At 68.7% G+C, this 57,671-nt stretch carries 48 protein-coding genes and 1 pseudogene (1 of these 49 running past the window's edge); 20 read left to right on the top strand and 29 right to left on the bottom strand.

What is annotated here, in order from left to right; translation table 11 throughout:
• Window positions 1-178 precede the first annotated feature (178 nt).
• Window positions 179-1,090 (bottom strand): LLM class flavin-dependent oxidoreductase, encoded by a 912-nt coding sequence (locus AC0I8G_RS21005; protein ID WP_471731669.1) that lies wholly within the window; start codon window positions 1,088-1,090, stop codon window positions 179-181.
• A 304-nt stretch (window positions 1,091-1,394) separates the two neighbouring features.
• Here AC0I8G_RS21005 and AC0I8G_RS21010 point away from each other — a divergent pair, with 304 nt between their 5' ends.
• The gene (locus AC0I8G_RS21010) at window positions 1,395-1,676 is read left to right on the top strand and encodes a hypothetical protein (protein ID WP_471731670.1); all 282 of its coding nucleotides are present in this window, start codon (window positions 1,395-1,397) and stop codon (window positions 1,674-1,676) included.
• 131 nt (window positions 1,677-1,807) lie between these two features.
• The gene (locus AC0I8G_RS21015; protein WP_471731671.1) at window positions 1,808-2,809 is read left to right on the top strand and encodes an ADP-ribosylglycohydrolase family protein; all 1,002 of its coding nucleotides are present in this window, start codon (window positions 1,808-1,810) and stop codon (window positions 2,807-2,809) included.
• A gap of 196 nt (window positions 2,810-3,005) precedes the next feature.
• Here AC0I8G_RS21015 and AC0I8G_RS21020 read toward each other — a convergent pair whose 3' ends face one another.
• From AC0I8G_RS21020 to AC0I8G_RS21040, 5 genes are all read right to left on the bottom strand, one after another.
• Window positions 3,006-3,353 (bottom strand): cupin domain-containing protein, encoded by a 348-nt coding sequence (locus tag AC0I8G_RS21020; RefSeq protein WP_471731672.1) that lies wholly within the window; start codon window positions 3,351-3,353, stop codon window positions 3,006-3,008.
• 63 nt (window positions 3,354-3,416) lie between these two features.
• The gene (locus tag AC0I8G_RS21025) at window positions 3,417-5,594 is read right to left on the bottom strand and encodes a glutamine synthetase III family protein (RefSeq protein ID WP_471731673.1); all 2,178 of its coding nucleotides are present in this window, start codon (window positions 5,592-5,594) and stop codon (window positions 3,417-3,419) included.
• 161 nt (window positions 5,595-5,755) lie between these two features.
• Window positions 5,756-6,781, bottom strand: coding sequence for an NAD(P)-dependent alcohol dehydrogenase (locus AC0I8G_RS21030; RefSeq protein ID WP_442906496.1), 1,026 nt, complete (start codon window positions 6,779-6,781; stop codon window positions 5,756-5,758).
• A 5-nt stretch (window positions 6,782-6,786) separates the two neighbouring features.
• Window positions 6,787-7,566: an iron-sulfur cluster assembly protein gene (locus AC0I8G_RS21035; protein WP_471731674.1), complete on the bottom strand. Its 780-nt coding sequence runs from the start codon at window positions 7,564-7,566 to the stop codon at window positions 6,787-6,789.
• Complete coding sequence (locus tag AC0I8G_RS21040; RefSeq protein WP_471731675.1) at window positions 7,566-8,591, bottom strand: amidohydrolase family protein; 1,026 nt, start codon at window positions 8,589-8,591, stop codon at window positions 7,566-7,568. The genes AC0I8G_RS21035 and AC0I8G_RS21040 overlap by 1 nt, the downstream gene beginning before the upstream one ends.
• Before the next feature lie 156 nt (window positions 8,592-8,747).
• On the opposite strand from AC0I8G_RS21040, the gene AC0I8G_RS21045 reads away from it, so the two are divergent.
• A complete protein-coding gene (locus tag AC0I8G_RS21045) occupies window positions 8,748-10,229 on the top strand; it encodes an AAA-type ATPase lid domain-containing protein (protein WP_471731676.1) in 1,482 nt (493 codons plus the stop codon).
• Between the two features lie 101 nt (window positions 10,230-10,330).
• Window positions 10,331-11,254 carry a DUF808 domain-containing protein gene (locus AC0I8G_RS21050; RefSeq protein ID WP_471731677.1) on the top strand — a complete coding sequence of 308 codons (924 nt, stop codon included), beginning with the start codon at window positions 10,331-10,333 and terminating at the stop codon, window positions 11,252-11,254.
• Between the two features lie 19 nt (window positions 11,255-11,273).
• Here the strand turns inward: AC0I8G_RS21050 and AC0I8G_RS21055 are convergent, their stop codons facing one another.
• The 7 genes from AC0I8G_RS21055 to kdpF form a co-directional block, all read right to left on the bottom strand.
• Window positions 11,274-12,173 carry a transglutaminase domain-containing protein gene (locus AC0I8G_RS21055; protein ID WP_471731678.1) on the bottom strand — a complete coding sequence of 300 codons (900 nt, stop codon included), beginning with the start codon at window positions 12,171-12,173 and terminating at the stop codon, window positions 11,274-11,276.
• On the bottom strand, window positions 12,170-12,859 hold the full coding sequence (locus AC0I8G_RS21060; protein WP_471731679.1) for a transglutaminase-like domain-containing protein: 690 nt from the start codon (window positions 12,857-12,859) through the stop codon (window positions 12,170-12,172). The genes AC0I8G_RS21055 and AC0I8G_RS21060 overlap by 4 nt, the downstream gene beginning before the upstream one ends.
• A gap of 136 nt (window positions 12,860-12,995) precedes the next feature.
• Window positions 12,996-15,605 (bottom strand): DUF4118 domain-containing protein, encoded by a 2,610-nt coding sequence (locus AC0I8G_RS21065; RefSeq protein ID WP_471731680.1) that lies wholly within the window; start codon window positions 15,603-15,605, stop codon window positions 12,996-12,998.
• A gap of 8 nt (window positions 15,606-15,613) precedes the next feature.
• Window positions 15,614-16,228, bottom strand: a complete 615-nt coding sequence (gene kdpC, locus AC0I8G_RS21070) for a potassium-transporting ATPase subunit KdpC (protein ID WP_471731681.1) — start codon at window positions 16,226-16,228, stop codon at window positions 15,614-15,616.
• A gap of 5 nt (window positions 16,229-16,233) precedes the next feature.
• Complete coding sequence (kdpB, locus tag AC0I8G_RS21075; protein ID WP_471731682.1) at window positions 16,234-18,360, bottom strand: potassium-transporting ATPase subunit KdpB; 2,127 nt, start codon at window positions 18,358-18,360, stop codon at window positions 16,234-16,236.
• Complete coding sequence (gene kdpA, locus AC0I8G_RS21080; RefSeq protein ID WP_471731683.1) at window positions 18,357-20,024, bottom strand: potassium-transporting ATPase subunit KdpA; 1,668 nt, start codon at window positions 20,022-20,024, stop codon at window positions 18,357-18,359. The genes kdpB and kdpA overlap by 4 nt, the downstream gene beginning before the upstream one ends.
• 12 nt (window positions 20,025-20,036) lie before the next feature.
• A complete protein-coding gene (gene kdpF / locus AC0I8G_RS21085) occupies window positions 20,037-20,126 on the bottom strand; it encodes a K(+)-transporting ATPase subunit F (RefSeq protein ID WP_328293566.1) in 90 nt (29 codons plus the stop codon).
• A 336-nt stretch (window positions 20,127-20,462) separates the two neighbouring features.
• Between kdpF and AC0I8G_RS21090 the strand changes: the two genes are divergently transcribed.
• Both AC0I8G_RS21090 and AC0I8G_RS21095 read left to right on the top strand, forming a co-directional pair.
• Window positions 20,463-21,125 (top strand): exonuclease domain-containing protein, encoded by a 663-nt coding sequence (locus AC0I8G_RS21090; protein ID WP_471731684.1) that lies wholly within the window; start codon window positions 20,463-20,465, stop codon window positions 21,123-21,125.
• A 158-nt stretch (window positions 21,126-21,283) separates the two neighbouring features.
• Complete coding sequence (locus AC0I8G_RS21095) at window positions 21,284-21,895, top strand: hypothetical protein (protein WP_380160009.1); 612 nt, start codon at window positions 21,284-21,286, stop codon at window positions 21,893-21,895.
• A gap of 1 nt (window position 21,896) precedes the next feature.
• Here the strand turns inward: AC0I8G_RS21095 and AC0I8G_RS21100 are convergent, their stop codons facing one another.
• Both AC0I8G_RS21100 and manD read right to left on the bottom strand, forming a co-directional pair.
• Entirely contained in the window at window positions 21,897-22,697 is an 801-nt protein-coding gene (locus tag AC0I8G_RS21100; protein WP_471731685.1) for a L,D-transpeptidase family protein, read from the bottom strand.
• 167 nt (window positions 22,698-22,864) lie between these two features.
• Window positions 22,865-24,073: a D-mannonate dehydratase ManD gene (gene manD, locus AC0I8G_RS21105; protein WP_471731686.1), complete on the bottom strand. Its 1,209-nt coding sequence runs from the start codon at window positions 24,071-24,073 to the stop codon at window positions 22,865-22,867.
• A 297-nt stretch (window positions 24,074-24,370) separates the two neighbouring features.
• Here manD and AC0I8G_RS21110 point away from each other — a divergent pair, with 297 nt between their 5' ends.
• Entirely contained in the window at window positions 24,371-26,269 is a 1,899-nt protein-coding gene (locus tag AC0I8G_RS21110) for an NHL domain-containing thioredoxin family protein (RefSeq protein WP_471731687.1), read from the top strand.
• Between the two features lie 141 nt (window positions 26,270-26,410).
• Complete coding sequence (locus AC0I8G_RS21115; protein ID WP_471731688.1) at window positions 26,411-27,691, top strand: ATP-binding protein; 1,281 nt, start codon at window positions 26,411-26,413, stop codon at window positions 27,689-27,691.
• Window positions 27,692-27,704: 13 nt separating this feature from the next.
• On the opposite strand, the gene AC0I8G_RS21120 is transcribed toward AC0I8G_RS21115, so the two are convergent.
• The 7 genes and pseudogenes from AC0I8G_RS21120 to AC0I8G_RS21150 form a co-directional block, all read right to left on the bottom strand.
• Window positions 27,705-28,562, bottom strand: coding sequence for a nuclease-related domain-containing protein (locus AC0I8G_RS21120; RefSeq protein WP_471731689.1), 858 nt, complete (start codon window positions 28,560-28,562; stop codon window positions 27,705-27,707).
• A 62-nt stretch (window positions 28,563-28,624) separates the two neighbouring features.
• A complete protein-coding gene (locus tag AC0I8G_RS21125; protein WP_471731690.1) occupies window positions 28,625-29,419 on the bottom strand; it encodes an HNH endonuclease domain-containing protein in 795 nt (264 codons plus the stop codon).
• A gap of 5 nt (window positions 29,420-29,424) precedes the next feature.
• Window positions 29,425-29,679, bottom strand: coding sequence for a hypothetical protein (locus AC0I8G_RS21130; RefSeq protein ID WP_471731691.1), 255 nt, complete (start codon window positions 29,677-29,679; stop codon window positions 29,425-29,427).
• A gap of 28 nt (window positions 29,680-29,707) precedes the next feature.
• Entirely contained in the window at window positions 29,708-31,417 is a 1,710-nt protein-coding gene (locus AC0I8G_RS21135) for a DNA/RNA helicase domain-containing protein (protein ID WP_471731692.1), read from the bottom strand.
• Complete coding sequence (locus AC0I8G_RS21140; protein WP_471731693.1) at window positions 31,404-31,724, bottom strand: nucleotide pyrophosphohydrolase; 321 nt, start codon at window positions 31,722-31,724, stop codon at window positions 31,404-31,406. Before AC0I8G_RS21140 ends, AC0I8G_RS21135 begins: the two co-directional genes overlap by 14 nt.
• A 76-nt stretch (window positions 31,725-31,800) precedes the next feature.
• Window positions 31,801-32,184, bottom strand: coding sequence for a hypothetical protein (locus AC0I8G_RS21145; RefSeq protein WP_471731723.1), 384 nt, complete (start codon window positions 32,182-32,184; stop codon window positions 31,801-31,803).
• Window positions 32,185-32,409: 225 nt separating this feature from the next.
• A pseudogene (locus AC0I8G_RS21150) lies at window positions 32,410-32,805 on the bottom strand (nucleotidyltransferase domain-containing protein); the annotation flags it as partial.
• Window positions 32,806-32,899: 94 nt separating this feature from the next.
• Here AC0I8G_RS21150 and AC0I8G_RS21155 point away from each other — a divergent pair.
• The 9 genes from AC0I8G_RS21155 (at window position 32,900) to AC0I8G_RS21195 (ending at window position 44,536) form a co-directional block, all read left to right on the top strand.
• The gene (locus tag AC0I8G_RS21155) at window positions 32,900-33,073 is read left to right on the top strand and encodes a hypothetical protein (RefSeq protein ID WP_471731694.1); all 174 of its coding nucleotides are present in this window, start codon (window positions 32,900-32,902) and stop codon (window positions 33,071-33,073) included.
• 112 nt (window positions 33,074-33,185) lie between these two features.
• Window positions 33,186-33,419 (top strand): DUF3040 domain-containing protein, encoded by a 234-nt coding sequence (locus tag AC0I8G_RS21160; protein ID WP_471731695.1) that lies wholly within the window; start codon window positions 33,186-33,188, stop codon window positions 33,417-33,419.
• Window positions 33,420-33,481: 62 nt separating this feature from the next.
• Window positions 33,482-34,156 carry an ABC transporter ATP-binding protein gene (locus tag AC0I8G_RS21165; RefSeq protein WP_471731696.1) on the top strand — a complete coding sequence of 225 codons (675 nt, stop codon included), beginning with the start codon at window positions 33,482-33,484 and terminating at the stop codon, window positions 34,154-34,156.
• Window positions 34,157-34,202: 46 nt separating this feature from the next.
• Window positions 34,203-36,629 (top strand): FtsX-like permease family protein, encoded by a 2,427-nt coding sequence (locus AC0I8G_RS21170; RefSeq protein WP_471731697.1) that lies wholly within the window; start codon window positions 34,203-34,205, stop codon window positions 36,627-36,629.
• 951 nt (window positions 36,630-37,580) lie between these two features.
• Window positions 37,581-39,704 (top strand): sigma factor-like helix-turn-helix DNA-binding protein, encoded by a 2,124-nt coding sequence (locus AC0I8G_RS21175; protein ID WP_471731698.1) that lies wholly within the window; start codon window positions 37,581-37,583, stop codon window positions 39,702-39,704.
• A 185-nt stretch (window positions 39,705-39,889) separates the two neighbouring features.
• Complete coding sequence (locus AC0I8G_RS21180; RefSeq protein ID WP_471731699.1) at window positions 39,890-41,851, top strand: DEAD/DEAH box helicase family protein; 1,962 nt, start codon at window positions 39,890-39,892, stop codon at window positions 41,849-41,851.
• A 14-nt stretch (window positions 41,852-41,865) separates the two neighbouring features.
• A complete protein-coding gene (locus AC0I8G_RS21185) occupies window positions 41,866-42,018 on the top strand; it encodes a hypothetical protein (RefSeq protein WP_471731700.1) in 153 nt (50 codons plus the stop codon).
• Complete coding sequence (locus AC0I8G_RS21190; RefSeq protein ID WP_471731701.1) at window positions 42,015-44,075, top strand: AAA family ATPase; 2,061 nt, start codon at window positions 42,015-42,017, stop codon at window positions 44,073-44,075. The genes AC0I8G_RS21185 and AC0I8G_RS21190 overlap by 4 nt, the downstream gene beginning before the upstream one ends.
• Window positions 44,075-44,536, top strand: a complete 462-nt coding sequence (locus AC0I8G_RS21195; RefSeq protein ID WP_471731702.1) for a DNA phosphorothioation-associated protein 4 — start codon at window positions 44,075-44,077, stop codon at window positions 44,534-44,536. Before AC0I8G_RS21190 ends, AC0I8G_RS21195 begins: the two co-directional genes overlap by 1 nt.
• 45 nt (window positions 44,537-44,581) lie before the next feature.
• Here AC0I8G_RS21195 and dndE read toward each other — a convergent pair whose 3' ends face one another.
• Genes dndE through dndB form a run of 4 tightly spaced genes read right to left on the bottom strand, consistent with a single transcriptional unit; the run spans window position 44,582 to window position 49,652 of the window.
• Window positions 44,582-44,953: a DNA sulfur modification protein DndE gene (gene dndE, locus AC0I8G_RS21200; RefSeq protein WP_471731703.1), complete on the bottom strand. Its 372-nt coding sequence runs from the start codon at window positions 44,951-44,953 to the stop codon at window positions 44,582-44,584.
• On the bottom strand, window positions 44,943-46,922 hold the full coding sequence (dndD, locus tag AC0I8G_RS21205) for a DNA sulfur modification protein DndD (RefSeq protein ID WP_471731704.1): 1,980 nt from the start codon (window positions 46,920-46,922) through the stop codon (window positions 44,943-44,945). The genes dndE and dndD overlap by 11 nt, the downstream gene beginning before the upstream one ends.
• Window positions 46,909-48,468: a DNA phosphorothioation system sulfurtransferase DndC gene (dndC, locus tag AC0I8G_RS21210; protein ID WP_471731719.1), complete on the bottom strand. Its 1,560-nt coding sequence runs from the start codon at window positions 48,466-48,468 to the stop codon at window positions 46,909-46,911. The genes dndD and dndC overlap by 14 nt, the downstream gene beginning before the upstream one ends.
• Window positions 48,469-48,506: 38 nt before the next feature.
• On the bottom strand, window positions 48,507-49,652 hold the full coding sequence (gene dndB / locus AC0I8G_RS21215) for a DNA sulfur modification protein DndB (RefSeq protein WP_471731705.1): 1,146 nt from the start codon (window positions 49,650-49,652) through the stop codon (window positions 48,507-48,509).
• 80 nt (window positions 49,653-49,732) lie between these two features.
• Here dndB and dndA point away from each other — a divergent pair, with 80 nt between their 5' ends.
• A complete protein-coding gene (gene dndA / locus AC0I8G_RS21220) occupies window positions 49,733-50,872 on the top strand; it encodes a cysteine desulfurase DndA (protein WP_471731706.1) in 1,140 nt (379 codons plus the stop codon).
• A gap of 3 nt (window positions 50,873-50,875) precedes the next feature.
• Here the strand turns inward: dndA and AC0I8G_RS21225 are convergent, their stop codons facing one another.
• From AC0I8G_RS21225 to AC0I8G_RS21235, 3 genes are all read right to left on the bottom strand, one after another.
• Entirely contained in the window at window positions 50,876-52,327 is a 1,452-nt protein-coding gene (locus AC0I8G_RS21225) for a DNA phosphorothioation-associated putative methyltransferase (protein WP_471731720.1), read from the bottom strand.
• 146 nt (window positions 52,328-52,473) lie between these two features.
• On the bottom strand, window positions 52,474-54,366 hold the full coding sequence (locus tag AC0I8G_RS21230) for a DNA sulfur modification protein DndB (RefSeq protein WP_471731707.1): 1,893 nt from the start codon (window positions 54,364-54,366) through the stop codon (window positions 52,474-52,476).
• Entirely contained in the window at window positions 54,363-54,992 is a 630-nt protein-coding gene (locus AC0I8G_RS21235) for a GIY-YIG nuclease family protein (protein ID WP_471731708.1), read from the bottom strand. Before AC0I8G_RS21235 ends, AC0I8G_RS21230 begins: the two co-directional genes overlap by 4 nt.
• Before the next feature lie 588 nt (window positions 54,993-55,580).
• Here AC0I8G_RS21235 and AC0I8G_RS21240 point away from each other — a divergent pair.
• Entirely contained in the window at window positions 55,581-56,423 is an 843-nt protein-coding gene (locus AC0I8G_RS21240; protein WP_471731709.1) for a hypothetical protein, read from the top strand.
• Window positions 56,424-56,483: 60 nt separating this feature from the next.
• Window positions 56,484-57,671 carry the 5' portion of a Fic family protein gene (locus AC0I8G_RS21245; protein WP_471731710.1) on the top strand. The gene runs 78 nt beyond the window's last position, so 1,188 of the gene's 1,266 nt are visible here — the first part of the coding sequence; it begins with the start codon at window positions 56,484-56,486; its stop codon lies beyond the right edge, outside the window.

Consider the following 57,671-nt stretch of genomic DNA (forward strand, 5'->3'; position numbering starts at 1 on the left):
CTAAGCCCACCAGCGCCGATGGTACTGCTCGGGAGACTGGGTGGGAGAGTAGGTCACCGCCGGCCACTCACTCTTTGTGGTGGGATCGTGTGGGGAGCAGCCCTTGTGGGGGTTGCTCCCCACACGTGTTTCCGGGTCTGGTGGGGTCGCCCCCACGGCGTGGTGGGGGGAGGGACCCTCAGACTGCGGGTGTCCACCCGAGGTGGGGTACGACGTGCTCGGCGACGGCGCGCAGCACGCGCTGGTGGACCTCGAGGGAACCTTCCGCGGGGAGCACGATGACGAGACCGTCCGTCTCCTCCGTGACCTCGTCGGCGAGCAGGCTCTCGACGATGTTCTCCGGGTCGCCGCTGAGGATCGAGCTGAACCGCACCGGAAAGGGTGAGGGCTCCTTGGGCAGCCCGTCTCCGGTCATCCCGGAGGTGTACCCCTCGATGAACGCCCGGTGGTCCTCGGCGTCCTGACGGTCGACGAAGGGCAGCACGATGCGTCCTGCCGAGACCCGCGAGGAGCGTCGGCCTGAATGGCCCGCGTCGGCGAAAGCCTTGCGGTAGCTGCGGATCTGTCGCGCCTGCACGACGTCGAAGGGTTCACCGGTCTCTTCGCTGTTCAGGGTGGAGACCTGCAGGTCGAACCCCTGGGTGCCGGCGCGCACGGCGGTCCGCTCACTGCCGGCGCCGTACCAGAGCCGTTCCGACAACCCGGTGGCGTGCGGCGTGCTGAGCATGTCCCCGCCGGTGGGGATGCCCATGTACTGGGCGGCCGCCTGGGCGATGGGCTCGCCGGCGATCGCACGGCGCAGCACGTCGATGCGGTGCTGGGCCTCCCCGGCGAAACCTCGCTCCGAGGCGCCGTGGATGGGGTCGAGCGCAGCGGCGAGCGGCGGGATCCCGTTGCTCAGCCCGAGTTCGAGACGGCCCCCGCTGAGGAGGTCGACCGTCGAGGCGTCCTCGGCCAGCCGCAGCGGATCTTCGTAGCGCATCGGAACGACACCGGTGCCCAGGTGGATCCGCCGCGTCACCTGCGAAGCCGCCGCGAAGAACGTCATCGGCGAGGACAGGAACGGCTCGTGGTGCCGGACGCGGACCACGCCGAGTCGTACCCGAGGTCCTCCGCGTACCGGATGAGCGACAGACCGTCCTGGAGCGCTCCTGCGGGACCGCCGGAGCCACCGTCCGCGACGAACGTCAGGAACCCGAGCTCGAGCCGTCGGCCGTTGCGGGACATCTCGCCTCCAAAGTGTTTGAGGCTTTAACTATACCTCGTCCCGCAGACGCGGGAGCCCCTGAGACATCGGCGGCCCTGACGGTCCGCTTGATCGATGCCTGTGGACGAGTCGACGCCTCCCCGCCCGCTCGCCGGTAGCGTCCGACCTCACCGGTGGAGGAGGAAACATGCAGTACGGCGTGGCGACCGAGGAGCTCGAACAGTCGGCGGCGACGTTGCGCGCGGACGCCGCCGACGTCGGCGCCCTCTCGGGATCGTTGGAGGCGGCAGGCGCAGGCGCGGACGACTGGGTCCTCGGCCGGGCCCAGCGTGCGGCCCAAGCCTTCTTCGACGCACTGGCCCAGGCCGCCCGAGGCGCAGACAGCGGGCTGCGCGACCTCGGGAACCGTGCCGCGGTCGGAGCCGGTGAGTACGACTCGGTGGAGGGACGCCTGTCCGCGCGACCGTGAGAGCGGGTCAGCCAACCGGGTGGTTCGAGGGTCCAGGGCTTGATGCGGCTCTCCGCGAGGCCGAACTCCATGTTGTGGAAGAAGGACGACACGCCGCCCCGGGGATGCCCCCGACAGCGCACAGCCCTGTCGTGGGACGGCGCGTCCGCGGGCTCCTGCACGGTCTCGCCGTCGGTGAGGCCCTCGGGTCAGGAGTCTCGACAAGAGGTGTCCTGCGCCACGGGGTCGCCACCCAGCTGGCCTGCTTCACCGCCGCCGCGAGCATCCGCACCTCGCTGCGGCGGTCGGTGACCGGCTCGGCCGACCCCCGGGCCGATCTGCTCGACGCCTACCGTCGGTGGGCGCGGGTCTGGTCCGCACCCGGACGTTCGAGCACCACCGGTGTCGCCTGGCTCGAGGAGGTCCCCCTCCTCGCCCAGTCCACCGGTGACCCGGGGGACACCGTCCGCGGGCTGGCCACCGGTTCCGGAGGGACCCGCCTCGACCCCGTGACGACGGCAGACGGGTGGCACTCGATCGCCCGCGCCTTGCCGCTCGCGGCGCAGGTCGCTCGCGACCCCGCTCAGGCGGTGGACACCGCGATCGACTCCGCCGCCCTCACCCACGGGCCCCGGACCTTCGCCCCGACCGGGCTCGCCGTCCTGCTCGCGGGAGCGGCGCTGCGGACGGGCGACGCCGTGGAAGCGGTCGGCGAGGGGATCAGCGCAGCGATCATGCTGGGCATCGACTTCACCGCCGTCTCGGTGGTCGACGACGCCGTCCGGGCAGCTCGGGAGACCCCGGCGTCCCCGCTCGTCCTGCGGGCCGCTGCGGGCGACGGGAGTTCGTCGTCGACGCTGTGGGGGGCGGTGTACTGCCTCCTCAGTCACCCCGAGGTGACGGGTGCCCGTGCCGCCCTCGCCCTGGCGGGCGCGGCACCCCACCCGGTGGCGGTCTCCACGGTCACCGGCGCCCTGGTGGGAGCGGTCCACGGTGAGACCGCCCTCCCGCAGACCGTCCTCACCCGCATCGACCTCGCCTACGTCATCGACCGGCTGGCCCGGGACCTGGTGCGGGAGAACACGTCCAACCCCGACGGCAGCTGGGGCGCAGCCAACGACCCGACGTGGCGCGCCCGCTACGGGATCAGCTGAACCTCCCCCGGGGGCGCCGAGCGGGTGAACGTCTGACCGTGCTGGACTGACCCTCTGGTCGAGGCGGGGACTCGACCGCCGGACACGAGAGGTCGACCGGTGGGGATCGCGATCGCAGGCATCGCCACCGAGACCAGCACCGCACCCGCCTCGAGGACTTCCACGTCGACGCGCTGACCCGGCGGCCGTCCGTTCGTCACCGGCCGAGGAGGTAGACCTTCCGGAGGGTCTCGCTGACCGTCCACGTGGTGCGGCTCCCGGCGGCCAGTCGGCCGACGGTCCCGGGAGCGAGCACGAGGGGCGCGGCGAGGCCCTCGATCGAGACTTCGGCGCGTCCGGCGACGACGACGAACACCTCGTCGGTCTCGACGTCACGCATCGTGCCCGTGGTCATCTCCCACACCCCGAGTTCCACCCCTCCCACCGTCCCGAGGTCGAGGGAACCCGTGGTGGGTGATCCGTCGACGACCTGTTCGCCACCCACGGCGGAGTTCTCCAGCACGAGTTCTCGGGTGTCCAGGGCGCTGCCCGCGGGGAGTTCCACGGTGCGAGCGTAGACGGGCGCACGAGCGCCTGGCCGGAGCAGTTTCTGGCCAAGCGCTCGCGGTCAGCGGATGAAGAGCATCTCCTGGTAGGTCGCGAGCGGCCAGAGGTCGTCGGCGACGAGGGTCTCGAGTTCGTCGGCGGCCTCGCGGACGGCGGCCATCGCCGGGAGCAGGACCTCCTTGGCGTGCATCGCGGCCTCGACCGGCGTGTGCCCGGCCTCCTCGAAGGCAACGGTCCTCAGGGTCACCAGCGCCTCGCGCAGCGCGGTGATGGGCGTCGTGACCGCCTGCAGCAGCGAGGTGTCCGCCTCGACCCCGGCCGCCGTGAGCGCGGCGACGTTCTGGGCGAGCTGCGTCTGGTAGCGGATCGCGGCGGGCAGGATGCTCGTCCCCGCGACCTCCACGGTCAGCTTCGCCTCGACGGCGATGGCGAGCTCGTACTGCTCGACGGCGATCTCGTAGCGCGAGTGCATCTCGCGCTCGGAGAAGATGCCGTACCGGCTGAACAGCTCCACGGCCTCGTCCGAGATCAGTTCGGGCAGGGCGTCCATCGTCGTGCGCAGGTTCTTCAGACCGCGCGCCTCGGCCTCGGTCTGCCAGTCGTCGGAGTACCCGTCACCGTTGAACACGACCGCGCCGTGGTCGGTGATGATCTGCTCGAGGACCTTCTGCACGGCGTGGTTGAAGTCCTCGCCGGCCGCGACCCGCTCCTCGAGGTCGGTCGCGATGAAGTCCAGCGCCTCCGTCACGATCGTGTTGATGGTGTAGACCGGCGAGGAGATCGACTGCATCGAACCCGGCGCGCGGAACTCGAAGCGGTTGCCGGTGAAGGCGAACGGGCTGGTGCGGTTGCGGTCGCCCGGGTCGGTCGGCAGCACGGGCAGGGTGTCGACGCCGATCGTCATGGTGCCCTTCTCCTTGGAGGAGGTCGCACCGCCCTTGGCGACCTGGTCGAAGACGTCGGCGAGCTGCTCGCCCAGGAAGATCGAGATGATCGCCGGCGGGGCCTCGTTGGCGCCGAGCCGGTGGTCGTTGGTCGCCGAGGCGACCGAGGCGCGCAGCAGGCCGCCGTACTTGTGGACGGCGCGGATGATCGCGGCGCAGAACACCAGGAACTGGGCGTTCTCGTGCGGCGTGTCACCGGGCAGCAGCAGGTTGCCGACGGTGGAGGAGCCGAACGAGAAGTTCACGTGCTTGCCGGACCCGTTGACGCCGACGAACGGCTTCTCGTGGAAGAGCAGTTCCATGCCGTGCTCGCGCGCGACGCGCTTCATGGTGACCATGAGCAGCTGCTGGTGGTCGGCGGCGAGGTTGGACCGTTCGAACATCGGCGCGATCTCGAACTGGCCGGGGGCGACCTCGTTGTGCCGGGTCTTGGCGGGGATCCCGACCTTGAAGAGCTCGCGCTCGGCGTGGAGCATGAACGCCAGCACGCGGTCGGGGATGGCGCCGAAGTAGTGGTCGTCGAACTCCTGGCCCTTCGGCGGCTTGGCGCCGAACAGCGTGCGCCCCGCGTTCAGCAGGTCGGGGCGGGACAGGAAGAAGTGCCGGTCGATGAGGAAGTACTCCTGCTCCGGACCGGCGTAGGAGACGATCGTGCCCGGGTCGTCGTGACCGAACAGCCGCAGCACGCGCGCGGCCTGGGTGGCCATCGCCTGCTGCGAGCGCAGCAGCGGGGTCTTGTGGTCCAGCGCCTCACCGGTCATCGAGACGAACACCGTCGGGATGCACAACGTGTTCCCGTTGGGGTTCTCCAGCACGTAGGCGGGGCTGGTGACGTCCCACCCGGTGTACCCGCGGGCCTCGAACGTCGAGCGCAGACCGCCGTTGGGGAAGCTCGAGGCGTCCGGCTCACCCTGGACCAGCGTCTTGCCGGCGAACTCGGCGATCGAGCCGCCGTCGTCGTCGGGTTCGAAGAAGCTGTCGTGCTTCTCGGCGGTGGAGTGCGTCAACGGGTAGAAGACGTGCGCGTAGTGCGTCGCGCCCTTCTCCAGCGCCCAGTCCTTCATCGCCGAGGCGACGGCGTCGGCGATCGCCGGGTCGAGGGGCATCTGCTTCTCGATGGTCGCCATGACCGACTTGAAGACCGCCTTCGGCAGCCGCTTCTGCATGACGGCCTTGCTGAAGACGTTCTGGCCGAAGACCTCGCCCGGCGCCTCCGCCGCGATGAGGCTCGGGGTGGGGGCTTCGAAGGCGATGACCGCGTCGATCGCTCGGAGTCGTGCTGCGCTGCCGCTCATGGAGGGCTCCAGTTGCTCGCCTCGGACCGTGCGGGCCCAGGGGACCGCACTCTTGTCGCAGACGCTAGGGCCTTCGAGGACCCCGCAGGTTTCGTCCGTGTGACGAGCGTGTGGCCTGGCGCTGTGAGACCACCCGCTCGTCACTCCGCGTCGACGTGCGGTCAGGGGACGAGGATGGCCCGGCCCCTCACCCGGCCCCCGTCGAGGTCGTCGACCGCGGTCTGGAAGTCGTCGAGGGCGTACTTCACGGTGTGCAGCTTCACCAGACCGCGCGCGGCCAGGGCCATGAGTTCGGTCAGGTCGTTGTACGACCCGACCAGGTTGCCGATGACGTTGATCTCCGCGGAGATGATGTCGATGGTGGGGACGTCGATGTTCTCGCCGTACCCGACGACGTGGTAGTCGCCGGCCTCGCGCAGCATCCTGATCCCCGCTGCGGTGGAGCCGCCCTCGCCGACGAAGTCGACGACGACCTCCGCGCCGCGGCCGTCGGTGAGTTCCAGGACCTGCTCGACCTGGGTCCCGTCGGCCACGACCGCGTGGTGCGCCCCGATCGAGCGCGCCAGCTCCACCGCGTCGGGGTTGCGGTCGACGACGATGATCTCGGCCGCGGTCATCGCCGCCAGCACCTGGATCCCGATGTGGCCCAGGCCACCGGCCCCGATGACCACGCACCGGTCCACCGGCCGCAACCGCTGGGCCGCTTTGGCGCACGCGTGGTAAGCCGTCAGGCCGGCGTCGGCCAGGGCGGCGACGTCGGAGGGTTCGAGGGAGTCGTCGATCTTCACGACGCTGCGGGCGGAGGTCTTGAGGTGTTCCGCGTACCCGCCGTCCACGTCGATGCCCGGGAAACCCTTGGCGACGCAGTGGACGTCGTCGCCCGAACGGCACGCGCGGCACAGTCCGCAGGTGGTGTTCGGGTGCAGGATCACCTTGTCGCCCTCGGCGACGTTGGTCACCGCGGAACCGACCGCGCTGACCCAGCCCGCGTTCTCGTGCCCGATCGTGTACGGCAGGGTGACCCCGGACTTCTGCGCCCACTGCCCTTCGAGGATGTGCAGGTCGGTGCGGCAGACACCGGCCCCGCCGATCTTCACCACGACGTCGAAGGGGCTCGTCACCTCGGGGGTTGGAACCTCCTGCATCTGCAGCGGCTGGTGGTACCCCACGACGCGAACGGCTCTCATGGTGCTCATGACGTCGCCTCCCGGCGGACGGTGAGGGGCAGCAGCGGGTGGTCGCCCGGTTCGGAACCCTCGGGCCGGGGAACCTGGTCGGCCGCCGAACCCGGGTAGCGGGTGGCGAGCAGACCCCGGCAGAAGTGCGCGTTGCCGTCGATGGAGATGCGGGTCGAGCGGGCCCGACGCAGTCGCAGCGGGACCTCCGCGCGGGGGTAGGAGTCGCCGTGCTCGTCGACGAGGACCTTGGCGCCGGGTTCCGAGGAGATCCCCAGGGCGACGCGACGACGCAACAGGGCCAGCGTGGTCCGCTCGTCCCGGAGGTCGGCGAGCGTCACCTCGCCGAGGTCCTCCTCGCGCAGTTCGGGGTCGGCGCGCAACAACAGGGTCAGGGCCCGTTCCACCGCCGCGGTGTGCGCCTTGCGGCGGAACGTGAGGCGCAGTTCCTCCAGGTCCTGCTCGGCCTCGTGCCCGAACGTCCCGCGGTAGCCCGCGTCGGCGGCCAGACCGGCGTTGATGAGGTCGGAGTCGTGGTGGTCGTCGAGCTCCACCACGACCCGCTCGACCCAGAACAGGTCCTCGAGGGCGTCCTTGGCGTCCGAGGCCATGAGGTAGGCGAAGTTCGGCGAGCAGAACGACGTGGGCAGTCGCAGGTGGACGCTCACCGCCGCCCCGTCGACGTCGACGGAGCGGACGAAACCCAGGTCGGTGATGGGTTCGTCGAGTTCCGGGTCCAGGACGACCGACAACGCGTCGGTGACCTCCTGCCGCCGGTCGAGGGTGGTGAGCGTCATCAGGCCACCGCCACGGCCTGCGGCTCCGCCATCGCCGGCGGGTTCGCGACCTGCAGTTCAACCGGGACGTCGATGTCGTACAGGGCGGCGGCGTTCAGGCCGAGGATCTTCTTCTTCTGGTCCGTGGTCAGTGGCGCGTACTCCGACATGTCCTCGGGGATCTGGAAGTCCACGAACGTCTCGACCAGCCACTTCGGCGTCCACAGCGCGTAGTCGCTGGAGAAGAGGATCCGGTTCTCGTCGAGCCAGTAGAGGAGCTCACCGATGATCTGCGCGAAGTAGCGCGGACGGGTGTGCATGAAGGGGATCGCGACCGCCAGTCCCGCGTAGACGTTGGGTTCCTGGGTCGCGATCCAGCAGAAGTCCTCGAGGCGCGGCAGGCCGCAGTGCTCGACGATGAAGTTCAGGTCGGTGAAGTCCGTCGCGGCGTGGTCGACGTCGGCGACGTCGAAGGCGTCGCGGTCCAGGGGGCGGATCGTGGGCCCCTTGTGGACGTGGATGTTCTCGATCCCCAGCTCGCGGCAGACCTCGAGGTAGCGGTAGGTCCAGGGGTCGGAGAGCTTGTACCCGCGGGAGTCGCCGTGCCAGTCGGCGGTGTAGAGCTTGACGCCCTTCAGGTGCATCTCCTCCGCGTCCTGGCGCAGCTGGTCGAGGCCGCGTTCACCGTCGCGCGGGTCGAAGTAGTGGTTGTAGGTCAGTTTGTCCGGGTTGGCCCGGGTGATCGCGAGCGCCTCCTCGGTCTGACCGAAACCCTTCCGGTAGAACTCCCCGAGCCGGGCCGGCTGGAAGATCGCGTGGTCGACGTAGCCGACGTCGAAGAGGTCGTGCATCAGGCGGTCACCGCCCTGGTACAGGTATTCCTCGTAGGGCCACAGCTCCGAGGCCGGGCTGAGGTTGCGGTGGTAGTCGTAGAAGCAGTCGATGAACTGCTTGCCGTGGACGTTGCGCTGGTTCTCGGGGCGGGCGTCCCACAGCGCGACGTGCGCGTCGAGGATGAAGTACTTCTCGCCGTCCTTGGTGTACATGCTGCTCTCCATCTCCGGTGACGGGGCGGTGCGTGGGTACGACCGTAGGGACGGCGGGGGTCGCTGCGGTGGTTGCGGTGTCTCACTTTGAGACGGCGACCCTCGTGCGGGCGGGTGCCGAGGTCGTACGGTGGGGCCACCACGAGGGAGGTGGGCGTGAGCGACGAGGCTCGACGGCAGGAGACTGGACGCGCCGACCCGCGCCCGGTGCGCGGCGGGGTCCGGGTCGACGACCGGCTGGCCGCGTCCTGGCGTCGCAGCGAGGACTACGGCGTGCGCACCGGGGACGTCGAACCGGTCTTCTCCGGGACGTGGGAACGGGAGTCGCTGTTCTACGAGTGCGGCCGCGAGGTGCTGACCGAGCTGCACCGCACGCTCGTCGACGAACCCGTCAGCCTCATGCTCACCGACGCCGACGGCCTCGTGCTCAACCGGCTCTCGGGCGACACCTCGCTGCTGCGCAGCCTGGACGCCGTGCACCTCGCCCCGGGGTTCGCGTTCTCCGAGCGCGAGGCCGGGACCAGCGGGCTCGGACTCGCGCTCGCCGACCGGTTGCCGACCGTCGTCCGCGCCGACCAGCACTACAGCGCCAGCCTCGTCGGCTACACCTGCGCCGCCGTCCCCGTGCTCGACCCGCTGAGCGGCCGGCTCGAGGGCAGCGTCAACATCACCACCTGGGCCGAGCAGCCCGGGAAGCTGCTGCTCGCCCTCGCGCAGTCCGCGGCCGGCGCGACGTCGGCCCTCATGCTGGCCCGCGCGCGCGGCCGCACCCCGCGTCCCGCCCCGCGCGGGGAGGTGTTCCACGTGCAGCACGGAACCCTCGAGCCGGGCAGCGGGACGGTCGAGGACCTCTCCCGGGCCTGGCGCGAGGCGTTGGCGCAGTGCGAGCGCTCCGTGCGCGAGGGACAGGTCGTCGTGGCGGTCGGGGAACGCGGCGCCGGTCGCTCGACCCTGCTCGCCCAGGCGGTGCGCCGGGTCCGCCCGCGCGACCGGATCCTGTCGGCGAGCCCACCCGCCCCGCAGGACCTCGAACGGTGGCTGGCGCTGTGGTCACCGGAACTCGGCAAGGCCGACACCGCCGTCGTCGTGTGCGAGGTCGACCACCTCCCGGCCCGGGTGGCGGAGGAACTGCGCGACCTCATCGCCGCCGCCCGCACGCTGCGACCGGACCTCCCCGTCGTCCTCACCGCCGAGGACCTCGCGGAGGTCCCCGCTCCGCTCGCCGCGCTCGTCGACGCCGTCGTGGCCGTCCCGCCGCTGCGCGAACGACCCTCCGACGTCCTCCCGCTCGCCGCGCACGTCGTCCGGCACACCCGCGGCCGCGACCTCGAGATCACCCCCGCGGCGGCTCGGGCCCTGGAGAGCTGCTCCTGGCCGGGCAACGTCGACCAGCTGCACACCGTGGTCAGGCGCGCCGCGCTGCAGGCGGACACGATCGACGTGCGGCACCTCCCCGCCCAGGTGTTCAGCGGGTCCTCGCACCGGCTGAGCCGGCTGGAGACCGTCGAACGCGAGGAGATCGTGCGCTGCCTCACCACGCCCGGGATGAGCGTGAAGCAGGCCGCCGAGGAACTCGGGATGAGCCGCGCGACGATCTACCGGAAGGTCGCGCAGTACGACCTGCACATCCCTCGCTGACGTCGCCGGTCTCCTGCGGGTGGGGCGTCCCGGGCTCTCGTGACAACCTGGGAGCGTCCTGGACGCACGTCCGGGGCGTTGACGACGGAAGGATCCCGCGCGTGAGCGGTGGACTCGTGGCCCTGCTGGACGACGTGGCGCTCATCGCCCGGGCGGCGGCCGCCTCGATGGACGACATCGGCGCCGCGGCCGCCAAGGCCGGCGCGAAGGCGGCCGGGGTCGTGGTCGACGACGCGGCCGTCACTCCGCAGTACGTCCGGGGTCTCACCCCCGACCGTGAACTGCCGATCATCAAGCGGATCGCCATCGGGTCGCTGCGCAACAAGCTGCTGATCATCCTGCCGGTGATCCTGCTGCTGAGTCAGTTCGCGGACTTCCTGCTCACCCCGATCCTCATGCTCGGGGGCGCCTACCTCAGCTTCGAGGGCGCGGAGAAGGTCTGGGCCAAGGTCAGCGGTCACGGCCACGGCGCGGACGAGGGACCCAAGGACGAGAAGACCGTCGTCGCCGGCGCCATCCGCACCGACCTCATCCTGTCCGCGGAGATCATGGTGATCTCGCTCAACGAGGTGGCCGACCAGCCGTTCTTCGCCCGCCTGGTCATCCTGATCATCGTTGGCGTGCTCATCACCCTGCTCGTCTACGGGGCGGTCGGGCTGATCGTGAAGATGGACGACGTCGGCCTGAACCTCGCGCGTCGCGACGGCGCCGGTACCGCCCGGTTCGGTCGCGGCCTGGTCGCGGCGATGCCGAAGCTGCTGACGTTCCTCACCGTCGTCGGCACGGCCGCGATGCTGTGGGTCGGCGGGCACATCCTGCTCGTCGGGACCGACGAACTCGGCTGGCACCCCGTCTACTCCTTCGTGCACCACCTCGAGGAGGCCGCGCACGACGCGACCGGCGCCCTCGGCGGTGTCGTCGGCTGGTTGGTGAACACGTTCTCCAGCGCGGTGATCGGGCTCGTCGTGGGTGCGGTGATCGTGCTCGCCCTGTCCGTCACGGTGCACCGCGAGAAGGCGCACTGACGGGGACCGCCGCGACGGATCAGGCGAGCGAGACGACCCCGAGCCGGCGGGTGGAGCTCAACTGCCCGGACAGGGGCCCCTCGTAGGTCCCGGCGGTGGGGGCGACGTCGGCGTAGTCGCGGCCGGTCGCGATGGTCAGGTACCCCCGACCGGCGCGGCGGTCGTTGCAGGGGTCGAACGGGATCGCGACGACGCGGTCCCCGGCGTCGACGAGCACCTCGAACCAGGCGTGCGTCCCGCCCTGACCCAGCAGGTGACCCGAGACGTAGCGGGCGGGCAGACCCAGCTCGTGGCACAGCGCCAGGGCGATGTGCGCGTAGTCCTGGCAGACACCCCGGCCACCCGCGAGGGCCTGCGCGGCGGTCGTCGAGGTCCCGGTGATCCCGAACTCGTAGGTCATCCGCGCGTGCACGGCTGAACAGATCCGCTGCGCCGTGTCCTCGGGGCGCTCGCCGTCGCGGTGGAGCTCCGCGGCCCAGTCGCGCAGCGCGGTATCGGGGGTCGTGAGGCGGGTCAGCTGCCGCCAGCGGGCCTCGCGCAGCGCCTTCGACGGCAGTTCCGCCAGGCGGCGGTCGCCGGCGCGCTCGACGTGGGCCGTGAGCCGGAACTCGATGAACTCCTCGACCCGGTCGGCGCTGACCCGCACCACGCTGCTGCTGTCGCTGCTGCCGCCGTGGTGACGGATGGTCTTGCGCGAGACCGCGCCCAGCACGTCGAGGGAGTGGTGGACCAGCGTCGCGTCGCCGTGGCGGGCCGGCGGGACGATGACGAGGCGCTGGCGCACCGACGTGACGGGCTCGGTGTAGTCGTAGCGGAACGTCTGCTCCAGGCGGTACGTGACCCGTGCGGCGCCCTCGAGGTCGAGGGCGCGGTGGTCGAGGAGGCCCGGTCCGGTGGTCACTCCGGCTGTCAGCGTCATGAGATCTCCTCGGCGTGAACGACCATCGACTCCAGCAACGGTGCCCCGAACGTCGTCAACATGGCCACGTCGGACGCGTCGCGGCCCCGCCCGATCAGAACACGGCCCTTCATCCGGGTGTTGTTGCGGGGGTCGAACGTCCACCAGCGGTCGCCCAGCCAGACCTCCATCCAGGCGGCGAAGTCGCTGGGGGCGTCGGTCGGCTCGATGTCGATCTCGGGCAGGTAGCCGAAGACGTAGCGGGCGGGGATGTTCAGGGCCCGGCAGAAGGTGATGGCCAGGTGGGTGAAGTCGCGGCAGACGCCGTAGCCGCTGGCGTTGACGTCGGCCGCCGTGGAGAGGGCGGTGCTGCTGCCGTACTGGAACTGCAGGTGCTTGTTGACGTGGTCGCAGATGGCCTGGACCCGTCGGTAGCCGCGCGGGGTCTCGGCGAACAGGTTCCACGCCTCGTCGGCCAGGACGTCCGGGACGACGTAGCGACTGGGCAGGGTGTAGAGCAGCACCTCGTCCGGCAGGTCGGTCGGGGCGATCTCGGGTGCGTCCTCGTCGGCGTCCTCGGGCGCGTCCGCGACCTCGGCCACGGCGTCGTAGCGCAGGACCGAACGGCCGGCCGGCAGCGTGAAGCGCACGCACTCGTTGCCGTAGACGTCGGTGTACGTCCGACGCTCCATGCCGGGCTCGGTCACCCACTGCTCGTCACTGATGGCGACGTCTTCGTCACGTCGAGGTGTGACCTGGGCGATGGCCGGGACACTCCATTGCGCAGAGTGAACGAACTCGCACCCGATGTGCACACGTCGCGTCGTCATGCCCCACCCTCTCCTACCCGGGTTTCGTGGGTGTTTCCGACGGCCTGCCGGAGCCCCTCGAGGGGTCGGCCAGTTCGTGGGTGGTGCCGGCGAGGGGGAGGTCGAGCACCATGGTGAGTCCGCCGCCGGGGGTGTCCTCGGCGATGAGGCGACCACCGACGGCCTCGGCCAGCCCGCGGGCGACGGCGAGGCCCAGACCGAGCCCGGCGTGGGAGCGGTCACCCAGACGCTGGAACGGGGTGAAGGCCTGTTCCTTCGCCGCCGCGCGCAGACCGGGTCCGTGGTCGACCACGAGCAGTCTGACCCTCCGGTCGGAGTTCTCGACGCTCTCCTGGACGTGGATCTCGACCCCGCTCCCCGGACGGCCCCCCGCGGCCCTCCCGTGGCGCAGCGCGTTCTGCACCAGGTTCGTGACGACCCGCTGCAGGAGGCCGGGATCGGTGGAGACGAGGGGCAGGTCGTCGGGGACGGTGACACGGTCGACCCCCGGACCGACCTCGGCGACGACGAGTTCCAGGACGTCGTGCAGGGAGACCACGAGCATGTGCGGTTCGACGATCCCGCTCCGCACGCGGGTGAGGTCGAGCAGGTCGTCGATGAGCGACTGCAATCGGTCGGCGGAGTCGGCGACCCCGGCGAGCAGCTCCGCGCGGTCGGCCTCGCCGAGCTGGATGTCTTCGGCCCGAAGACTGTCCACGGACGCCTTCAGGGTCGCCAGCGGGGTGCGCAGGTCGTGGGAGACGGCGGTCAGCAGCGCACCGCGGACGGCGTCGCCCTCCTCCAGCCGGCGGACCTGGGCGGCCTCGGCGCGCAACCGCTGCCGTTGGCGCAGGGCGGCGATCTGGGCGGCGAAGGCCTCCAGGACGCGGCGGTCGTCGGCGCTGAGGAGCCGTCCCCGCAGGGCCAGGGAGAACGTGTCCTCGACGACGACCTCGGCGTCCCCCTCGGCCGGGGTCGTGCAGACGGGCGCACCGGCGGTGGTGGTGATGCGCCAGGGCGCCGCGGCGTCGTCGCGTTCGAGGAGGGTGACGGAGTCGACGGCGAAGGTGCGGCGGGTGTGCTCCATCGCCTCGTCGAGGGGGTGGGTGGCGACGAGCGCGGTACGGGTCAGCACCGACAACGCCTCCGTCTCGGCGCGACTGCGGGTGGCCTCGACCGTGCGGCGGGCGGCGCGGTCGACGGTGTTCGAGACCGCGACCGCCACGAGCAGGAAGACGGCCAGCGCGACGGCGTTCGCGGGCTGGGCGATGGTCAACTGGTGCACGGGCGGGGTGAAGAACCAGTTCACCGCCAGGCTCCCGAGGAACGCCGAGGCCAGCGCCGGCCAGACCCCGCCGGCGAGGGCGGAGACCACGACGACCACGAGGAAGGCCATGAGGTCGGTGGCCAGTTCCTGCTGCGGGACGGCCACCAGCAGCAGCGTGACCAGCACCGGGCCGACCAGGGCCAGCACCCACCCCAGCAGCCGGCGGTTGCGGGAGAGGGCCGCGCGGGCGGGGGCGGGCAGCCGCAACGCCTGGCCCTGCTGGTCGTGGGTGACGACGAGGACGTCGATGGCACCCGACCCGCGGACGACGGCGTCGCCGACCCCGGAGCGGAACAGCGACGACAGACCCCCGTGCCGGCTCGCGCCGACGACGATCTGCGCCGCGTTGAGGCCCTTCGCGAAGCCGAGGACGGACTCGGCGACGTCGTCCCCCACCACCTGGTGGTAGGTCCCGCCGAGGTTCTCGACCAGCGTCCGCTGGGCGGCGAGGCGGGCGGGGGAGGTGCGGACGAGACCGTCGCCGCTGGCGACGTGGACGGCGTGCAGTTCCCCGCCGGCACCGCGGCCGGCGATGCGGGCGGCGCGACGGACCAGCGTCTCCCCCTCCGCGCCGCCGGTGAGGGCGACGACGACCCGCTCGCGGGTCGGCCAGCTCGTCGAGATGCCCTGCTGGGCGCGGTACCGCTCCAGCCCCTCGTCGACGCGGTCGGCCAGCCAGAGCAGGGCGAGTTCGCGCAGGGCCGTCAGGTTGCCGATGCGGAAGTAGTTCGACAGCGCCGCGTCGACCTTCTCCTCGGCGTAGACGTTGCCGTGGGAGAGCCTGCGCTGCAGCGCCTCCGGGGTCATGTCGACGAGCTGCACCTGCTCGGCCCGGCGCAGCACCTCGTCGGGCAGGGTTTCCCGCTGCACCACGCCGGTGATGGACTCGACGACGTCGTTGAGGGACTCCAGGTGCTGGATGTTGACCGTGGAGACGACGTCGATGCCGGCGGCCAGGAGTTCCTGGACGTCCTGCCAGCGCTTCTCGTGGCGGGAACCGGGGGCGTTGGTGTGGGCGAGTTCGTCGACGACGGCCACTTCCGGCTGGCGGGCCAGGACGGCGTCGAGGTCCATCTCCTGCACGGCGACACCGCGGTGTTCGACGCTGCGGCGGGGGAGCACCTCGAGGGAACCCAGGGCCGCGACGGTCTGCGGACGGCCGTGGGTCTCGACCACCGCGACCACGACGTCCACCCCGCGTTCGCAGCGGCGACGGGCCTCGTCCAGCATCGCGAACGTCTTGCCGACCCCGGGCGCCGCCCCGAGGAACACCCGCAACCGTCCGCGGCGCTCGTTCGCGTACCGCTCCCTCAGCACCGGACGGCTCAGCCCTGTGCCAGGTGCTTCAGGGCGAGGTTGAGTTCGAGCACGTTGACGTGGGGTTCACCGAGGAAACCCAGCCCCCGGCCCTGGGTGTGCTCGGCGACCAGGGTGGCGACCGCCTGGTCGGTGAGGCCGCGGGCAGCGGCGACGCGGGCGATCTGCTGCTGCGCGTACTCGGGGGAGATGTCGGGGTCCAGGCCGCTGCCGGAGGCGGTGAGGGCGTCGGAGGCGACATCGGCCGGGGCGGTCCCGTCGGCGGCGGCGACCGCCGCCCGGCGTTCCTCGACGAGCTTCGCCAGGTCGGTGGACTCCGGTCCGAGGTTCGAGGCCGAGGAGGCCAGCGGGTCGTACCCGTCCCCGGCGGCGGAGGGACGGGAGGCGAACCACTCGTCACCGTCGAAGGTCTGACCGATGATCGCCGAGCCGACCGGGGTTCCGCCGACGCTGACGACCTGGCCGTCGGCGCGGCCGGGGACGAACCGCCCCACGCCGTAGACGGCGAGCGGGTAGATCACACCGAGCAGGAGGGTGGCGCCCACGAGGAGGACCAGACCGGTGCGGGACTGGCGCAGCAGGTTCGAGATCGAGGCCGAGGGGCGCAGCGTGGTGGTGGACATGGTGATCAGCCGATCCCGGGGATGGTGGAGATGACGAGGTCGAGGAGCTTGATGCCGATGAACGGGACGACGATCCCGCCGAGGCCGTAGACCAGCAGGTTGCGCCGCAGCAGGGCCGCGGCGCTGGAGGGCCGGTACCGCACCCCGCGCAGGGCCAGCGGGATGAGCGCGACGATGACGAGGGCGTTGAACACGACGGCGGAGACGATCGCCGACTGCGGGGTCGAGAGCCGCATGACGTTCAGGGCGTCGAGCTGCGGGAACGTCGTGACGAACATCGCCGGGATGATGGCGAAGTACTTGGCGATGTCGTTGGCGATGGAGAACGTGGTCAGCGCGCCGCGGGTGATGAGCAGCTGCTTGCCGATCTCGACGATCTCGATGAGCTTCGTCGGGTTCGAGTCCAGGTCGACCATGTTCCCGGCCTCCTTCGCGGCGGAGGTGCCGGTGTTCATCGCCACCCCGACGTCGGCCTGGGCCAGCGCCGGTGCGTCGTTCGTGCCGTCGCCCATCATCGCGACGAGCCGCCCACCGGACTGCTCCCGGCGGATGAGTTCCAGCTTGTCCTCCGGGGTGGCCTCGGCCAGGACGTCGTCGACGCCGGCTTCCAGGGCGATGGCCTCGGCGGTGCGGGCGTTGTCCCCGGTGACCATGACGGTCTGGATGCCCATGGCGCGCAACTGCTCGAACCGTTCGCGCATGCCTTCCTTGACGACGTCCTTGAGGTGGATGACCCCGAGGACGCGGGCCCGGCCGTCGCGGTTCTCGGCGACGACGAGCGGGGTCCCGCCCGCGGTGGAGATGTCCTCGACGGCCTGGTCGACCTCGCGGGCGACGTCACCGCCGAGTTCGCGGACCCAGCGGGTCGCGGCCGCGGCGGCGCCCTTGCGGACCTGGCGTTCACCCTCGTCGGTGACGAGGTCGACCCCGGACATGCGGGTCTGGGCGGTGAACGGGACGAAGGTCGCCCCGGGGAGTTCCCTGTCCGCCCGGGCCCGCAGGCCGTAGCGCTCCTTGACCAGCACGACGACGGAACGGCCCTCGGGGGTCGCGTCGGCGAGGCTGGACAACTGGGCGGCGTCGGCGAGTTCGGCGATGTCGATCCCCGGCGCGGCGACGAGTTCGTGGGCCTGCCGGTTCCCGAGGGTGATGGTGCCGGTCTTGTCGAGCAGCAGGGTCCCGACGTCCCCGGCGGCCTCGACGGCCCGCCCGGACATGGCCAGGACGTTGCGCTGCACCAACCGGTCCATCCCGGCGATCCCGATCGCGGAGAGCAGCGCCCCGATCGTGGTCGGGATGAGGCAGACCAGCAGGGCCACCAGCACGATGAGGGACTGCGGGCGTCCGGAGTAGATGGCCATGGGCTGCAACGTGACCACGGCGAGCAGGAACACCAGGGTGAGACTGGCGAGCAGGATGTTCAGGGCGATCTCGTTGGGCGTGCGCTGGCGCGAGGAACCCTCGACGAGGGCGATCATCCGGTCGACGAAGCTCTCCCCGGGTTTCGCGGTGATCCGCACGACGATCCGGTCCGAGAGGACGGTGGTCCCACCCGTGACGGCGCTGCGGTCGCCGCCAGATTCGCGGATCACCGGGGCGGACTCGCCGGTGATGGCGGACTCGTCGACGCTGGCGACCCCGTCGACGACGTCACCGTCACCGGGGACGGTCTGGCCCGCCTCGACGACGACGAGGTCACCGACCCGCAACTGGCTGGAGGGGACGTTGACCTCGTCGCCGTGGAACCCGGTGGGATCCACCAGCCGACGTGCGGTGGTGTCCGAGCTGACCTTGCGCAGGGACGCCGCCTGGGCGCGGCCGCGCCCTTCGGCGACGGCCTCGGCGAGGTTGGCGAAGAGGACCGTGATCCACAGCCAGGCGACGATGACCCAGGCGAACACCGACGGGTCGGTGATCGCCAGCACGGTGGAGAGCGCGGCACCGATGGCGACGACGAACATGACCGGCGTCCGCACGAGGTGGCGCGGGTCGAGCTTGCGGAACGCGTCCGGGAGGGAACTCACGAGCTGGCGCGGGCTGAACGCGCCACTCGCGATCCGGTGCGGTCCCGCGCTCGCGGGGTTTCCCGCCGTGGCGGGGTTCGTGGTGTCGGGGAGGGTCGGGGTGCTCATGCGAGTGCCTCTGCGAGGGGTCCGAGGGCGAGGGCGGGGAAGAAGGTGAGACCGGTGACGACGACCACGACGGCCGCGTGCATGCCGGCGAAGGTAACGGTCTGGGTGGGCAGGGTCCCGGCGGTGACGCTGGCGGGTCGCTGCCGGGCGAAGGTGCCGGCGAGGGCGATGACCAGCAGCATCGGGAGGAACCGGCCGACGTACATGCACAGTCCGAGGGCGACGTTGTAGAACGGCGTGTTGACGCTGACCCCGGCGAAGGCGCTGCCGTTGTTGTTCGCCGTCGAGGCGAAGGCGTACAGCACCTCGCTGAGACCGTGCGGCCCGGAGTTCAGCATCATCGCGCGGGTGGACTCGCTGGAGAGCGCGATCGCCACGCCGACGAGCAGCGCGAACGGGGTGGCCAGGATGTACAGCGCGGCGAGGGTGATCTCGCGCTGGCCGATCTTCTTGCCCAGGTACTCCGGGGTCCGCCCGACCATCAACCCGGCGACGAACACGGTGATGATGGCCAGGACGAGCATCCCGTAGAGGCCCGAACCGACGCCACCGGGGGTGACCTCGCCGAGCATCATGTTGACCAGCAGGGCACCACCGCCGAGGGCGGTGTAGCTGTCGTGGAACGAGTTCACGGCCCCCGTCGACGTCGACGTCGTCGCCGTCGCGAACAGGGCCGAGGCCCACTCGCCGAACCGGGCCTCCTTGCCCTCCATGGCCGCACCGACGGCCTGCGGGACGGTGCCCAGGGCGTGGGTCTCGGCGTAGAGCGTGACGGCGCTGGAGACGGCGAAGATGCCGGCCATCACGGCGAGGATCGCGCCCCCCTGGCGCTGGTTGCCGACCAGCGTCCCGAACGTGCGGGGCAGGCTGAAGGGGATCGCCAGGATGAGGAAGACCTCGAAGAGGTTGGAGATCGCGGTCGGGTTCTCGAAGGGGTGCGCGGAGTTGGCGTTGAAGAACCCGCCACCGTTGGTGCCGAGTTCCTTGATGGCCTCCTGCGAGGCGATAGGGCCCCCGACGATCGACTGCGTCCCACCGGTCAGGGTCGTGTACGCCGTCGCGCCGGTGAAGTTCTGCACGACCCCGGTGAGCACGAGGACGATCGCGGCGAGGAACGCCAGCGGCAGCAGGATGCGCAGGGTGCTGCGCACCAGGTCCACCCAGAAGTTGCCGATGGTGCCGGTCCCGACGCGGACCAGGCCCCGGACCAGGGCGACCGCGACGCAGAGGCCGACGGCGGCGGAGAGGAAGTTCTGGACCGCCAGGCCGCCCATCTGCACAAGGTGGCCCAGCGCGGACTCCCCGGAGTAGGACTGCCAGTTCGTGTTCGTCACGAACGACACCGCGGTGTTCCACGCCTGGGTGGGTTCCATCCCGCCGAAACCCAGCGACAGCGGCAGGTGATCCTGCAGGCGCAGGAACGCGTAGAGGAAGAGGATCGAGACGGTCGAGAAGCCGAGGACGGAGAGGGCGTAGACCGGCCAGCGGGTGTCGGCGTCACCGTCGACGCGCAGGACGCGGTAGATCCCCCGTTCCACCCGCAGGTGCTTCGCGCTGGTGAGGGTGCGGGCCACGTAGTCGCCGAGGGGAACGTGGACCGCGGCGAGCAGGACGACGAGGAGGCCGATCTGGAGCAGGCCGGCGGTGCTGTCGGAGAGCGTCATCAGTGGTTCCCGTCAGAACTTCTCGGGGCGCAGCAGCGCGTAGAGCAGGTATCCGGCGACGAGGACCGACAGGACGAGTCCGGTGGCCCCCTCGAGGCTCATCGGCGCTCCAGCGCGCGGACCAGGAGGGTCGCGGCGAGGGCCAGGACGAGCGTGAGGGCGGTGAAGCCGACATCCAGCACGGGGACTCCAGGAGAAGGTGTGTGTAGAGCACGTGTGTTCCCAGTCAGAGGAACACCCGCAGCACCCCGGTCGCGGCGATCCTGACGCTTCCTTGACGCAGGCCGCCGGATCTTGACGGCATCTTGACGGCGGGGCGTGGGGACGGTCGATCACCGGTTCGTTCGAGATCTGTTCGAAGGCGGCGACCCGCCTGTCCAGGGTCGTGTCGGACCCCTCTGTCATCGTTCCTCCTGTTCGACAGCAAGGAGAGACCCGATGACCGTCATCGACCCCACCGCGCGCTTCCCCCGCGCGGTCACCCGGCGCTACCGGCACCGCTACGCCGTGCTGGACGTCGAGACGACGGGTCTGCGCCCGGACGCGGGGGACAGGGTCGTCCAGATCGCCGTGACGCTGCTGGACCACCACGGGGTCGTCGAACGGAGCTGGTCGACGCTGGTCGACCCGCAGCGCGATCCCGGACCCACGCACGTGCACGGCATCACCGCCGAACGGCTCGTCGGCGCCCCCACCTTCGGCGAGATCGCGCCGCAGGTCGCGGAACTCCTGGCCGGGCGGGTCTTCGTGGCCCACAACGCCCGGTTCGACTGGAAGTTCGTGACCACCGAGATGCGCTCCGCCGGTGTGGACCTCCCGGTCCGGGAACGGCTGTGCACGTGGAAGCTGGCGCAGCGCCTCGACCTCCCGGTGGAGAACCTGAAGCTCGCGACGCTCGCCCGGCACTGGGGCGTGCAGCAGCTGCGCGCCCACGACGCCGAGGACGACACCCGGGTCCTGGTCGAGGTGCTGCGGGAGGCGCTCGTCACGGCCGCGGAGCAGCGCGTGCAGCTGCCGGTGGTCACGCCGCGGGGGGTCGCTCCGCTGTCCCGGTCCGGTCGGATCCGTGCTCGGCTGCGGGGTTGGCTGCGTCTCCCGTGAGGTGAGCCGTGCTCGTCGGGGGGCGGCTTCCGTGCGATGGTGGGGGCGGACGCCCCTCCGAGGAAGCCGCTGTCCGGCGGTCCGGTCGGCGCGCCGGGGGCGAGTTCGTCGGCTCTTCTGCACCTGGTGCAGCACTCGATGAGGCGAGGAGCCCATCCGTGGCCGACTTCATGTTCTGCACCAACTGCCAGGACGACGCGCAGATGCAGCTGCCCATGAGCGCTCCCGACGGCGGTGTGATCCACACCTGCCTCGACGACCACGGCGGCACCGGTCCCTGGGTCTTCACCGTCTACCCCGCGATCGAGTCCACCCGGACCGTGCGGCGCACGGCCGCCCGGGTGGAGAACGGCGGCGTGACCGCCGACCTCCTCGAACCGCTGTCGCAGGTCTTCGAGGTCGGCGGCCCCTGGCTGGAGTTCGGCGTCGTCGAGGCCCGCCTGCGTGAGCGCGCCCCCGAGGTCTTCGCCAAGCACGTCGCCGAAGCCGGTCACACGATGTTCGGTCCCACCTCCAACACCGCGTCCGGCCGGATCGCGATGGCGCTGAGTGCCCTGCGCGCCCGCGGCAAGGTCGCCGGTTTCGTCGGCAAGAGCACCGGGACCCCCTGGCGCGGGCGCACGATCAGCCACTGGTGCCTGGACGGGAACACCCCGCGCACCGAGGTCCTGTCCTGGGTCCAGCACCGCGAAGCCCTCGGGCTCAGCGAGGACTGGACCGACGAGGACCGCGCCGGGCTCACCCCCGCCGCGGTGACCGTCGGCGTCTGAGTCAGCGCACGACGACGAGCGACCCCTGTGGCATGAGGTTGCGCGACCAGATCACGTCCATCGCCGCGTTCGTGACGCGTGCGCAACCGTGCGAGGCCGGGTAGCCCGGAACGCTGGCCGCCCCGTGCACCGCGATCCCCTGGCTGGGGTCGAAGTAGCGCGGCCGGTAGAGCCGGCCGAGTTCCGCGTTCCGGATCCCGTCGACGCTGCGGTAGACGTGGAAGCTCCCCGCGGGGGTGTCCGCGAGGTCCGTGTGACCACTCGGTGAGCGGTACGTCTGGTAGGTACCGGTCGAGGTGTGGAAGATCGCGGCGATGCGGCCGTCGTCGGCGACGGTGATGGTTCCCGCCCCACGGTCGACCTCGACGACGTGACCGGTGCGGACCCCGACCACGGGCTGCGCGCCGCGCGCCAGGGCGGCCCGGGTGGCGGGTCCGACGACACCGTCGCGGGTGAGGCCGGCCGCCCCCTGCAGGGCCATCACGGCCTGCTTCGTGTTCTCCCCGAAACTGCCGTCCGGGGTGCCTAGCCAGTAGTCCAGGCCGGCCAGCCGCTGCTGCAGCGCGAGGACCTCGGCCCCGCGGGCGCCCGCCTTGAGCGACGTCTGGGTGAACGCGACGGTCTGCACCGCAACGGTTGTGCTCTTCAGGGTGGTCGGTGCCGCCTCGGTGTGGGTGAGGACGGCCAGTCCGCACGCGGCGAGCGCCGCGGTGGCGAGGGCGAGACGGACGGTGCGGCGCAGGCGGGTGCCCTGCGCGGTCCGGTCGGTCGACGTCTCGTGCTGCGGACGGTGGGTGGTCATCTCGGTGTCCAGTTCTCGAAGGTCTGCCTCGGGACCCGGTGGTCCGGGTTCCGCCGAGGAGACGCACGAGGAGGGCTCCGTGTTGCACGTGCCGCGCCACCAATCTCCGGCAACCACCCCTGACCCGTGATCTTGCTGGGTTCACCTGCAAGATCACGGGTCGAGGGTCACCAGTCGTGCACGGTCCCGTCCGCGAGCCGGTTCACGGGCAGGTAGGCGGCCTCGTAGGGGTGCGCGGCGGCCAGTTCCTCGTCGAGCTCGACCCCGATCCCCGGCGCGTCACCAGGGTGCAGGTGGCCGTCGGCGAACGTGTAGGCGTGCCGGAACACCTCGTTGGTGAGGTCGGTGTGCCCGGAGTACTCCTGGATCCCGAAGTTGTGGATCGCGAGGTCGAGGTGGATCGCGGCCGCCGTCCCGACGGGGGAGATGTCCTCGGGGCCGTGGACGGCGCTCTTCACCTGGTAGACCGCGGCGAAGTCGAAGAGCTTCTTCAGCGGTGAGATCCCGCCGAAGTGCGTCACCGCGGACCGGGCGTAGTCGATGAGCTGTTCGGTGATGAGCGTCTGGTAGTCGACGATCGAGTTGAACACCTCTCCGACGGCGAGTGGCGTCGTCGTGTGCCGGCGGACGGTGCGGAAACTCTCCTGGTTCTCGGCGGGAGTGCAGTCCTCGAGCCAGAACAGGTCGTAGCGCTCGACGTCCTTGCCGAGCTTGGCGGCCTGCACCGGGGTGAGGCGGTGGTGCGCGTCGTGCAGCAGCGGGAGTTCCGGCCCGAACTCGTGCCGCACCGCCTCCAGGACGCTCGGCAGGTGCCGGAGGTACGCGGGGGTGTCCCAGTCCTCGACGACGGGGAGCGCACGGTGCGTCGGGTGGGCGATGGCCTCGCCGGTGTGCACGCCGTAGACCGTCCGCAGCCCGGGCACCCCGGTCTGCACCCGGACCGCCTGGTACCCCTCGGCCCGGCGCGCGCGGACGGAGTCGAGCAGTTCCGGGACGTCGCGACCGTTGGCGTGACCGTACGTGCGGACCCGTTCCCGGGAGGCACCGCCGAGGAGCTGGTACAGCGGCAGGCCCGCGACCTTGGCCTTGACGTCCCACAGCGCGACGTCGACCGCGGCGATGGCCGCCATGGTCACCGGCCCGCGCCGCCAGTACGCGCCCCGGTACAACGACTGCCAGGTGTCCTCGATGCGGTGCGGGTCGGTGCCCAGCAGCAACGGGACGACGTGCTCGCGCAGGTAGGCGACGACCGCCTGTTCGCGGCCGTTGAGGGTGGCGTCACCGAGTCCGGTGAGACCCTCGTCGGTGGTGAGCTTCAGGGTGACGAAGTTCCGGCCCGGGCTGGTGACGACGACGTCAGCGGCGACGATCCTCACGCGGAGGCTCCCGTCCCGGATCGGCGGTTCGTGGGGAGGTGGGGCACGCCGGCCAGGCTAGGCGGCTGGCTGCGCCCGAGGAAGACTCAGCTCACGCGGTCTCGACGGTGGTCCGGAGGTGTCCGTCGGCGGCGAGGGCGTTCTGGGAAGTGGTCACACCCCTGCTTCGGCGCGACGGGCGGCGGCGCGGAGCCGAGTCACTCGGATGGGCGTCTCCGTTCGCCTGAGTGGCGCAGGGGGTGCACTCACCGGTGATCGCCTCGTGGTCCGCAGGACCGTGTGGGGCACGATGGACCCGTGACCAGCACGCCCGTCCGTCGTCCCCGTGTCCGTGCCCCGCAGCTGGTGGGCCGTCGCTGGCTCAACACCGAGGGCGACCTGTCGCTGGCCGACCTGCGCGGCAAGATCGTCCTGCTGGACTTCTGGACGAGCTGCTGCGTGAACTGCCTGCACGTCCTCGACGAGCTGCGGCCGTTGGAGGAGAAGTTCGCCGACGTCCTCGTGACCGTCGGGGTGCACTCGCCGAAGTTCGCGCACGAGGCCGAGCCCGCGACGCTGGACGCGGCCGTCGACCGCTACGCCGTCCACCACCCGGTGCTCGACGACCCCCAGCTCACGACCTGGCAGGCCTACGCGGCCCGCGCCTGGCCGACGCTCGTCGTCGTCGACCCCACCGGCTACGTCGTCGCGTCGATGTCCGGGGAGGGGCACGCCCACGGGTTGGACGTCCTGGTCTCCGAGCTCGTCGCCGAGCACGAGGCCGCCGGGACGCTTCGCCGGGGCGACAGCCCCTACGTGCCGCCGGCGCCCGCGGGGTCCGCGTTGCGCTTCCCGTCGCGGGTCGTGCGACTGCCCGACGGTGGAGCGCTCGTCGTCGACACCGGTCACCACCAGCTCATGGAGCTCGACGCGGACCTGGAGACCGAACGTCGCCGGTTCGGGACCGGCGCTCGCGGGTTCACCCCCGAGACGTTCGCGGAACCCCAGGGGGCGGTCGTGCTCCCGCCCGAGGTCGCGGAGCAGGTGGGGTACGACGTGGTCGTCGCGGACAGCGTGAACCACGCGTTGCGCGGGCTGTCGCTCTCGACGGGCTCCGTCGTCACCGTGGCGGGGACCGGTGCCCAGCTCCGGCGCCGCGAGGGTGGCGGGCCCGCGCTGGAACAGGACCTGTCGACGCCGTGGGACGTCGCGTGGTTCGACGGGCAGGTCGTGATCGCGATGGCCGGGGTGCACCAGTTGTGGGCGTTCGACCCGGTCGAATCGGTCGTGCGGGTGCTCGCCGGGACCACCGCGGAGGGCATCAAGGACGGACCCGCCGAGGAGGCGTGGTTCGCGCAGACCTCCGGCCTCGCGGTGTCGACCGACGGGTCGACGCTCTGGCTGGTGGACGCCGAGACGTCCGCGCTCCGGTCCCTGCGGCGCAGTGGTTCGGTGGACCGTTCCGTTCCCGTGGTCTCCGACGACCGGATGGCGAACGTCGCCGCCGTCGCGGGTTCGGGCTACGTCGTGGAGACCCACGTCGGGCAGGGGTTGTTCGACTTCGGGTTCCGCGACGGCCCCGCCGCGGAGGCGTTGCTGCAGCACCCGTTGGGCGTCGCGGTCGCCGCCGACGGCTCGATCCTCGTCGCCGACACCTACAACGGCGCCCTGCGCCGGTTCGACCCCGCGACGGGTGAGGTCTCGACGCTCGTGCGGGACCTCGTGGAACCCTCCGACGTCCTCGTCGACGGCGACACGTTGGTGGTCGTCGAGAGTTCCGCGCACCGCCTGACCCGCGAACTCGCCCCCGCGAGCGTGCGGGTCGACGGGTCCGCCCACCGCGTGCAGCGTCCCCCGACCGACCTCGCACCCGGCGTCGTCTCCCTCTCGGTCTCCTTCACCCCGCCGACCGGGCAGAAGCTCGACGACCGCTGGGGCGACCCGACCCGCCTCACCGTCGCCTCGACCCCTCCGGAGTTCCTGGTCTCCGGAGCGGGTTCCTTCGAGGGGTTGTCGCGGACGCTGGAGTTCGCTCCCGGGGTCGAGAACGGGGTGCTGCACGTGAGCGTGCAGGCGGCGGCGTGCGACGGCGACCCGGAGACCGGGGAGGTGCCGGAGTTCGCCGCGTGCCACCTGTACCAGCAGGACTGGGGGATCCCGGTGCGGTTGGTCGACGGGGCGGCGAGCGAACTGCCGTTGGACCTGCGGGGGGCGTAGCCCATCACCGTCACGCCGGCCGGGGGAGTCCGAGACGTCCCTGCGGATCGCCCGGCGGAGTCGCGACCACGACCGGTGTTCGGCAGTCCAGAAGGGCGGCAAAAGGTAGCGTGGAAGTGCGGCAAAAGGTAGCGTGCAGCAGTGCCGAATCCGCCCTCCTACGTTCCGCGCGTAGTCGACGCCGAGCTCGGCGAGTACCTCGCCGGACTGCCGGCCGTGGCTCTCGAAGGGGCCAAGGGGGTCGGGAAGACGCGAACGGCGTCGCAGCGAGCGACGACCGTCCGCCAGCTCGACGACCCGGCACTACGGGACCTCCTGAAGGCTGAGCCCGCACGGGCACTCGTGGGAGAACCTCCTGTCCTCGTCGACGAGTGGCAGCACGTACCGGCGACGTGGGACGCCGTCCGCCGTGCGGTCGACGCCGGAGCCGCGCCGGGGTCGTACCTCCTCGCCGGGTCCGCGGTCCCGCGGGACACCGGAGTGCACAGCGGAGCCGGTCGCATCGTGCGGTTGCGGATGCGCCCCATGACGCTGTCCGAGCGAGGTGTCGCCCAGCCCACGGTGTCCCTGGCGCGGTTGCTCGCGGGCGGGGCGCCGGACGTGGTCGGCTCGACGGCGGTCGCGCTCGAGGACTACGCCGAGGAGATCTGCCGCTCCGGCCTGCCGGCGATCCGCTCGCTCCCTCCTCGCCTGCGCCGGGCTCAGCTGGACGGCTACGTCGACAGCATCATCGACCGCGACTTCCCCGACCTCGGGCGCGCGGTGCGGAACCCCGCTCCCCTGCGACGCTGGATGACCGCCTACGCCGCTGCGGAATCGACGGTCACCGCCTACGACCGGCTCGTGGAGGCAGCCACTCCCGGGGAGGTGGACAAGCCGGCCAAGACCACCACGACCGCCTACCGGGACATCCTCGAGCGCCTCTGGTTCCTCGATCCGGTACCCGCGTGGACTCCGTTCCGGAACCACCTCGCCCGTCTCGCGGCCGCCCCGAAGCACCACCTCGCCGACCCCGCCTTCGCCGCCCGGATGCTGGGGGTCGACGTCGTCGCGCTCCTCGGCGCCAGTCCGGCCCGAGGTGCCGGCCGCGAGGCGACGTTGCTCGGCCAGCTCTTCGAGTCGTTGGTGACGCTCGACGTGCGGGTCTACGCGCAGGCGGCTGAAGCACGAGTGGGGCACCTGCGGGTCCGCAGCGGCGAGCACGAAGTGGATCTCGTCGTGGAACGGGGTGACGGCAAGGTCGTCGCCGTCGAGGTGAAGCTCGCCGGGGCGGTGACCGACGCTGACGTGAAGCACCTGCGCTGGCTGCAGGGAGTGCTCGGTGCGGACCTGCTCGACGCCGTCGTCGTCACGACCGGCCCCGAGGCCTACCGCCGGCGGGACGGGATCGCGGTGGTGCCGGCGGCGTTGCTGGGGCCGTGAGCTTCCAGCGCCGTCAGGGAGCGCTCGCCGCGGACGGGTGGACCAGGCCGTCGGCCATCTGCTGGACCACCGCCAGTCCGAGCACCACCGCCAGGAACCCCACGAGCCCGGCCACGACCAGGACGAGGAACACCAGGAGCAGACGTCGAGGCCACGGGAGCTGGCGGGCCCGGCGCGCGACCGGTCGCCGGTGGTTCGTGCGCACCGCTCGTCCCGAGGGCACGGCCGGCAGAGCGCCGGTGGTGGTGAGGACCGGGCTGTGGGCGCCGTCGAGGGTGGCCTTCAAGAATGCCGCGGTCCGCCGGACGGCGCGGGGTTCCAACCGGACCTCGAGCCCACGCAAGAACGCGACGAGGTCGCTGCGTCCCACCACGGTGATCCCCGACGTCGTCCGCTGCGGTTCCTGCTCCTGCGCGACCAGGCAGAGCAGGCCGCTGGTCGACGAGCGGACCGCCGGCTCCAGCAGGGCGGACACGGCCGCCACGGCGCTCGCGATCGCCTCCAGCTCGCGGTCCTTGCGCCACGACTCGTTGCGCAGCAGACCGTCCCGGACGGACACCTGGCCCGACCAGTTCTTCGCGTCGACGACGACGACGCCGCCGGGACCGATCGCGACGTGGTCCAGGTTGGCCTTCGGCCGCCCGGGCCAGTGGACGTCGTGGAGCACGACCCACCCCTCGGCCTCGAGTTCTGTCAGGGTCACGGCGACCAGGCGCTCACCCTCGGCGCCGGTGGTCCAGGCGTGGTGACGTCGTTCGGCGGCCGCGACGCGGGCCGGCGATTCCTCGCTCGCAGGTTCCCGTCGGAGCCGCTCCAGGCGTGCGGCGACCCGCCGGGCCTGCTCGTCCGCCCCGGCGCCCGCTGTGGTCATGACCGGTGCTTCGGGAACCGGCACCGGCGGCTTGAGCTCGCGTCACCAGGCCGGGACCGCCGTCACGGAACAACCGTCCCGTCGTGGAAGTCGTACACCCCCGGAGCCCGCCACAACGGTGAGCCCGGGCCGGTCGACCGGTACAACCCGCGCGCCGCGTTCCGCATCCGCTCGGTCTCGACCGGCCAGCGCAGCGGGGCCGCGACGGCCTGAAGGTCCACCTCGGAGCGAGCCAGGACGTCCCGCACGTGGTCCACGACGGGCAGCGTCGCGAGCTTGTCCCCGTTGCAGCGCGGATCCGTGAGGACGAGGTTGCGCACCCCGTCGATGGCGACCCTCGACCACGGCAGCACGTGGTCGACGTGCACCGCCCCGGGCAGCGTTCGCCTGCAGTAGAAGCAGCGGTTCTGCTGGAACTCCCGCAGACCGGGAGCGAGGCGCGCGACGCCCGCGCGGTTCGCGTCGAACAGGAACGCGCGCAGGTCGGGGATCTCGAGTTCGGCGCTGTTGTGACGCTGGACGTCGTCGACCCACCACTGCTGCAGGACCGGCTGCAGCATCGGGGACACCCGGGCTATCGCGGACGCGACCCCGGGGAACAACGTGATCGACCAGTCGTGAGCGTCGAGGCTCGACACGGTCGTCTTCTTGCTCAGCCACGAGTCGTCGTAGAGGAAGGCCGTTCCCGGTTCGCGCCCACCCGTCCTCTGCAGGGCGAAGAGGGGTTGCTGCGCGAGCGTTATCGAGAGGCGCCGGATCGTCGTCGCCCACTCCTGCAGGGCCGCCTCCTTGAACTGGGCCACCGAGAACAGGCCCCGCTGTTCGGCTCCGCTGCGCAAGGACCTGATGGTGTCCACGATCGTCACGGTCCCCGCGCGGGACTGCTCGTTCTGCCGCAGGACCCCGTGTTCCCCGAAGACCCGCACCGGGGCCAGTACGCCTCGACCACCCGGGACGCGAGGTCACGGATCGGCACCCTGAGGACCGCATCGTCGGAGACCGGGTTCTCGAAGCAGTGCTGGACGAGGGCGTCGAGGGTCGCCAGCTTGTACGTCGAGGCGCGTCGGCCCGTCGCCATGAGCTGCGCAAGGCGGGCGCCGAGGTCGAGCGGGTCCACGGTGTCTCCTGCAGATGGCCCTCGCACGTCAGAAGAACCGGCGAAGGTGCTCCCGCAGGGGCTCGTCGCAGACGTAGACGTACGTCCCCGCGATTCCCCGCGTCAGCAGTACCGCGTAGATGTTCCTGACGAACTGCAGGAGCTCCTCGTCGGAGTAGGTGATCCCGCGCTTGACGTTGTTCTGCTTTCCCTTGGCGTCGAAGTAGTTCTTCTTGTCGAAGACGACCCGTCCGCTCTCAGGATCGAATCGCAGATCTTCGCCGATGATGACGCCGGCGACGTTGAGGTCGTATCCCTGAATGGTGTGGATCGAGCCGACCTCGTCGAGAGACGTAGGCGTGTCGACCCAGTCGACCTGGGTCCTGTTCCACCGCAGCTCGACTCCGTCGACGACGATGTCGAAGGCCTCGGGGTCCTTCTTGCTCGCCCAGGGCCAGGCGTAGCCGGCCAGAAGGCGAGCGAGGCCGTGCGACGCGTCCTTCTCGACGACCGCCGTTCGCATGTCCTGCATGTTGTCGAAGAAGCGGAGGTCGTAGCCGTCGAACCCCTGCCGCTTCGTCACTGAGCCGTCGAGGACCCCGCGTACGTACCCCACGTAGTCGGATCCGGCTCTGACCCGCATCTGGGACGTGAGCCGGTAGTGCCGCTTCGCCGTGTGTGCCGTCGACACCAGGGCGTTGAGAGCCGCTCGCGGAAGGTCGGAGGGGCGGACCGCCTGTGCTGCGTCGACGAGGTAGATCTGATGCCGGCTGATCTTGTTGATCCAGTCGAGCTGTGTGAGTTCCAGGTCGTCGTGTCCGAAAAGCTTCTCGTTCACGACGCGGAAGTCGGCGTTCTGGGGACCGGAGCCGAGACTGGCCCGCTGGTTGAGGCGATGTGCCTCGTCCACGATCAGCAGGTCGAACATGTCGTCCGCCTTACCGGCCTCGAAGGCCGTGATGACCATGTCAGGGCCGAGGCCGGGCGTCTTCTTGAAGACCTTCCGGATCGAGCCGCGCAGGGACTGTTGTGGCACCACCAGGCCGACCCGGAAGTCCCGCAAGAGCTGCGGGTAGCCCTCGACGAAGAACTCGGAGAGCATCGAGTCGCTGTCGACGGGCTCGCTCAGGTCGGCGTTCTTGATGTCGCTCAGAAGCTTCATCAGGTAGATCCCGACGACCGTCTTACCGGTTCCAGGATCGCCCTGGATCACGATGCGACTGGACCGGTCGCGCTCGAGGTCGTCGAACAATCCCGAGAGGATGTCCTCAACGGCGATCGCCTGTTCCGGGGTGAGGGCCTTGAAGGGCGACAGCTTGAAGAGGTCGGTGTTCTCGATCTCCTTGATGGAGCGGCTGAACGCACCCAGCTCGCGCAGCTCGTCGAAGATCGCCTCGAAGGTGGGCCGGTACGTCGAGCGACGGTAGTAGTCGGCGTCGGTGATCCCGTCGTTCCGGTTGAGGACCTGGTATCTGTCGTCGCCGTGGAACCAGCGGATCAGGTGCGATTCCAGGTCGAGGCACACCGACTTGTTGAAGGTCGGGTCCAGCACGACGCGGGCGTGTCGCAGCTCTTTCTTCGCGGTGTCGAGGTGCTGCTTGAACCGCCCGGCGGCGTTCAGTGATTCGCCAACGTAGATCTTCCCTGCGCCGTCCAGGGTGTAGACGACCGGCCAGTTGCGGTGCCGCCCGTCGAGCGCCTGCCACGCCTTGAGGTCCGTACCGGAGAACGTGAACTGCTGGATCTCAAAGTCGGTCATGCTTGGTGCTCCGCCCCCGGGCCTTGTCGACCGGATACTTCAGCCGGGTCTCGGCGAGCTTGTCCAGGACGACGGCGTCTGCGTCCGTGCCGAGTGCGTCGGCGAGGAGGAGACAGTAGGTGAGCACGTCCGCCAGCTCACCCCGCACTCGCTGCGGGTCGGCCTCGGAGGACCACTGGAAGCATTCCAGCAGCTCGCCCGCCTCGATGGCGATGCTCTTCGCGAGACTCTCGGGGGTGTGGAACTGAGCCCAGTCGCGCTCGGCCACCATTTCCCGCAGCTGCTCCACCACCGTCGTCCTGACCATGATCGGATCCTAGATCGGGCCGGCGAGGTCGTCGCTACCTGCCCCGCCCCTCGTGCGCCTCGCTTGCGCGGTGACCTTACGAGCGTAGCTGCTGATCCATCCCCTCGACGAGCTTCTTAGCGAGCCGCACCATGGCGGAGGCCTTGTTCGCCGTCATGTACGTCGTGCCGTACTGCGACGTGGACTTGTCGCTGAGCAGCCGCCGTAGCGCGATGGCGAGGTCCTCGGCCGCCCGAATGCTGCCGAGCACGTGCACAGCCTCCTGGTGGTCCTGACCCTGCGGCTGCTCCTTCAGGACGTGTCCGCAGATCGCGTCGCTCGCGGCGATACCGGCCAGTACCGCGAGGGCGCTCACGCCCCGCGGCAGGGCCGGGTCGGAGGTGTCATCTTCGACCATGCGCGCGACCTCGAGGAACTTGCGAGCCGCCTCGGCGCGCACGCGAACCTCGGCGGGCGCCATGGGCTGCATCCATGGGGACACGAGCGGGGAGTCACGGGGTCGCCTCCAGCAGCTGCTGGATTGAGGGGCCGACGATGGAGATGGCGTCTCGGCGCCAGTTCTCGACGATGGGGTCGTCCTGCTCGACGGCTCGACGAATGTCGGGCAAACGTGTTGCGTAGACCTGGATCTCGTTGCCCGTCCAGCGGCGGCCCTGTTCTCCAGGTCGTCCACGAGGAGGTCGCCGGCATCGGCGGGCGTGACCTCGGGGAGGACGAGCAGCAGGTCGATGTCGCTGTCGCTCTTCGCCTCCCCGCGGGCGAAGGATCCGAAGTAGGCGAGGGAGGGTTCCCCGTCCGGAAGGTGCTCGCGGACCAGTGAACGGAGGCGTTCATCGAGGTCAGCCCGGGGCGCGAACACCTCGAAGGCGGCTGCGAGGGCCGGGAAGGCGAGGTGGTCCTCGTTGAGGCGGTACTCCCACGCCCGCCCGACCTGCCGTGCCTCGACGAGGCCCTGCGCAACGAGCCGGGCGAGGGCTGCTGCGGTTCCCCGGTACGAGCCGGTGGCGCTGGCGCGGTGGACCTCGCTCCCGGTCAGAGGGGTGGTCCGCCGCCACAGGGCGCGCAGGGCAGCAGCCTGCACCGGTGGGAAGAGGGTGCTGAACGGCTGGGTTCAGTCCACGCGTCATCCTCCTGACCATCTTCACTAAAGTGCTGTCATTGACACAATAGTGTCGATGACGGCGATTCAGACCTCCAAGCTCGACGTCCACGACGCCTTCCACGACCACGTGGAACTCGCCGCCGCCGTCACCCGTGGGGACGAGCGGATGGCTGAGGCGCTGGCGTTCGCGCACATCGAGCGGGATCGGGAGCCGTCCCTGACGGTGCTGAAGCAGCAGGGGTACTGAGCCGCGGGGTACAGCCAGCACCACCTTGATCCGGTAGCCGAGGGGATGGGATGGGCCGACCGTGGAAACCACGATGGACGGGTCAACCACCCCATCGTCCCCAGGAGTCGTCGTGAAGGACCCCTACGCGCTCGAGAACCCTACGGACCGCCACGCAGCCGTCCCACCGGTCGGCCCCCGGCCCCGACGCAGCCCGGTCTGGGCGTGGGTCCTGCTGGTCCTCGGCCTGCTCGTCAACGTCGCCGGCTCGGCCGGGACGCTGCCGCTCGCCGTCGGCGTCGCCGGCGGGGTGCTCGCCCTCGCCGGCGTTGTCGGCCTGGTCACCGCCCGCCGGTCCCGCCGGTGACCGCGCTCCCGCAGCAGGTCCGGCGGTCCGCCCCGGCCCCGGTCCTGGCGGAACCTCCTGCCGTGGAACTGGACCACGTCACCCGCGCCCACCCCGGGGGAATCGTCGCGTTGCGCGACGTCTCGCTGCGAGTTCCGCGAGGGCAGTTCCTGGCCGTCACCGGGTCCTCCGGCTCCGGCAAGAGCACGCTGCTCCAGTGCGCCGCGGGCCTCGACGTCCCCACCAGCGGCCGCGTCTCCCTCGCCGGCACCGACCTGACCGGTCTCGGCGAGACGGCCCGCACCCGGTTGCGCCGCGACCGCCTCGGGTTCGTGTTCCAGGCCTACAACCTGCTGCCCGCGCTCACCGTCGCCGACAACATCACCCTGCCGCTGCGACTCGCCGGGCGGGCCCCGGACGTCGAACGGGTCCACCGCCTCATCGACCGCGTCGGGCTCGGCGACCGGCTCGGGCACCACCCGGCGGAACTTTCCGGCGGTCAGCAGCAGCGGGCGGCCATCGTCCGCGCCCTGGTCACCGACCCCGCCGTCGTCTTCGCCGACGAACCCACCGGGGCGCTGGACCCGCGCACGGGCGCCGCGGTGCTGGACCTGCTGCGCGACCTCGTCACCGAACTCGGGCAGACCGTCGTCATGGTCACCCACGACCCCGCAGCCGCCTCCCGTGCCCACCGCACGATCGTCGTCGAGGACGGCTGCATCACCGAGGACCGCACCGCCGACGAGGAGGGGAACTGACGCGCTGCGCCTGTGCCTGAACCTGTTGCGCCACCGCGTTCCCGCCATGGTGGCCGTCGCCTGTGCCCTCTTCGGCGCGGCGCTCCTGCTGACCGCCACCGGGGTCCTGGCCGAGACCGGGGTCCGCTCCCACCTGCCTGTCGGCCGGCTCGCCGCGGCCGACGTGGTCGTCTCCGCCGAGCAGTCCCTGCCCACGGCCGAGGACGTCGACGTCGCCCTGCCCGAACGGGTCGGTGTCCCCGCCGCTCTCGCCGACCGGCTCGCGCAGGTCCCCGGTGTCCGGGCCGCTGTGGCGGACGTGTCGTTCCCGGTCGCGGTGGTCGGCCCCGGCGGACGGGTCGTCGCCACCCGCGGCCACGGGGAGTCCTCCGCCACCCTCAGCGGTGACGAGACGCCCCCCGCCCTCGACGGCGACGGGGTCGCGCTCGCCGCCGACGTCGCCGCGGCGGCCGGAGTGCGGGTGGGAGAGGAGGTGACGCTGCGCGTCGACGGCCGGGAGCGCCCCGCGCGGATCGCCGCCCTTGTCGCCGCCCCCGCCACGGGGGTCTTCCTCGACGACGCCGCCGCCGGGGCCGTCACCGGTCCCGGGCGCGCCGACCTCGTCGGAGTGCGGGCCGAGGACGGGCGGACCGCGGAGGTCGCGGCCGCCGTCCGCGCCCTGCTCGCCCGTGACAACAACGGGACGCGGTTCGTCGTGGCCACCGGCGCCGCCCGCGGCGACGCGACCCTGCCGTCCGCGGCGGCGCAGCGGGGCACGCTGGTGATCCTCGCCTCCTCGATGGGCGGGGTGCCGCTGGTCGTCGTCGGCCTCGTCGTCGCCGGTGCGCTGGGCACCGTCGTCGCGACCCAGCGGCGGGACCTTGCGCTGCTGCGCGCGGTCGGCACCACCCCGCGGCAGGTGCGGTCCCTGGTCGCCGGGCAGGCCACCCTCGTCGGGACCGCCGCCGCGCTGCCCGGGATCCTGCTGGGGTACCTCCTCGCCGGGCGCTCGCTGGACCTGCTCGCCACCGGCGGCCTCGTCCCGCCCGACCTGCCGCTCGTCCTCAGCCCGCTCCCGGCCCTGGCCGCCCTGCTCATCGTGGCGCTCATCGCCCAGGGCACCGGCCGGTGGGCGGCACGGGGCACCTCCCGCGCCCCGCTGGCCGACGTCCTCGCCGAGTCCACCTCCGGTCCCCGGACGCCCTCGCGCACCAAGACGCTCGTCGGCCTGCTCCTCGTCGCGGCCTCGATCCCCCTCGCCGCGCCGCCGCTGTTCTCCGGCACCCTCGACGCCGCGGCCGGCACGGCGCTCGCGGGCATGGTCGCGGCCGTGGGGATCGCCCTGGCCGGGCCGGACCTGCTGCGCCGCGGCAGCGAACTCCTCGCCCGTCGCGGCGGTTTCCGCCGGGGCAGCGCGCACCGCTCGGTGACGTCCTGGCTGGCGGTGCAGAACCTGCGCGGGAACCTCGTGCGGTCAGCGGGCACGACGACCGCGCTGACGGCCACGGTGGTGTTCGCCCTGACCTACACCCTGACCCAGACGACCGTCCTGGCCGCCGCGACTCGCGACACCGCGGCGGCGACCGCCGGCACCCGGACTGTCACCGCCGTCGGCGGGGTGGGGGACGACCTGCTCGACGCCGTCACCGCCGTCCCGGGGGTCCGCGCGGCCACCGTCGGCGACACGAGCGTGGTGCTGGGACGGACGGTGCTGGGCGACCCCGAGGTGGAGGCCGAACCCGCGCTCGTCCTGGGCCCGGGCGCCGCGAAGGTCCTCGACCTCGGCGTCACCGCGGGAACCCTCGACGACCTCACCGGAGCCACCGTCGCGCTGGGCGAGAACGCCGCCCGGTCCCTGCACGTCGGGGTGGGGAGTTCAGTGCCGCTGCGGCTGGGCGACGGGACGTCGGTCACGGTCCGCGTCGTCGCCGTCCACTCCCGCGGCGGGGGGCTCGGCGAGGTTGCGCTGCCGGCGGATCTGGTGCGGGACCACACGTCCGGACGCCTCCCCGACCGGTTGCTAGTGCGCACCGACGGCGCGGCGGCCGAGCGGGCGCTGGCCGCGGTCCTCCGCGACCGCCCGGGGGTGGAACTCGCGGGAACCACCACGTCGACCGCCGTCCCGGCCGTCACGGTGCTGAACTTCGCCGTCCTCGGGATCCTCGTGGCGTACCTGCTGCTCGGGGTGGTCAACACCCTCGTCGCCTCCACCACGGCCCGCCGCGGGGAGTTCGAGGCCCTGCGCCACGCCGGCGCCACCCCCCGGCAGGTCCGGGGCGCGGTGCGGCGGGAGAACACCTGGCTCGCCGCGGCCGCGGTGCTCGCCGGGATCGCCGTCTCCGTGGTCCCGCTGGCGATACTGGGGGTGGGTTTCCTCGGCCGCCCCTGGGCGGCGGGGCCCTGGTGGTTCCCGGTGGCCACGGTCGTCGTGGTGGTGGCGGTCGCGCTGCCGGCGGTGGAACTGTCGGCCCGGCGGACGCTGCGCCGGGCCTGAGGGCCACCAGTCGTGGGCAATTCCCCCGCAAGTCGGTCCATCGGCAGGTCGGACAGGTCGCGTAGATCATCCAGTTCGACGTCTGCTTCCAGACGCACGTGACCGCGGCCGGGCCGTCCACGACGTCCCGCCGCGGCACGTGCAGGAGGGGCTGCAGAGCGGGCACGAGGGGCGCTCGCCTCGCCGCCCTGCTCGCGGCCAGGCCCCGCGCACTGACTTGCTGGGGGTCGCGTACCGGCTCGCTAGTCAGAGCATCCTCCCGGCCCAGGCGAGGCCAGGCGGCGCCGCAGCCGTCCGTGCAGTTCTGCCCGGGCTGCGATCGACATGAGTCGCGTCGCACTCTTCTCCGTTAGCGATCTGCCAGGCTCGACATGCGTCCGTTTGGGGAGTCTGCGGCTCATCGTGTGAAGTTGACCCATGGATGTGCCGTTGAAGTACAGAGCCCCAAAGCTCTGCTGCGTCGATCGAGTGGCATCGCCTGGCTTCAGCTGAGTAGCTGACGGACGCCGCTGGACGTCGTACGGTGCGATGAGGCAATAGGTGACGGCGCTTCAGTGGCAGGTCGCGGAAGCAGGAGAAGAACGGCACTGGACTGAGATGTCGGACGAGAAGATCGCGCCCCTCAAGCGTCTGCTGCCGAGGGCGTTCGTGTGGGGCAAGCGCTACGTCCATGACGTGGCACCTGTGCCGGCTCCCACTGATCCCACACCGCCTGCTGCGACACCTGATCATGGTGCGCAGCATGCGGCAGTCGATCCATCGGCGCAGGCATCTCAGCCCCTGCGACACCCCGTATCCCCTAACATGCCGCTCCTCGGCCCCCACGTCACTCCAATGGTCATGGCGATGCTGTGGTTGGGACACCCGCGCCGTCCGCGCCGTGTCCGAGACGTGAGTCCTCTCTCCAGTCCTTACTGGAGGGCTGTCCTACCGCGACGTGCTGGCGACCTCATGGACCGCTGGCTCAGTGACGTGGCTCTCGAGGAACGTCTTGTGCTGGCTGCTGATGTCTCACGCACGATCCTCGCTGAGGCGCTCGATGACTGCATCGCTGACCTTCTGCCGGGTATCCGATCGTCCGCGATGGCGTTCGACGACCTACCGCTGACCGACGATCAACGCCGAGCACTCTCGTCGAACCACCTAGTGGACGTGCTCGACGTGAGTGAATTGTCGCCACGGCAGTTGTGGGAGATACCTGACTTCGGCGCTGATGGGGCTTGGCGAATCGTCGCTGCTGGGGTGCTCACAGGGTTGGGTGACCCGGCGTCGTTGGTGGCGAAGATCCCACCGATGCCTCGCGAGTCGAGGAAGATCCAGGCTTCGTCGGCTACCGAAGTGAAGACGACGCGGCCCCTCGAAGACTCGCCTGCCGCGAAGGCCCAGCATGAGGTGTTGGAGCTGGCGGAATGGCTGCACTTCGTCGGACGGTCGAGCGACGAGATTCTGACCAGCGATCTTTCCTTCCGCATTCGTCAGATCGATGGAGCACGGCAGCGCCTCAGTGCGATGACGCCATCCGAGCTCGTGCCAGCGGATCAGGTGATGACACCCGCTGATGAGCTGGGCCTCTTCTTCGGGCCACTTCCTGACCGGGAGCTCGATGTCCTCAGTGCTCGGAAGATCAGCCTCGAGCCGGACACCTTAGAAGTCATCGGCGCGCGCCACGGAGTATCGCGTGAGCGCATTCGGCAACTCGAGCGAAACGTCCTGAAGGAGCTCGTCCACCACTTCGAGGCATCGGGCAAGCTGCTGGAGCTGACGCGAGCGATGAAGGACCTGGTCGACCGACCGACACCCCTGCGAACCGTCTTGACCCAGCTACCTTCCTTGACCGATAGCGTCTACCGCATCGATCAGCCGGTGTGGCGAGTCCTCAATGCCGTTTCTCCGCATCTCGTCGTCGAAAGTGATTGGCTCCTGCCCGTCAACGCTTCGGAGGCGATCTCGCAGACCAAGGAGATCCTGACCTCCGGTGCGCCGTCCGGGCTGGTTCCCGTCTCCTGGATCGAGGAGAACTACGCGAGCATCGTCAACGGGGACCGATCGGATGCCTTGTCGTGGATCATCGGACCGTGCGGCTTGCGGGTCGTTCGCGACCACGTCCTCACTGGCGGAGGCAGTGCGCAGGACTTGGCCGCCCTGGCGTTGCAAGTGCTTGAGCAGCCAGCAAGTGTTGAGGAGATCAAAGAAGCGGTTGACATGCCGCAATCCATCGGCTCCATCCGCAATGCTCTAGCCGTCGATGAGCGCTTCGCACGAGTGGACAGGAAACTCTGGGCATTGACCAGCTGGGGATTGAGTGAGTATACGAGCGTTCGTGAGGTGATCGGCGATCTGCTCAGGCAGCACGACGGAGAGATGTCGCTCCACGCTCTCACGGCCGAAGTGACGTCGCGTTTCGACGTCGCAGCGAGCAGTGTTGAGGCGTACGCACGGTCTCGTCCGTACGGCGTACAGCGGGGCATCGTTCGCTTCCAGGATGCGGACGACGTGAAGCCCCGGTCGCGGCCGCTTCCTCGGCGGGTCTACCGCAGAGGCTCTGAAGTCTTGCTGCGCCTCACGGTGACCGACGACCACCTGCGGGGTAGCGGGTTCCCCGTTGGTGTGGGCCTGGTCGATGCATTGGGTGTTCCGCCAGGAGAGCGTTGGGTGCTCTCGGGGACAGCGGGAGACGTACGTCTCAGCTGGACGCGACAGCAGCCGGCGTGCGGCTCCATCAGGGCTTACTTGATGGCGCTCGACAGCAAGCCTGGCGATGTCGTTCTCGGGTGCTTCTCCGAGTCGACGTTCCACGTCGAGCGTGTCGAACTGCCGGCAGACGGCGATGCTGAGCTGACGATCAAGAGATTGATTGGCCAGCCTGATGCCCTCGATGCGCGACAAGCACTCGCGGAGGCTTTGGACAACCCGATCGACTCCACGTGGGCCAGTCTCTTTGACACCGTCACGGGTCGCGGGGATCACGACATCGCCGACTTGCTGCCCCAGGCGCATCAGGCAGCCAGCGGAGAGAAGCCGGCGCCGAAGGTCTCCGAAAGCGCCAACATCGATGACATCCTGGACCTGCTGTGAATGCAGTTGACACGCCAGGCGCTTCCGCGACGTCCTTCAGGTCTCTCGGCCTGCACGGCAACTACCGAAGCGATCGAAGTGACGTCGTCCGTGATCTTTACGTTCCGCTCCTCAGCACTGCTACCGAGTACAACCGAGCAGTCGGGTATTTCACGTCGACGAGCCTCGCCTTGGTCTCGCGAGGGTTGAGCGGCTTCGTCGATGCCGGCCATCGGATTCGTCTCATCGCATCTCCGCAACTCGAGCTGGAAGACATCGCCGACATCGAGAAGGGGTACTCGATTCGTGAGGTCGTCAGCCGGGCCGCCACTCGGGAGCTGGCAGCGATCGATGATGAAGCAGTGCTCGACGGGCTGGGCTACCTCGGGCGACTCATCGCACGGGGTCAGCTCGACATCAAGCTCGCCTTCGTCAGCAAAGGTTCTCGCCACGGCATCTACCACGAGAAAATCGCTTACCTGCGCGACCGCTTGGGCGACGTGGTCGCCTTCACGGGCAGCTCGAACGAGACCGCGGGGGGCATGGTCGCCAACTTCGAGACGGTCGAGGTCTACCGCTCCTGGTTGCCTGGAGATGGCGAACGAGCGATCCGCATCGTCCAGGACTTCGACTCGCTGTGGTCGAACGCCACGCGGGGACTCGAGGTGGTCACCTTCCCAGACGTCGCGAAGGATCAGTTGATCGCTCTCAGCACCCGCCCCGGAGCGGATGGACTCGACGGCCGCGATGACGCGCTCGTCATCGACTCGGGAGGTGCTGACGACACGGCTGCTGTGTTGCGTCGACCTGCGTGGCTCACCCCCCGGGAGTATCAGCGCACCGCGGTCACGGCCTGGCTGGCTGGCCGCGGTCGCGGCATCCTCAAGATGGCGACCGGGACCGGTAAGACGAAGACCGCGCTCCTCGCTGCCAGCGTCGTCGCTGCAACGCACCGACGCGACGATCAACCCCTCGTGACACTCATCGTGGCCCCGTACCAGAACCTCGTGGACCAGTGGATCGCCGAGGTCGACGACTTCGGGGTGGCCGCCATCGGCATCTACCAGTCCAGTGAGCGGTGGGTACGGCAGGTCGAGACAGCCCTCGCGGCGGCTCGTCTGGGGACGCGCGCCTCTGTGGTCCTCGTGGCGACCAACGACTCCTTCGCCCTCGACAAGTTCCAACAGATCTTGTCCCGTCTCGACCTCACCCTGTTGATCATCGCCGATGAGGCCCACCACATGGGATCCGCCCGCATGCGGGCTCTACTACCTGAGGTAGCCACGTACCGGTTGGCCCTCTCGGCGACACCCGAGCGGTGGTTCGACGACGAGGGGACGGCTGCGCTCGAAGACTACTTCGGCCCGGTCATCTACGAGCTGGGCCTCGGAGAGGCCATCGAGATGGGCGCCTTGTGCCGGTACCGCTACCTGCCGCGAGTGGTGGAGCTCGATGACGACGAGACCACCCTCTACGCCGAGCTGTCCCGCAAGATCGGCACCTTGATGAGGGCCGGTGAGTCCGTCGACGACACGGCATCACCCCTGGGGTACTTGCTGAGGGAACGTGCCGGCGTCCTCGGTCATGCAGTCGGCAAGCGCAGCCTCCTGGAGGTCGACCTCGGTCGTCGACGTGACGAGTGGTTCCAGCTCGTCTACTGCGCCGAGGGACGGTCGCCGCTCCTCCGGGAGGTGTCGGACGCCCGGTCGCAGATCGACGAGGTGGTGGCTCTGGTGGGGAGGAATCTGCAGCTGCGTGTCGGCAAGTACGTCGCTGAGACGTCGCTGCGCGAGCGACGCACGCTGCTGCGGCGCTTCGAGCGAGGTGGTGACCTGCAAGTACTGGCAGCAATGCGCTGCCTCGACGAAGGTGTCGACATCCCCGGCGCACGCGTCGCCTACCTCTTGGCGAGCAGCAGCAATCCCCGGCAATTCATCCAGAGGCGCGGTCGCATCCTGCGGCCCGCCCCCGGCAAAGAGCACGCGGAGATCTACGACTACATCGTCGTGCCGCAACCGCACGACTCCCTGTCCCAAGAAGCGGAGCGTGCGCTCATGAGTCGCGAACTCGCTCGCGCCGCCGAGTTCGGGAAGTTGGCGGACAACTACGGCGAAGCCCTCGCTGCGCTGCGGCCTTTGAAGCAGCGCTTCCAGCTGTTGGACCTGTGATGACGGAGGTGGACGTGAGCAAGACGGAACGCGATGTGCTCGCTGAGCTCAGCCCTGAGGAGATGTTGCTGTTGAAGCGGGTGCTCGAGCTGGAACGGGCGCGGCTGCACGTGCAGAGCGATCTGACCGACGACATCGTCGGCGTCGTCAAGGAGATCATGCCGTGAAGCTGGCCAACATCACCCTTGAGAACTTCCGGCAGTTCAAGGGTCGGCAAAGCTTTCCCCTGCGGGGAGACAGCGGCAAGCCGGTCACCCTCATCTTCGGGGCGAACGGCGCGGGGAAGACGACCCTGCTCAACGCCTTCATCTGGGCGCTCTACGGGCAGCTCACGGAGGACGTCGAGGTGCGCGAACGATTGATCACCGATGTGGTCTGGCGCCGGGCCTCAGCGGGGGAGCAAGTTCCTCTTGCGGTGGAGATTGAATTCGATCACAACGGGTCGTCCTACCGTGTTCGCCGCTCCGCGGTGGTGCGCAAGGAAGCGGACGAGCAGCCTGCTGTCGCTGGTGATGTCGAAGCGTGGGTCACCGACGAAGCAGGGGTCAGCTCTCAGATCGGCACGCCACAGCCGACGATCGAGAGCATTCTTCCGCACAAGATGAGTCGTTTCTTCTTCTTCAACGGTGAACGCATCGAAAAGCTTGCCCAAAAGGGAGCGTACGCGGATGTAAAGAAGGACGTGCGAGCTCTTCTGGGATTGACGCAGGTCGAGCGGGCGCTGCAGCACTTGCCGACGGTGGAGCGGAAGCTCGCGGCTGCTCTGCGCAAGCACGGTGGCGAGAAGGCGGCGGAGATCCAGAAGCGGATCGAGGATCTCGAAGACGCGCGCGATCAAGCTGAGCAGCGTCTCGAGGTGTTCCGGGAGGACCTCAAGCAAATCCAGGCTGAGGCTGACGGTGTCAGGGACCTCCTCCGTCAGCACCAGGAGGCGCGCCCGCTCCAAGAAGAGCGGGAGCGCGTCGAGGCTGAACTCATCCGGACGCGTGCTGCGCGGGAGAAAGCTGTCCAGGACAAGAAGCTGTTGCTGGCGACACGCGGCTTCCTCGCCTTCGTCGGTCCGGTCGCTGATCGCACGGCCACGATTGCCAAGAACCTCTACGAGAAGGGTGCCCTGCCGGCGCCCCTCAAGCGGGACTTCGTCGATTCGTTGATGACCGACCAGGCGTGCATCTGCGGTACGCCGCTGCACGAGGGCTCCGACCCCTGGCGACGAGTTCACGAGTGGCGGATGAAGGCGGGCTTGGCCGAAGTCGAAGCCGCGTGGCAGCAGCTGGAAGGTCAGCTGTCTCAGCTCTCGGGAACGCGTAGCGATCTGCGCTCCCAGGTCGCGCAGGCCATCGATCTGATCGATAGCCAGTCAGAGTCGGTGCGCACCCTCGAGGAGCGCTTGCAGGACTTGGACCTGAAGATGGGGAACCTTCCTTTGGAGGAGGTGCGCAACCTCAACGCCAAGCTGGCCGATCTGGAAACCCGCATCGCCGATCGAAATCGCAAGATTGGTGCAGAAGAAGGCCGGTTGATCGAGACCCGGGGGGAACTCGCTCGGGAGATCACTGCTCTGGAGAAGGCGGAGGTGGTGGACAAGTCCGCTGCGTTGGCGCGCGAACGGATCGCCATGGTCAGGCGGGTCCACAGCGCGCTGCAGGAGATTCTCGCCATTCGGGAGCGCGAGATGCGGTCGAAGCTGGAGAAGGAGGTGCGTGAGGTCTTCGCCGGCATCACGACACGCCCCTTCGTGCCGGTGCTCGACGAGAGCTTCGAGCTGGGACTCTTCCAGGAGGTGGAGGGCGGGCTCGTGCCGGTGGCCAAGTCCACGGGGGAGAACCAAATCCTCAGCCTGTCGTTCGTCGCCGCTGTGTCGACGGTTGCGCGTCAAAGTCGCGGTGCCTGGCACGCAGAGGAGGACCTTGGCGCGGACTGGGGGCAGTACCCCATCGTCATGGATGCTGCCTTCGGGTCGCTGGACCAGAACTACCAGCGGGACGTCTCGCAGGCGCTCGCTCGTCTAGCTCCGCAGCTCGTGGTCCTCGTCTCGAAGAGCCAGGGCCTGGGTCAGGTGCTGGGTGAGCTTCGGGTACACACCAACCACATCGGCGTCATCGTCACGCATTCGACGAACACCAGCCGCCAATCGGAGGGCATCGACATCTTGGGAACCACTTCCCCGTACATCGAGAACGCCGCGGACGAGGACTGGGCTGAACTGAAGGTGGTGGACTGATGGTGCAGTACGACGTCCGAGTGCGTCGCCCTTCTGATCACGAGCTGCTGCTGGCGCGCATGCGCGAAGATGCCGGCTTCCCGACGATGCGCGATGCCCTCCTCTTCGCAGCCGCTCTCGGCATCGCAGAAGGCCGACGGTCGCCGTTCTCGAATGCTGGTGAACCGATCCGGTACGAGACCATGGTCGAACCCGCGTTCGCCAGCACGTTGATCAACATGATCGCCGCGGTCACGCACGAGAACGATGCTGAGATCTTGGACGGCGAGCGCCTCGGTGAGCGTGTGGCTGTCTTCGCGGAGTACGCCAACGGTGGCTTGGACTACCTGCAGGAGCAGATGAACATCCGGCACCAGCCGCTCGACGTGCTGGTGCAGACGTTGGTGGTCGACAGCCTGGCTGATGCGAGGACGAAGAACGCTGCTTCGGTGAGCGACCTCCTGCAGGCTGTCGACTGGTAGTGCGCCGGGGTGGGAGGACCTTCCTCACCCCGGCCCACGCCTGCCTCAGGCGGCTTGGACCAGTCCTTCGATGGACCTCCGGGTCGTGTCTCCAGCCAGGGCGCCGATGCCGCGGTGCAGGTGCGCGTTGAGGGTGCGCTGCAGAGCGTCCTCGTCGACCGACCCGAGCTCGCGGTGGGCGCGCTGGACGACGAGCGCGCGGTAGACGTCGGCGTACTGACCACCGAAGGTCTTCCACGTCATCTCAACGTTGGAGTCGGTGACGACCTCCCGGACGAGTGGCATGCTCGCGTCGGCCAGCGACGTGCACAGCGCCCACCGGCAGAGCACGTTCCACTGCTTGACGCCGGTATGGCGCTTCAGCCGGCTGAGCTGATCCTTCGCCTGCTGAGAGAGGCGGACTGTCTCAAGCGACATGAGCTTCCTCCACGCTCCACCAGTACCCGGGACGAACCGTGGTCTGGTGGTGCTGGTCGTCGTGGTCGAGGACGTAGGTGTGGGCGATCGACGGGGCGAGCCGATGCAGCAGCGACTCGTCGATCTCCTCGTCGGTGCTGAGCAGCAGCACCTGGGTGCCAGCTGCGGGGAAGTAGCGATCCACGAGGTGCTCGCGGTGCTTGCTGTCCAGACGCCCCAGGGGAGTGTCGATGACGGCGGGCAGGCGGTGCCCCGCCACCTTGGCGAGACCCCACAGGAGGGCGATGGCCAACAGCTGACGCTCGCCCGCGCTCAGACGGCTGGCTGGCAGCTCTTCTCCATGGCGGTCGACGAGGGTGACGGCGAACGTTCCCGCGTCGATGCGCAGGTCCTGGACGAGCCCTTCCTTGCGCATGAGCTGGCTGAAGCTCTCGAGGGTCGCTACTTCGATCTTGCTGATGTGTTTGGCGACGAGCCGCTGCTTGAGGGCGGCAAGGGTATCCCGCACGCGCCCGGTGTGCTCCAGCACGCGGCGGACGTCTTGGCCCTTGACGGCGTGCTCACGTCGAGCGGCTTCGACCGACATAAGGCGGGCGTTGAGACCCTCCAGCTCTTGGCGGCGACTTGCTCGTGCTTCTACGAGCACGCGCTCGCGCTCCTCTTGGCGCACCACTAGACGGCGTGCGTCCTCGCGGTCTTGTAGCCGGCTGGCGATGACGTCGTCGGCCGGCACGCCGGCCAGCTGGGAATCGAGGTGTTCGAGTTGCTCGTGGGCGTCTCGGCTCTGCGTACGCATCGCCTCGGCACTTTTGCGCTCCTGCTCGAGCACGACAGGCAGCTCGGTGAGGCGCTGGCGGGTGCTTTCGTCGAGGCCCAGCACAACGGGTTCGGCGGCGTGAGTGAGCCGCTGCTGCCGCTCCTCAGCGAGCACTGCGCTGAGCTTCTTGGCGGCCGTCGCGGACAGCTGCCCCAGCAGCCAGGCATCGCGCGACTCGAGCTCCTCAACGAGACGGGCATTGCGCTGGGCCACATCTTCTGCAGCAGCCTGCTCGCGGAGCTCGTCAAGCTGAGCGTGCACCAGAGCTAGGGGTAGCGCTCCCTCGGCCAGGTGGCGCAGCTGCTGACGGGCGTCGTCCAGCGCCCCCGCGGAACGCTGGCGCTCTTCCTCCAACTGCTTGCGCTTCTCGTAGAGGACGCCGCCGTCCTTCTCGAAAGCTCGTGTGGTTTGCTCCAACTCGCGCCTGGCTGCGGCGGTTTCGTTGGCGGCCGCGGCGGCGCGTTGGACGTCCAGCTCGTCATCTTGCTGCATCCGTTCCACCGCCGCCCGCAGCTCATCGGCTTCCCGATCCAAGGCTTCGTCGCCAGTCGGTGGGGTCTGGCGACGTTGCAGAGCGAGCAGATCAGTGCGTAGCTGGTCGAGCGTTCCAACGCCCAGGAGGGAGTGGACCGCGGTCTCGACCACGGTCGACGCCGTCTCCGGGTCGGCGAGTGATTCGATCTTCTCCCCGTCGAAGAAGAAGAGGCTGGCGATGTCGAGAGGCAGCAGCTCCTCGACATGGTCTGCCCACGTCGAGGACAGCGCCGGCTGGATCTTGTCGTCGATGAAGACGTTGACGAACTCCCGAATCGCCTTGCCGGAGGTGTTCCACGTCCGCACGACGCGGTAGGTGCGCTCGGCCCCCTCGACGTCGACGGTGAAGGTGAGTCCGATGGATGCACCTTCTTCACCCGGGACGTCGCGGTTGATGCTGGCGCGCAGGAAGTCTTCCCAGCTCTGCTTTCCGCGATTCGACAGGCGCGCACGGTTGCCGTAGAGGACCAGCTGCAACGAGTCCAGGAAAGTGGTCTTTCCGCCGCCGTTGAGGCCACCGATGAGGATCACCGGCTTGCCCGGCCGGGTGCGTAGATCGATGACCTGCTTGCCCTTGTAGACACCGTAGTTGTGCAGTACCAACTCAGTGAGCTGCATCGAGCGAGCCCCCCGCCACGTCGTCCTGCGTGTCGTCGACCGCACTCATCGTGAGCTGCTCAGGCGACACCTTGCCCTTGCGGATCTCACGAATTTCAAGCATGAGGCGCCCGCGCTGGGCGGCATCCTCCTCGCTGTCGTAGAAGGACCGGCGCACCGACTTCTCCAGGGCGTCGAAGAGACCGGCGCGTCGCGCCATGGTGCGGAACTGCCTTTCCACAGCGATGAGCGAGCGCGTCATCTCGAAGTGGAGGTCGTCGCCGTCGCACAGCTCGCGCAAGATGTCGACGTCGTCAGCGCCGAGCGCCACGTGCTCATCGAGCGGACCCCCGGGGAAGGGCTGACCGATGACCTCTTCGTAGATGCGGGGGAGGCGGTCTTCGATCTCGTGCTTCTCGAAGACCCAGATGCGACGGATCTCGTGCAGCTCGTCCAGGGTGATGAGCTCGAGCTCACGGACGTCCACCGGTCCCTTGGCGCGGACGACCTGCTGAGCCTGCAGCAGGTCGCGCAGCCACTCCTCACGCACGTCCTGCTTGTACGGTCCGGGGACGGTGGTGTGCTCGCTCTTGTGGTTGAGGTAGAGCGTGACGTGCCCGCCCATCCGGCGGAAGTCGCGACGCTCACGTTCAGCGCCGAGGAGCTCGTCGCGCTTTGCGTCGCCCGGCTTAGTGCGGGAGCCGCCGTACGGGTCGAGCTTGTTGCGCAGGTTGAGGAGCGGACCCATCCAGGCCTTCTCCTCGTCGTTGAGGACCATCGCCGTCATCGACTTGTCCTCTTCGACGAGGGTGCACGTCCAGCAGCCGAAGCGGGAGTCCCCGCAGCTGGGCGTGGTGTCGTCGACGACGAGCGGGCACTCGGAGTCGTCGCTGGCCGACTGGTACATCGTCAGCAGGTCCTTGTTGGAGTGTCCCCACGGGTTCTTCCGCTGCATGAGGAATTTCCACACGTCATCGCTCGTCCACGCCTCGATGGGGCTGTACACGAGGCTGTTCGGCAGGTTGCCGTTGGGGGAGAGGCGGTCACGCACGCGGTGGCGCTCGTAGCGTTCCATGCTGCGAGCACGGGCCTGGCTCTCCGCCTTGCGGGTGCCCAGCACGAGGATCGCTTCACCGTGGCTGGCGACGACGTTGCGGATGAAGGTGTTGCTCGGCTTGATCTTCAGCCGCTCGGTGCACCAGCGGAACTTCGGCCGCGGCGATGGGTAACCCTTTCCGATGAGGCTCACCCAGAAGGTGTCCTTGACCTCAGGGGTCAAGCGGTTGGGGTGGATGGGCAGCTGCTGCTCCTCAGCGGCCGCGCGCATCGTCTCCAGGGACCGGTTCACCCATGCGGCGACGATGGGGTTCTCGACGAGGGTGTCGGTGCTGATGACGTACACCGGTTTGCGTCGCTGCTCGAGAGGCAGCTCCTTGATCGCCGTCCAGACGATCTGGAGCACGGCGGTGGAATCCTTGCCGCCGGAGTAGCCGATGACCCACGGCACTTCGTCGGCGGTGTACAGCTCGCGGACTTCGTCGGTGAGCTCAGTGATGACGTCGCGCATGGCGCGGCCGCCGAACGACTTGCTGACGGTCGTGGTGCTCACAGCCGGCCCTTCTCGTAGGCGTCTTCGATGCGCTGCTCATCCGGGCTCAGGGGCTGCCCGAGGCACGTGCGCAACACGTTGGTGGTGAGGATGACGTTGGTGCTGGCCTTGGAGACACGGCCCCCGACGAGGGCGCGTCCTTCCCACAGGCTCGTGTTGGCCCTCGCCCAGTCCACGTTCTTCAGCTTGGACAAGGTGCGCTTCCACTTGGTCGGTTCAGGTGTCTCCCGCAGGAGGGTGTTACCCACTCGCCCAAGGGCGTGGAGCGCGATCCCGTGGCTGTGGATGTACTCGGCGCGCACTTCGCCGGCCGGCATCTGCCCGTGACGGACGGCGCTCCACTCCGGGATGTGCTGCGCCACGGTCTCCCAGTACTCTCGGGCGTAGTCCGCGGCTTGCTCCAGGTTCTCGTACTGCAGGCCCATCAGCAGGTGGTGTGTGGCGTTGTACACCGCGGACAGGGTGAAGAGCTTTCGCGACCGAGCGGACAGGGTGCTCCGCTCCATCTCGACGATGGTTCGGAAGAATTCCGACTTGAGCACGATGAGCCGAGCGATCCCGGAGTCGTCGTCGCGGTGGTCGTAGAGGACGCCGATGCTCTTGGCCGGCCGGACCGCGTGCCGGTTGAGGTCGGCGAACATCTGCTGCGAGCGGCGCAGGCCCTCGTCGGTGAAGACGACGATGGCGATCGTCTCGTCCGCCAGGCTCGGGTCCTCCTTCATGGCTTCCTCGATGGCGGCCCGGCGGTGCTGGCCGTCGTTGATGAGGAAGCGGGAGTCCATGGAGATGTGCAGGATGCCCAGGCGGTGGGCTTCGGTGCTGTTCTCGTCGACGGGCACGAAGGTCATCTCGCCGTCGACGCTCGCGGTGAGCGCGCTGAAGACGTAGTCATCGCGGTTGCCCACGACGTACTGCACCAGCGCGGGCAGGCGCCCCTTGTTGAGGGTCCGCTGGGCGCGCAGGTCGGCGGGCACGTCCTCTTCGTCGAAGAGGAAGAGGCGCGGCAAGTACCGCAGCGGGCACATGATCACGTAGTACTCGCGATGTGCCTGGATGCCCCGCATCGCGGGAAAGGAGACGGCGAAGCCGCCAGCAGGAGCTCCGGCGGGAGCGGCGGGACGTGCGAGCTGGCGTGTGGCCATGGTCAACACTGTAGTACGTGACTAGAATGACGTACAACGGGTGTCCACAAGACGTGCAAATGTGATCATGGAGGTCCACGATGCCGGTCTACCTCGACATGGCGGCGACGACTCCAGTGTCGCACCGCGTCGGCGCTGTAGTGCTGCAGTACATGCAGGAGGAGTTCGGCAACGCCGGCAGCCGCACTCATGAGTGGGGCAACCGGGCCAAGAAAGCTGTCGCCGGTGCCCGGGCCGAGCTGGCCGAGAGCCTCGGTGCTCAGCCCGACGAGCTGATCTTCACCAGCGGCGCCACCGAGTCCGACAACCTGGCCGTCCTCGGCCTCGCCGCGGAGGGCGAGCGCACCGGCCGCAAGCACATCCTCTCCAGCGCCACCGAGCACAAAGCCGTCCTGGAGCCGTTGGAGCACCTCGCTGAGCGCGGTTTCGAGGTCGAGCTGATGCAGCCGGGGCCCACCGGCCGTTTCACGGCCGAGCAGGTGCTGCAGCGGGTGCGTCCCGACACGCTGCTCGTCTCCCTCATGCACGTCAACAACGAGACGGGCGTCGTGCAGCCGGTGCGTGAGATCGCTGAGGCACTCGTGCAGACGCCGGCCTTCTTCCACGTCGACGCCGCGCAGAGCTACGGCAAGGTCGCACCCGAGGACCTGCACGCTCCCATCGACCTCGTCAGCGTCAGCGGGCACAAGATCGGCGCCCCCAAGGGCATCGGCGCCCTCGTCGTGCGCCGCCGTAATTGGGCGCGTGTCCCGCTCGAGCCCTTGATGTACGGCGGCGGTCAGGAGCGGGGTCTGCGTCCGGGAACTACGCCCGTGGCTCTAATCATGGGTCTGCTCGAAGCGTCGCGCGAACGCCGAGAAGACCTCGATGAGTGGACCGCGGCCTCACTGCGCTTCCGCAAGCACCTGCTCGAGGTCCTGGCCCCCCTCGGTGTCCAGGTCAACGGCGACCCGGAGCACTCCGCGCCGCACATCCTCAACGTGTCCTTTCCCGAGGTCGACAGCGAGGCGCTCGTCGTATCGCTGCGCGACCTCGCGGCCATCGCTACCGGCTCGGCGTGCACGAGCGCCAGCTACACGCCCAGCCATGTGCTGGTGGCTATGGGTTTGGACCGCGAACGCGTCGACGGCGCTGTGCGGCTGTCCTGGTGGGGGGAGCCGACCACGGACGTCGACGCGATGCTCGAGGCGGTCGAGGAGCTCCAGCTCGCCGCGGTGTGAGCTTCAGCCCTCCGCCGTCGAGGCGAAGGGCGCCTTGACGAGGCGGTGGCCGCGCAGCGCCCGCCCGCAGCGTTCCAGCTCAGCGGCCCAGCCCTTCTCCGTCCCGATGAGCTGCGGGTTGGCGTACAGGCCGACCCGCACCTCGGCGTCGGTGAGCCGTCGGTACTTGGCCGCGTGGGGGTCGTCGGGGGCCAGGAACTCATGCTTGCGGTGCAGCAGCGGCCGGTTGGGGGAGTCGGAGTAGTCCCGCCGGGCCGCCTCGAGCGAGGGCAGGTCGGCTGTGTATGACCACGTCAGCCGCGGGTGTGGGTCGGTGTCGAAGTCCGGGTAACCGAGCCAGGAGACCTTGCGGCCGTCGTGGTGCAGCTTCACGAGGTCCCAGCCCTCCGGCCGGCCGGCCGCGACGGCACCGCAGTGCTCGTACAGGCGCAGCACCACCGGCATCCGGTCCACGGCGCGGCGGTGCACGTACAGCGCCGACGGCGTCAGCTTCCCGACGCTGTTGCGCATCGCCCCGCGCAGGTACGTGTCGTCGCGGATCTTCAGCAGAAGGCGGTCGGCGCGCTGGCACGCCTCCTTGTAGGAGGAGAAGAAGCGCCGCACGTCGATCTGCGCCGACAGCGGCAGGGTAGAGAAGGGGCTGCGGCCGGAGAAGAGCTCCATGCCTAGGAGCAGGAGCGTGTTGAGAGTTGTGCGCTTAGCTCCGGCCTTAATCTTCTCCGGGTCCGCGGCCTTGAGCAGCAGCCGCTGCAGCTCTGCGGTCGTTAGGTGCCGCAGAAGAGGAATCATCGCCTCCGGCACCTCTTCGAGCTGCGGCACCCGGCCACGCTGCTCGAGAAAGTCGACCGCCGCCGCGAGCGCCTCCGTGGTGGTGCTGCTCGCCAGCCACTCGGTGTCCGGCGAGGTGCGCCGGGCGAGGAAGGCCAGCCGGTCCGCCTCGTGGCGGAAGGCGTAGACGACGCCGGGAGCGGCCACCACGGCAGCCGCTCCTGTGACCTCAGCGACAAAAGACCGCAGCTCCGCCGGAGTGAAGAGGTGTTGAAAAGTGCCGCGCCGCGTAACGACACCGTCGGCGAACTCCTCGCCGGATACTTTGCGACTCTCCCACGTCAGGCGACCGCTTACAATGAGGGCACCGCGCGCTAACTCCCACGCCGCGCGAAGAGTCGCTCGTCGCTCAGCAATATCATCAATAACGTTTAGAACGTATAATAGCAAAACTAGTTCAGAGGATGCAGGCGGCCTGTTATTTTGAAAATATGGGTCCCAGCCAGCCGCCGCATAACCCGCGTCCCTGAGATAGCGGACATCGTAGCCCCGGCCGCTGCCGTAATCCAAGATGTCTGAGTTTGCGCTCAATAGGCCGTCGACTACAGCTTGGCGGGCAGGCATGGAGAGACCACTTCGAGTGATAGCAGTGAGATGCCGTCTGCTATTCCACATGAACCAAATCATCCTCAAGATGAGTGTGTTGAGGGCGTTCAACAAACTCGTGGAGTCGCTACCTCAGCGATTAAGACCATAATCACCGCAGCATAATGAAGATTATACTGGTAAAGCCTACAGTCTAGGTATCCCCAGAGGGATACCTAGGCTGATAGTCAGGCGTCTGCTTGCTTCAGCAGAATCAAACGCTCTGCTATGAATTGGACAGCGGACTTGTTCAAATCGTCAGCTGAGAGGGAGCCGGATCGACCCGCCGCTTTAGCTTGTCCCTTCAAGTGGTTAACGACCCCATTCCTCCAGGCCGCGCCGAAGTTAGAAAGAAGATTCTGACCTCCTGGCGGCTTTACTCCAGGCGCAATCTTACTAAATTCAGTCCGCACCCATGATCGAGCACTGGCCATATCTGCAAAAGCGGTCGTGGGTGCCAACAAGCCGAAAACCATAGCTGAAGTCAAAGCGCGCCGTGCCGGTTGTGTGAACACAACGTTGCCTGTCACGCCATACGCCGAGCCGTCCCAGTAGGATGGCTCGTCAGAAGACACGCCTTTTAAGCGAGGGGCGATTCGATCATTCATTCGTGCTGTAAACCAAGTTGCAAAATCGGAATGGGTGGCAGTCGCGAGATCAGGGCTCTGCATATAGTCGCTGAGTGACTGACGATGCTTATAGAGTTCGGTGATCGCGGCCATAGCTGCCTTTTGGAAAACAACTTGAAAAGCTAAGGGATATGCATTCTTGACCGATGATGCTGTCCGATTCGCCTCTGCCTCAGGGCTTTCCTCCACAGCGATAGCTCGAAGGTAGGCTTCCCGGCCCTGCGGATTTAGTGCTGCCCATTGTTCAAAGTTCCCATTGGGCAAGTCAAGCTCTCCCATACGCGTAAGCAGCTCGCGATAGGGTTGGAAGTCAGCGAAAAAGTCAGTGATAAATCGCCCTCGGCTCTGTCGGAATGCGTTTGAGGCGGTCTTAATTGAGTCGCGCGAGAGGGCAAATGGTTTCTCGCTGGATTCCGCTTTGTCGACTTGGTCGAGCAGAATTTTCTTCAGAGGCTGATTGGCAAAACGGTCAGCGAGGAGCTGCAGTTGCTCTCGTGCAGCGTCATAATCTGAGCTGCTAATCTCGAGGTCCCCTATGACGAGGTCGACGAGCTCATATAACGTCAAAGTCGTAGTAACAGTGAATCCTTTGTCAAACTTGGCGGAGTCAATTTGCCAATTTACAAAAGCAAGAGGGAGGCGTCCATTGGTATGGATTCGAGCCGAACTCGAAAGATCAGTCTTATCTGCCGATACTTCCTGTTCGAGTAGGTTACGCATGCAAACGGCAATCAAGTCTCGATCGTCGAGAAGTATCTCTCGATTGTCTGGGATAGCGCGAGTATTCTGGTTGAGGTCCATAAAGATGCTGCGGCTTGTAGCCAGGACCGAGGCAGTCTCTCCGGGAGCGACTGTGAATCCAGCGTGCTCGTCTAGGACAAGAAAAATTACCGGAAGACTGCTTCGCCGCAATCCTTCTTTCCAGGGGAAAGAGGGTGTGTTGGAAGCTAAGCGAATTGCGGAAAACCGATGCTGACCATCAATAATGACGGCCTTGATCCTATCTTTGTCCCAGGACAAGTGGCCAAGTGATCCTGACGGATCAGCCGGCTTGATCAACACCCCCCCGATATCGAGAACGCCGCCATCTTCAGGATGGAACTCTCCGTAGCTATCGGCGACGAGATGCGTTTCTTCCGCTACCGGCAGGAGGACAACTGTCAATGAATTAAAGAACTTCAGTTGTCCAGACTTCTCTAGGTACGGGAGTATCTCTTTCTCCACCCGCTCTTCGTTGACGTCACGCTGAAACAGTTCATCAAAATGGACGGGACGTTTCGGGTCGATGACCGTTTCTTGTGCGCGTAGCAGGTCTCCCAGTGCATCATCTACATTCATAGTGACTGTAAAAAATGGGAGGCTACTGTTACCAATAGAATATTGACCACGATTGTATACGTATTCGCGCGTGAAGTTAGCCTTCTTGGAGGCTAGCAGCGTGAGGTCTGTCATTCTGTGCTCCTGTTCAAGTATGGCTGTGAAAGGCGGATAGATAAAGCCTCGGCTAGCTGAATGACCCGTCGCTCGAAATTTTCCACCTCGTCGACTTCGCTTACATCAAGGTCGCCGAGAGGCTTGTCAGAGGATTCACTATTTGGGAGGTAGTTAGTGTTGTTTGGTGCGGCATACATATGTATGCCGCAGTCCACTATCGAAACTTCAGCCTCGCGAAGGTACTCGCGCAACTTTGAGTCCATGGATAGATGCTGGCCAATGCGTTGTCTGAAATTGCTCGCTAAACCTACATAAAGCGGACGCTGTAATGTAGATGCGATCTCAAGAATCCAAGCTCTATCCGACCGATGCATCGCGGAATCAAATAAAATTGACGATTTCCATGTAGTCATAGCCGGGAGTGAATCTTGAACCGAAACGTCATAATAGGGCGGTATTGGTCCATTAAATCTCCGCACCGGATTGGCGACCCAGCTACCTAAAACCTCACCGTCTTCAAAATCAATCATCTTTGTAAAATCTCGGACCCAGCAGTAGATGCCCGCCGACTGTGGAATAAGACTGCCGCGTTCCGACGGCCCCAATTCGAGCAACTCGGATGCCCTTACATACCAGCTTTGCATGCGCACTCCTCCCTCTCCCTAGATTCTGAGCCTACCGGAGAGTGGGCATCTTGTCTCGAAGTCCAATTCTCGCCCACCTACCTGCCTGTCTCTAAGGCAGTTTCGCTTCATCGAATCGCCTTTGACTGATCAGGCGGTATGGTGTGACAATTATTGAGCTCGAGGAGCTTGTGATATAAGGCGCTCAGGAGTTCCAGCTATCCGTCCATTGTGCCACGCATCGTCTTGATAAACGGATCAGACTAACGTTCTCAATGTCCCGCCCTGGAGTCGTTTGCCTGAGTGGGGTGGTCATGATTAAACACCGAGGGACCAGGCGAGCTATGCGGTCACTATGACCTCTCCTGCCTGCGCCGAGAAGCCCGCCCAGTCGGCCTTTTCACCTGTCCGACGTCGCGGTCGTAATCGGCTGAGTATGTCGCCGGGCTGGGCGCTCGCCAGCGATAAGTGCTCTGCCTCACGTGGCCGGCTGCATGCCACCACCGACCGGCAGGCAAACAGGTGGATGGCCCTCCCAATTTCGTCCTCAGCCGCATCAGCGCCTTTGTCATATTCAGCGACGGAGCGTCACCACAGCGGGAGGTCGTCATGGCGGGTGTGCTGATCGAGCTGGGTGTCCGGTTCATCGCCTGGTACGTGGGCTTGCTGGTCCGCTGTTGGCGCGGGGTCTCCCGCTGGATGACTCCGCGGTGGCGCACTGATCCGCACGTGGAACGCCTGCAGGCGTGGCGCTCCTGGCTCGGGTACGCCAGCGTGGTCGTCGCCGTCGGCTTGTCGGGGGAGGAGTCGACGGGGTTGGCCGACAAGATGCTCACGGGCGCGCTCTTGGGCTTCCTGCTGAAGGCGACTGTCGCGGTCGTCGTCGTGCTCGTGGCTCTGGCCGTCGTCTCCCTCCGCAGCCACCGCACGCAACGTCGCGGACGCCTCCGGCCGGTGGTCCGCCCCCTCTCGCTGCTCGTGACCGTCATCGCCGTTCCGCTGCTCGTGCAGCAGGGAATGGGCTGGGCCGAGCGGCGACCGCCCGGTTTTGTTGGGGCCGAGCACCTCGCGCCGGTGCTGCTGGGTGGCGGTGTGGTCCTGTACTTCGTGTGGCCCTTCCCGGCGGTTGCCGCCGCGGCGGTCGTGGTGCGAGGTGTCCGCCACCTCTTCTGCGCCGGTGACGTGCACCCGCTGCTGCCGTCCGTCCTCGCGTTCGCGGTGGCGCTCGCCAGCGGTGCGGAGAACGTCCACCAGGCCGTGCAGCCCGCCGTCGGCGTCGAGCGGACGTTGTCCCTCCTCGCGCTCGGCGGATCCCTGACCGTCCTGGGACTCACCGCGTACGAGGACCAGCGCTTGCGGCGGCTCGGGTGGCAGTGGTCCGACCTGCGGATGCCGCTGCACGAGTTGCCGGCTGCGCACCCGGTGCACCGGCTCGTCCGGAGGTCGACGTGAACCGGCCTGTCGCCGAGCGCTTGTTCAAACTTAACTTCCAACCTTGATTATGATGTCGGCATGTCCCGCCTCGTCAGTACGCAGTGGGCCCCGGACCGGGACATCACCGGCGTCCCCCGACGCCACCGCCAGCCCTGCCGCTACGACGCCTTCGTCCCCGACCGCCTCGTCGGACGCGAAGTCCTGCTGCCCGCCGACGTCGCCGCCGACGTCTCCGACGCCGAACGCGCCGTCCAGCAGCTCAACGCCTCCGGTCTGCCCTACCGCGGCTACGAAGCCATCGCCCGACTGCTGCTGCGGGCGGAGGCGGTCGCGTCCTCCCGCATCGAAGGGCTGGAGGTCGGTGGCCGTCGACTGGCGCGCGCCGACGCCGCGCGGGAGCTCGACGGATCGTCCCCTGACCAGGGGGCGGCTGACGTCCTCGGCAACATCGACGCCATGCGCGCCGCCGTCGACGACGTCGCCCGACGGCCCGGGCTGGACGTGGACGCGATCCGCGACATCCACCGCGCCCTGTTGGCCGGCACTCGCGACGCGAGCTGGGCGGGAACCGTCCGCGACCGCCAGAACTGGATCGGTGGGTCGAGCTTCAACCCGTGCGCCGCCGACTTCGTGCCGCCACCCCCGGACGAGGTCGAGGCGCTGCTCGAGGACCTCGTCGAGTACGTGGACTCGGACGTCCATCCGCCGGTCGTCCAGGCCGCGCTGGCCCACGCGCAGTTCGAGACGATCCACCCCTTCGCCGACGGCAACGGCCGCACGGGTCGCGCACTCATCCACGTCGTCCTGACCCGTCGCGGTCTCAGTCCCCACCACGTCCCGCCGGTAAGCCTCGTCCTGGCTACCCGGAGCCGGGACTACGTCGCCGGTCTCGAATCCTTCCGCGAGGACGGTCACACCGGGATCGCCGAGTGGGTCGCGACCTTCGCCGCGGCGACGACCGAAGCCTGCGCGCGGGTGTCGGGACTCACCGACGGACTGGCAGAACTCAGCCAGCGTTGGCGCGAGGCGGTGGGACCGCTGCGTGCGGGGTCGACGGTCGCCCAGTTGCTCGACGACGTCCTGCCGCAGACCCCGGTGACGACGGTCGCGCAGCTGGTGCGGCTGACGGGCCGGTCGACCCAGGCCGTCAACGAGGCCGTCGACCGACTGCACACGGCCGGGGTCCTGGTGCAGACGACCGCCGGCCGACGCAACCGGGCGTTCGAGGTCGACGGATTGATCGACCTCATCACCGGGTTCGAACGG

Source organism: Kineococcus sp. AC630, assembly GCF_979255925.1.

Coding starts and splice junctions, on each gene's coding strand:
- dndE (WP_471731703.1), bottom strand. CDS start 44,953: ATGTCGCTTGAGACAGTCCGCCTCTCTCAGCAGGCGAAGGATCAGCTC.
- AC0I8G_RS21225 (WP_471731720.1), bottom strand. CDS start 52,327: ATGATTTGGTTCATGTGGAATAGCAGACGGCATCTCACTGCTATCACT.
- kdpC (WP_471731681.1), bottom strand. CDS start 16,228: ATGTCCACCACCACGCTGCGCCCCTCGGCCTCGATCTCGAACCTGCTG.
- AC0I8G_RS21240 (WP_471731709.1), top strand. CDS start 55,581: ATGGCGGGTGTGCTGATCGAGCTGGGTGTCCGGTTCATCGCCTGGTAC.
- AC0I8G_RS21035 (WP_471731674.1), bottom strand. CDS start 7,566: ATGACGCTCACCACCCTCGACCGGCGGCAGGAGGTCACCGACGCGTTG.
- kdpF (WP_328293566.1), bottom strand. CDS start 20,126: ATGAGCCTCGAGGGGGCCACCGGACTCGTCCTGTCGGTCCTCGTCGCC.
- AC0I8G_RS21140 (WP_471731693.1), bottom strand. CDS start 31,724: ATGGTCAGGACGACGGTGGTGGAGCAGCTGCGGGAAATGGTGGCCGAG.
- AC0I8G_RS21040 (WP_471731675.1), bottom strand. CDS start 8,591: ATGTACACCAAGGACGGCGAGAAGTACTTCATCCTCGACGCGCACGTC.
- AC0I8G_RS21090 (WP_471731684.1), top strand. CDS start 20,463: ATGACCGTCATCGACCCCACCGCGCGCTTCCCCCGCGCGGTCACCCGG.
- AC0I8G_RS21120 (WP_471731689.1), bottom strand. CDS start 28,562: ATGACCACAGCGGGCGCCGGGGCGGACGAGCAGGCCCGGCGGGTCGCC.
- AC0I8G_RS21145 (WP_471731723.1), bottom strand. CDS start 32,184: ATGGCGCCCGCCGAGGTTCGCGTGCGCGCCGAGGCGGCTCGCAAGTTC.
- AC0I8G_RS21230 (WP_471731707.1), bottom strand. CDS start 54,366: ATGACAGACCTCACGCTGCTAGCCTCCAAGAAGGCTAACTTCACGCGC.
- AC0I8G_RS21030 (WP_442906496.1), bottom strand. CDS start 6,781: ATGAGAGCCGTTCGCGTCGTGGGGTACCACCAGCCGCTGCAGATGCAG.
- AC0I8G_RS21010 (WP_471731670.1), top strand. CDS start 1,395: ATGCAGTACGGCGTGGCGACCGAGGAGCTCGAACAGTCGGCGGCGACG.
- dndB (WP_471731705.1), bottom strand. CDS start 49,652: ATGGCCACACGCCAGCTCGCACGTCCCGCCGCTCCCGCCGGAGCTCCT.
- AC0I8G_RS21135 (WP_471731692.1), bottom strand. CDS start 31,417: ATGACCGACTTTGAGATCCAGCAGTTCACGTTCTCCGGTACGGACCTC.
- dndD (WP_471731704.1), bottom strand. CDS start 46,922: ATGCAGCTCACTGAGTTGGTACTGCACAACTACGGTGTCTACAAGGGC.
- kdpA (WP_471731683.1), bottom strand. CDS start 20,024: ATGACGCTCTCCGACAGCACCGCCGGCCTGCTCCAGATCGGCCTCCTC.
- AC0I8G_RS21195 (WP_471731702.1), top strand. CDS start 44,075: ATGGTGCAGTACGACGTCCGAGTGCGTCGCCCTTCTGATCACGAGCTG.
- dndC (WP_471731719.1), bottom strand. CDS start 48,468: ATGCGCGACGTCATCACTGAGCTCACCGACGAAGTCCGCGAGCTGTAC.
- AC0I8G_RS21055 (WP_471731678.1), bottom strand. CDS start 12,173: ATGACGCTGACAGCCGGAGTGACCACCGGACCGGGCCTCCTCGACCAC.
- AC0I8G_RS21025 (WP_471731673.1), bottom strand. CDS start 5,594: ATGAGCGGCAGCGCAGCACGACTCCGAGCGATCGACGCGGTCATCGCC.
- AC0I8G_RS21175 (WP_471731698.1), top strand. CDS start 37,581: ATGGACCGCTGGCTCAGTGACGTGGCTCTCGAGGAACGTCTTGTGCTG.
- dndA (WP_471731706.1), top strand. CDS start 49,733: ATGCCGGTCTACCTCGACATGGCGGCGACGACTCCAGTGTCGCACCGC.
- AC0I8G_RS21100 (WP_471731685.1), bottom strand. CDS start 22,697: ATGACCACCCACCGTCCGCAGCACGAGACGTCGACCGACCGGACCGCG.
- AC0I8G_RS21155 (WP_471731694.1), top strand. CDS start 32,900: ATGACGGCGATTCAGACCTCCAAGCTCGACGTCCACGACGCCTTCCAC.
- AC0I8G_RS21170 (WP_471731697.1), top strand. CDS start 34,203: ATGGTGGCCGTCGCCTGTGCCCTCTTCGGCGCGGCGCTCCTGCTGACC.
- kdpB (WP_471731682.1), bottom strand. CDS start 18,360: ATGAGCACCCCGACCCTCCCCGACACCACGAACCCCGCCACGGCGGGA.
- AC0I8G_RS21235 (WP_471731708.1), bottom strand. CDS start 54,992: ATGCAAAGCTGGTATGTAAGGGCATCCGAGTTGCTCGAATTGGGGCCG.